Origin of the sequence: Streptomyces sp. NPDC056452 (genome assembly GCF_042796085.1) — a bacterium.
In the GTDB taxonomy this organism is placed as follows: Bacteria; Actinomycetota; Actinomycetes; order Streptomycetales; family Streptomycetaceae; genus Streptomyces.
Genome location: NZ_JBHTRI010000011.1, coordinates 1 through 57,671, shown reverse-complemented (window position 1 = coordinate 57,671; position 57,671 = coordinate 1). Strand labels below are relative to the sequence as shown.

44 protein-coding genes, 1 tRNA gene and 1 pseudogene (1 of these 46 running past the window's edge) are annotated in these 57,671 nt (G+C 70.4%); 19 read left to right on the top strand and 27 right to left on the bottom strand.

What is annotated here, in order from left to right:
- Together ACFQ6X_RS13340 and ACFQ6X_RS13335 are read right to left on the bottom strand one after the other, a co-directional pair.
- Positions 1–948 carry the 5' portion of an MFS transporter gene (locus tag ACFQ6X_RS13340; RefSeq protein WP_383180487.1) on the bottom strand. It extends 582 nt beyond the left edge of the window, so 948 of the gene's 1,530 nt are visible here — the first part of the coding sequence; its start codon is at positions 946–948; its stop codon lies off the left edge, out of view.
- A gap of 201 nt (positions 949–1,149) precedes the next feature.
- Entirely contained in the window at positions 1,150–1,812 is a 663-nt protein-coding gene (locus ACFQ6X_RS13335) for a TetR/AcrR family transcriptional regulator (RefSeq protein ID WP_383180827.1), read from the bottom strand.
- A gap of 265 nt (positions 1,813–2,077) precedes the next feature.
- Here ACFQ6X_RS13335 and ACFQ6X_RS13330 point away from each other — a divergent pair, with 265 nt between their 5' ends.
- Entirely contained in the window at positions 2,078–3,355 is a 1,278-nt protein-coding gene (locus ACFQ6X_RS13330; protein WP_383180484.1) for a M6 family metalloprotease domain-containing protein, read from the top strand.
- 12 nt (positions 3,356–3,367) lie between these two features.
- Here ACFQ6X_RS13330 and ACFQ6X_RS13325 read toward each other — a convergent pair.
- The 9 genes and pseudogenes from ACFQ6X_RS13325 to ACFQ6X_RS13285 form a co-directional block, all read right to left on the bottom strand.
- Positions 3,368–5,130, bottom strand: a pseudogene (locus ACFQ6X_RS13325) (class I adenylate-forming enzyme family protein).
- A 113-nt stretch (positions 5,131–5,243) separates the two neighbouring features.
- Positions 5,244–6,380, bottom strand: a complete 1,137-nt coding sequence (locus ACFQ6X_RS13320; protein WP_383180482.1) for a CU044_5270 family protein — start codon at positions 6,378–6,380, stop codon at positions 5,244–5,246.
- Positions 6,377–7,003, bottom strand: a complete 627-nt coding sequence (locus ACFQ6X_RS13315) for an RNA polymerase sigma factor (protein ID WP_383180479.1) — start codon at positions 7,001–7,003, stop codon at positions 6,377–6,379. Before ACFQ6X_RS13315 ends, ACFQ6X_RS13320 begins: the two co-directional genes overlap by 4 nt.
- A gap of 129 nt (positions 7,004–7,132) precedes the next feature.
- Positions 7,133–11,371, bottom strand: a complete 4,239-nt coding sequence (fxsT, locus tag ACFQ6X_RS13310; protein WP_383180476.1) for an FxSxx-COOH system tetratricopeptide repeat protein — start codon at positions 11,369–11,371, stop codon at positions 7,133–7,135.
- Positions 11,368–12,732 (bottom strand): TIR-like protein FxsC, encoded by a 1,365-nt coding sequence (locus ACFQ6X_RS13305; protein WP_383180473.1) that lies wholly within the window; start codon positions 12,730–12,732, stop codon positions 11,368–11,370. The genes fxsT and ACFQ6X_RS13305 overlap by 4 nt, the downstream gene beginning before the upstream one ends.
- 172 nt (positions 12,733–12,904) lie before the next feature.
- Positions 12,905–13,978, bottom strand: coding sequence for an aKG-HExxH-type peptide beta-hydroxylase (locus tag ACFQ6X_RS13300; RefSeq protein WP_383180469.1), 1,074 nt, complete (start codon positions 13,976–13,978; stop codon positions 12,905–12,907).
- Entirely contained in the window at positions 13,975–15,219 is a 1,245-nt protein-coding gene (locus ACFQ6X_RS13295) for an FxsB family cyclophane-forming radical SAM/SPASM peptide maturase (RefSeq protein ID WP_383180466.1), read from the bottom strand. Before ACFQ6X_RS13295 ends, ACFQ6X_RS13300 begins: the two co-directional genes overlap by 4 nt.
- A complete protein-coding gene (gene fxsA, locus ACFQ6X_RS13290; RefSeq protein WP_329210061.1) occupies positions 15,216–15,434 on the bottom strand; it encodes an FxSxx-COOH cyclophane-containing RiPP peptide in 219 nt (72 codons plus the stop codon). Before fxsA ends, ACFQ6X_RS13295 begins: the two co-directional genes overlap by 4 nt.
- A gap of 433 nt (positions 15,435–15,867) precedes the next feature.
- Positions 15,868–16,449, bottom strand: coding sequence for a hypothetical protein (locus ACFQ6X_RS13285; RefSeq protein WP_383180463.1), 582 nt, complete (start codon positions 16,447–16,449; stop codon positions 15,868–15,870).
- 734 nt (positions 16,450–17,183) lie between these two features.
- Between ACFQ6X_RS13285 and ACFQ6X_RS13280 the strand changes: the two genes are divergently transcribed.
- Positions 17,184–17,256: transfer RNA gene (locus ACFQ6X_RS13280), tRNA-Arg, on the top strand.
- 330 nt (positions 17,257–17,586) lie between these two features.
- On the opposite strand, the gene ACFQ6X_RS13275 is transcribed toward ACFQ6X_RS13280, so the two are convergent.
- Positions 17,587–18,153 (bottom strand): TetR/AcrR family transcriptional regulator, encoded by a 567-nt coding sequence (locus tag ACFQ6X_RS13275; protein WP_383180460.1) that lies wholly within the window; start codon positions 18,151–18,153, stop codon positions 17,587–17,589.
- Between the two features lie 150 nt (positions 18,154–18,303).
- Between ACFQ6X_RS13275 and ACFQ6X_RS13270 the strand changes: the two genes are divergently transcribed.
- On the top strand, positions 18,304–19,776 hold the full coding sequence (locus tag ACFQ6X_RS13270; RefSeq protein ID WP_383180457.1) for an MFS transporter: 1,473 nt from the start codon (positions 18,304–18,306) through the stop codon (positions 19,774–19,776).
- A gap of 339 nt (positions 19,777–20,115) precedes the next feature.
- On the opposite strand, the gene ACFQ6X_RS13265 is transcribed toward ACFQ6X_RS13270, so the two are convergent.
- On the bottom strand, positions 20,116–22,404 hold the full coding sequence (locus ACFQ6X_RS13265; RefSeq protein ID WP_383180454.1) for a rhamnogalacturonan lyase: 2,289 nt from the start codon (positions 22,402–22,404) through the stop codon (positions 20,116–20,118).
- A 385-nt stretch (positions 22,405–22,789) separates the two neighbouring features.
- On the opposite strand from ACFQ6X_RS13265, the gene ACFQ6X_RS13260 reads away from it, so the two are divergent.
- Complete coding sequence (locus tag ACFQ6X_RS13260) at positions 22,790–23,977, top strand: PQQ-binding-like beta-propeller repeat protein (protein WP_383180451.1); 1,188 nt, start codon at positions 22,790–22,792, stop codon at positions 23,975–23,977.
- A 502-nt stretch (positions 23,978–24,479) separates the two neighbouring features.
- On the top strand, positions 24,480–25,823 hold the full coding sequence (locus tag ACFQ6X_RS13255) for a lipase family protein (protein ID WP_383180448.1): 1,344 nt from the start codon (positions 24,480–24,482) through the stop codon (positions 25,821–25,823).
- An 84-nt stretch (positions 25,824–25,907) separates the two neighbouring features.
- On the opposite strand, the gene ACFQ6X_RS13250 is transcribed toward ACFQ6X_RS13255, so the two are convergent.
- A complete protein-coding gene (locus tag ACFQ6X_RS13250; RefSeq protein WP_383180445.1) occupies positions 25,908–26,306 on the bottom strand; it encodes a hypothetical protein in 399 nt (132 codons plus the stop codon).
- A 46-nt stretch (positions 26,307–26,352) separates the two neighbouring features.
- Here ACFQ6X_RS13250 and ACFQ6X_RS13245 point away from each other — a divergent pair, with 46 nt between their 5' ends.
- Entirely contained in the window at positions 26,353–26,559 is a 207-nt protein-coding gene (locus ACFQ6X_RS13245; RefSeq protein ID WP_383180443.1) for a hypothetical protein, read from the top strand.
- A gap of 322 nt (positions 26,560–26,881) precedes the next feature.
- Here ACFQ6X_RS13245 and ACFQ6X_RS13240 read toward each other — a convergent pair whose 3' ends face one another.
- Positions 26,882–27,415 carry a GNAT family N-acetyltransferase gene (locus ACFQ6X_RS13240; protein WP_383180440.1) on the bottom strand — a complete coding sequence of 178 codons (534 nt, stop codon included), beginning with the start codon at positions 27,413–27,415 and terminating at the stop codon, positions 26,882–26,884.
- Here ACFQ6X_RS13240 and ACFQ6X_RS13235 point away from each other — a divergent pair.
- Positions 27,414–28,013 (top strand): helix-turn-helix domain-containing protein, encoded by a 600-nt coding sequence (locus ACFQ6X_RS13235; RefSeq protein ID WP_383180437.1) that lies wholly within the window; start codon positions 27,414–27,416, stop codon positions 28,011–28,013. The genes ACFQ6X_RS13240 and ACFQ6X_RS13235 overlap by 2 nt on opposite strands.
- Positions 28,014–28,093: 80 nt before the next feature.
- Positions 28,094–29,380 (top strand): MFS transporter, encoded by a 1,287-nt coding sequence (locus ACFQ6X_RS13230; protein WP_383180434.1) that lies wholly within the window; start codon positions 28,094–28,096, stop codon positions 29,378–29,380.
- 17 nt (positions 29,381–29,397) lie between these two features.
- On the opposite strand, the gene ACFQ6X_RS13225 is transcribed toward ACFQ6X_RS13230, so the two are convergent.
- The gene (locus ACFQ6X_RS13225) at positions 29,398–29,847 is read right to left on the bottom strand and encodes a hypothetical protein (RefSeq protein WP_383180431.1); all 450 of its coding nucleotides are present in this window, start codon (positions 29,845–29,847) and stop codon (positions 29,398–29,400) included.
- Positions 29,848–29,979: 132 nt separating this feature from the next.
- Positions 29,980–30,327, bottom strand: coding sequence for a hypothetical protein (locus tag ACFQ6X_RS13220; protein ID WP_383180428.1), 348 nt, complete (start codon positions 30,325–30,327; stop codon positions 29,980–29,982).
- An 88-nt stretch (positions 30,328–30,415) separates the two neighbouring features.
- Here ACFQ6X_RS13220 and ACFQ6X_RS13215 point away from each other — a divergent pair, with 88 nt between their 5' ends.
- Positions 30,416–33,331: a BTAD domain-containing putative transcriptional regulator gene (locus ACFQ6X_RS13215; RefSeq protein ID WP_383180426.1), complete on the top strand. Its 2,916-nt coding sequence runs from the start codon at positions 30,416–30,418 to the stop codon at positions 33,329–33,331.
- A 31-nt stretch (positions 33,332–33,362) separates the two neighbouring features.
- Here the strand turns inward: ACFQ6X_RS13215 and ACFQ6X_RS13210 are convergent, their stop codons facing one another.
- The gene (locus tag ACFQ6X_RS13210) at positions 33,363–33,725 is read right to left on the bottom strand and encodes a DoxX family protein (protein ID WP_383180423.1); all 363 of its coding nucleotides are present in this window, start codon (positions 33,723–33,725) and stop codon (positions 33,363–33,365) included.
- Positions 33,726–33,830: 105 nt separating this feature from the next.
- Here ACFQ6X_RS13210 and ACFQ6X_RS13205 point away from each other — a divergent pair, with 105 nt between their 5' ends.
- Positions 33,831–34,208, top strand: coding sequence for a winged helix-turn-helix transcriptional regulator (locus ACFQ6X_RS13205; RefSeq protein WP_383180420.1), 378 nt, complete (start codon positions 33,831–33,833; stop codon positions 34,206–34,208).
- A gap of 40 nt (positions 34,209–34,248) precedes the next feature.
- Here the strand turns inward: ACFQ6X_RS13205 and ACFQ6X_RS13200 are convergent, their stop codons facing one another.
- Positions 34,249–34,683 (bottom strand): hypothetical protein, encoded by a 435-nt coding sequence (locus tag ACFQ6X_RS13200; protein WP_329210034.1) that lies wholly within the window; start codon positions 34,681–34,683, stop codon positions 34,249–34,251.
- Between the two features lie 247 nt (positions 34,684–34,930).
- Here ACFQ6X_RS13200 and ACFQ6X_RS13195 point away from each other — a divergent pair, with 247 nt between their 5' ends.
- Positions 34,931–35,431: a GNAT family N-acetyltransferase gene (locus tag ACFQ6X_RS13195; RefSeq protein ID WP_383180417.1), complete on the top strand. Its 501-nt coding sequence runs from the start codon at positions 34,931–34,933 to the stop codon at positions 35,429–35,431.
- Positions 35,432–35,470: 39 nt separating this feature from the next.
- Here the strand turns inward: ACFQ6X_RS13195 and ACFQ6X_RS13190 are convergent, their stop codons facing one another.
- Positions 35,471–36,343 (bottom strand): aminoglycoside phosphotransferase family protein, encoded by an 873-nt coding sequence (locus ACFQ6X_RS13190; protein WP_383180414.1) that lies wholly within the window; start codon positions 36,341–36,343, stop codon positions 35,471–35,473.
- 141 nt (positions 36,344–36,484) lie between these two features.
- Here ACFQ6X_RS13190 and ACFQ6X_RS13185 point away from each other — a divergent pair, with 141 nt between their 5' ends.
- On the top strand, positions 36,485–37,234 hold the full coding sequence (locus ACFQ6X_RS13185) for an ATP-grasp domain-containing protein (RefSeq protein ID WP_383180411.1): 750 nt from the start codon (positions 36,485–36,487) through the stop codon (positions 37,232–37,234).
- A gap of 21 nt (positions 37,235–37,255) precedes the next feature.
- Here ACFQ6X_RS13185 and ACFQ6X_RS13180 read toward each other — a convergent pair whose 3' ends face one another.
- The 3 genes from ACFQ6X_RS13180 to ACFQ6X_RS13170 form a co-directional block, all read right to left on the bottom strand.
- Positions 37,256–38,146 carry an adhesin gene (locus ACFQ6X_RS13180; protein WP_383180409.1) on the bottom strand — a complete coding sequence of 297 codons (891 nt, stop codon included), beginning with the start codon at positions 38,144–38,146 and terminating at the stop codon, positions 37,256–37,258.
- 130 nt (positions 38,147–38,276) lie between these two features.
- Entirely contained in the window at positions 38,277–40,100 is a 1,824-nt protein-coding gene (locus ACFQ6X_RS13175; protein WP_383180406.1) for an MFS transporter, read from the bottom strand.
- A gap of 223 nt (positions 40,101–40,323) precedes the next feature.
- On the bottom strand, positions 40,324–43,044 hold the full coding sequence (locus ACFQ6X_RS13170) for a D-alanyl-D-alanine carboxypeptidase (RefSeq protein WP_383180403.1): 2,721 nt from the start codon (positions 43,042–43,044) through the stop codon (positions 40,324–40,326).
- A gap of 164 nt (positions 43,045–43,208) precedes the next feature.
- On the opposite strand from ACFQ6X_RS13170, the gene ACFQ6X_RS13165 reads away from it, so the two are divergent.
- From ACFQ6X_RS13165 to ACFQ6X_RS13155, 3 genes are all read left to right on the top strand, one after another.
- Positions 43,209–43,928: a GPP34 family phosphoprotein gene (locus tag ACFQ6X_RS13165; RefSeq protein WP_329210020.1), complete on the top strand. Its 720-nt coding sequence runs from the start codon at positions 43,209–43,211 to the stop codon at positions 43,926–43,928.
- Between the two features lie 218 nt (positions 43,929–44,146).
- Positions 44,147–45,004, top strand: a complete 858-nt coding sequence (locus ACFQ6X_RS13160) for a helix-turn-helix domain-containing protein (RefSeq protein ID WP_383180399.1) — start codon at positions 44,147–44,149, stop codon at positions 45,002–45,004.
- Between the two features lie 203 nt (positions 45,005–45,207).
- Positions 45,208–45,411 (top strand): DUF397 domain-containing protein, encoded by a 204-nt coding sequence (locus tag ACFQ6X_RS13155; RefSeq protein WP_383180396.1) that lies wholly within the window; start codon positions 45,208–45,210, stop codon positions 45,409–45,411.
- A gap of 92 nt (positions 45,412–45,503) precedes the next feature.
- Here the strand turns inward: ACFQ6X_RS13155 and ACFQ6X_RS13150 are convergent, their stop codons facing one another.
- Positions 45,504–47,867, bottom strand: a complete 2,364-nt coding sequence (locus ACFQ6X_RS13150; protein ID WP_383180393.1) for a tetratricopeptide repeat protein — start codon at positions 47,865–47,867, stop codon at positions 45,504–45,506.
- A complete protein-coding gene (locus ACFQ6X_RS13145; protein WP_383180390.1) occupies positions 47,864–48,277 on the bottom strand; it encodes a hypothetical protein in 414 nt (137 codons plus the stop codon). The genes ACFQ6X_RS13150 and ACFQ6X_RS13145 overlap by 4 nt, the downstream gene beginning before the upstream one ends.
- Positions 48,278–48,833: 556 nt before the next feature.
- Here ACFQ6X_RS13145 and ACFQ6X_RS13140 point away from each other — a divergent pair.
- Positions 48,834–50,417 (top strand): sodium:solute symporter family protein, encoded by a 1,584-nt coding sequence (locus ACFQ6X_RS13140; RefSeq protein ID WP_383180388.1) that lies wholly within the window; start codon positions 48,834–48,836, stop codon positions 50,415–50,417.
- Between the two features lie 99 nt (positions 50,418–50,516).
- On the opposite strand, the gene ACFQ6X_RS13135 is transcribed toward ACFQ6X_RS13140, so the two are convergent.
- Positions 50,517–51,632, bottom strand: a complete 1,116-nt coding sequence (locus ACFQ6X_RS13135) for an ADP-ribosylglycohydrolase family protein (RefSeq protein ID WP_383180385.1) — start codon at positions 51,630–51,632, stop codon at positions 50,517–50,519.
- A gap of 247 nt (positions 51,633–51,879) precedes the next feature.
- Here ACFQ6X_RS13135 and ACFQ6X_RS13130 point away from each other — a divergent pair, with 247 nt between their 5' ends.
- Positions 51,880–52,815 carry an SDR family oxidoreductase gene (locus tag ACFQ6X_RS13130; protein ID WP_383180382.1) on the top strand — a complete coding sequence of 312 codons (936 nt, stop codon included), beginning with the start codon at positions 51,880–51,882 and terminating at the stop codon, positions 52,813–52,815.
- A 28-nt stretch (positions 52,816–52,843) separates the two neighbouring features.
- Here the strand turns inward: ACFQ6X_RS13130 and ACFQ6X_RS13125 are convergent, their stop codons facing one another.
- On the bottom strand, positions 52,844–55,426 hold the full coding sequence (locus tag ACFQ6X_RS13125; RefSeq protein ID WP_383180379.1) for a bifunctional FO biosynthesis protein CofGH: 2,583 nt from the start codon (positions 55,424–55,426) through the stop codon (positions 52,844–52,846).
- 120 nt (positions 55,427–55,546) lie between these two features.
- Between ACFQ6X_RS13125 and ACFQ6X_RS13120 the strand changes: the two genes are divergently transcribed.
- Positions 55,547–56,236, top strand: coding sequence for an HAD family hydrolase (locus ACFQ6X_RS13120; protein WP_383180824.1), 690 nt, complete (start codon positions 55,547–55,549; stop codon positions 56,234–56,236).
- 156 nt (positions 56,237–56,392) lie between these two features.
- On the top strand, positions 56,393–57,607 hold the full coding sequence (locus tag ACFQ6X_RS13115) for a hypothetical protein (protein ID WP_383180376.1): 1,215 nt from the start codon (positions 56,393–56,395) through the stop codon (positions 57,605–57,607).
- The last annotated feature ends 64 nt before the right edge of the window (positions 57,608–57,671 follow it).

Sequence of the window (57,671 nt, the reverse complement as noted above, 5' to 3'; positions counted from 1 at the left end):
GATCATCGGAAGGAACGCGAAGCCGGTCTTGACCGGCGAGTAGCCCTTCGCGACCTGCAGGTAGTACGTCAGGAACAGGAAGAGCCCGAACATCGCGATGATGGCGAGACCCAGCGAGAGGTAGACCCCTCCGCGGTTGCGCTCCGTCAGGACGCGCAGCGGCAGAAGCGGGGACTTGACGCGCGACTCCGTGACGACGAAGGCCAGGAGCAGCACGGCGGCCGCGACGAACATGCCGATGGTCAGCGAGTCCGACCAGCCGGCCGACTCCGCGCGGGTGAAGCCGTACACCAGCGAGACCAGACCCAGCGTGGACAGGACGACGCCGGGGATGTCGAGCGGGGAGCGGTTGCGTCCGCCGGCCGGCTCACGGATGACGAAGTAGGCACCCGCGGCGGCGACGATCGCGAAGGGGATGTTGACGAAGAACGTCCAGCGCCAGTTCAGGTACTCGGTCAGGAAGCCGCCCAGGATCAGGCCGACCGCGCCACCGCCACCGGCGATGGCCCCGTAGATGCCGAAGGCCTTGGCGCGCTCCTTGGCGTCGGTGAACATCACCGCGAGGAGCGACAGGGCTGCCGGTGCGAGCAGCGCGCCGAAGGCACCCTGCAGGGCACGGGAGCCGAACATCATCGCCTCGCCCTGGGCGGCACCGCCGATCGCGGAGGCCGCGGCGAAGCCGAGGAGGCCGACCACGAAGGTGCGCTTGCGCCCCCAGAGGTCGGCGATGCGTCCGCCGAAGAGCAGGAGCCCACCGAACGCGAGCGCGTAAGCGGTGATGACCCACTGCTTGTTGCCCTCGGAGATGCCCAGGTCCGTCTGGGCGGAGGGCAGGGCGATGTTCACGATGGTCGCGTCGAGGACGACCATCAGCTGGGCGAGGGCGATGAAGGCCAGTGCTTTCCAGCGACTGGGATCCGGAAGCAGCGTGTCGGCTGTTTTGGACATGGGAGTAGCCACCTAAGGACGCGCGTGGACGCGAAGAGTCGTCGTGAAGGGTCGTGGGTCGGCGGAACGGGCCGACGCGCAGGAAAAGGGCGCACCGTGCCGGCGGTCGGGTCTGCTGGTCAGGCCCCGACCTGCTCCTTGTGTGTTCTGTCGGCCGCTGGGGCCCCGTGGGTCTGCTGAGTCTCTGATGTGCCGTCGGCGTCAGTGCCTGCGGCGCAGGTCCTCCAAGGTCGCCGCCGATCCGGGCAGCTCCGAGCGGGCCGGAGCTTCCAGACCGTCCAGGAGGAGCTGGAGATGGCGGTGGGTGAACCGGTCGATGTCCGGGCAGGCGATGCCTGGCAGCGGCCGGGTGAGCTGGGAGAGGGCGACGAGTACGTCACCGACGGCGATGTCGGTGCGCAGCCGCCCTGCGGACATGGCGCGCTCCACGAGCCCTTCGACGGCCTCTTCGAGGCCCCGGCGGGCGGCGAGCAGTTCGGGGTGGTCCTTGTCGAAGCCGCCCGACAGCATCGGGCACAGGGCGCCGATCCGTTCGTCGGCCGCCGCGTGCACGAAGCGGCTGAGCGCGGCGAACGGATCGGATTCCGCCGCGACAGCCTCCTTGGCACGTTCGGTGGTGCGGGAGGTGACCGCGAGGACGACCTCATGGGTCAGTGCGGCCCGGTCGGGGAAGTTCCGGTAGAGCGTGGCGTTGCCGACCCCGGCCCGGCGCGCGACCTCGTCGAGCGGCACGTCCGGGCCGAATTCGACGAACATCTCGCGCGCGGCCGTCACGATCCGCTCCCGGTTGCGCAGCGCGTCGGCCCGCGGACGGGCCGGACGGCGCTGCACGGCGCAGGTGGCGGTTTCGGCGACGGTCTCCACGACGGCGGCCCTTCCCATTTCGGTGTGTGGGCGACCCCTCGGACTAACCGGGGACCGCTTCCCCGTTTCGCGGGGACACCCATGCAAACGGGGAAAGGATCCCCGGTTATTTCCCGAGTCATTGTGACCTGCGTCACACATTCTACGGGGGTGAAAACCCCTCCATCGGCGCACCCAACGAGCGGACCCGCAGGACCCGGCACAGGCTGATCGCCAGAGCGCAGTCAGGGCCGGCCGACTGCCGCGGACCCCCCGAAGGCGCCCTATGCAGCAGCCCCGCCACCGGATACGCAGGTACCGCCGCACCGTCGCCCTCGCCGGAGCAACGGCTCTGGTCATCGCGACAGTGGCGTCGGCGAGCTCCACGCTCCCCGACCCCAGCCGCGCCTCCGCAGGACCGGTGGCCGCGCCCCGGGGGCCAGGCCTCGCACCGTGCCGGATCCCTGCCGGCATGGGCGTGCAGATGTCGGAGGGCATGCCGACACCGCCCGGATACGCGCGCTCCACGGGCGAGATCAAGGCCCTCAACCTGATGATCGACTTCCCGGACGCGGAGGCGACGGAACCGGCCGAGGACCGGCTCGCGGAGTTCTTCCCGCAGACGTCCGACTGGTTCCGCACCAGCTCCTACGGCCGTCTCACGTATGTGCCCGAAGCCCCCGTGAAGGACTGGCTGCGGATGCCCCAGCCGTTCTCGGCGTACGGGATAGAGCGGGGCTCACCGTACGAACCCGGCTACCGCAAGCTCGTCAAGGACCTCGTGAGCACCGCGGACCCGAAGGTGGACTTCTCCGCGTACGACCTGGTCAACGTCCTGGTCACCCCGAACGCCGGCCCCTCGGCGCTGGACACCGTCCTGTCGGTCACCTTCTCCGGCAACGACGACGCCCCGCTCGCCGACGGAGTCCCGCTCGCCAACACGTCCTTCGTCTACAGCCGCCAGGACGACGGGTCGGGCTCGTACGCGGAAACCGGCTACCGAGTCCTGCCCCACGAGAACGGCCATGTCTTCGGGCTGCCCGACCTGTACACGATGGAGGGCGGCGGCTCCGTGGGGCACTGGGACATCATGTCCGAGGACTGGGGCGCCAACAACGACCTCCTGGGCTGGCACAAGTGGAAGCTCGGCTGGCTCGACAACAGCCAGATCAGGTGCGCGGCCATGCCCGGCACCAGCGAACACACCCTTGGCCCGCTCGCCACGACCGGCGGAACCAAGCTGGCCTTCGTGCCGCTGAGCGCCGAGTCCGGTTACGCGGTCGAGGTCCGCACCCCCGCCGGCAACGACGAAGCGGTCTGCAGGCCCGGTGTACTCATCTACAAGGTGAGCTCCGACGTCGACACCGGCCAGGGTCCGGTATCCGTCGCGGACAGCACCGAGGACAGCGGGGGCTGCACCCGGCGGCCCAATGTCCACGCCGAACTCTCCGACGCCCCGTTCGAGCCCGGCGAGGTCTTCACCGACCAGTCCAACGGCATACGCATATCCGTCGTCGCGAAGGACGCCGACGGTAACTACGAGGTCCGGATCACCCGGCCCTGAGAACCGCGGCGCTCAGCCCCCGCTCCTGTGCGCGTGGTCCCTGACCGTCTCCCGGAGCTCCCGCTTGAGGATCTTCCCGGTCGGATTCCGGGCAGCGGTTCGTGGGTCACCAGGACATGGGCAGGAACCTTGAACGCGGCCAGACTCCGGGCCACCTGCGCCCGCAGCTCCTCGGCACCGGCCTCGGCGCCCGGCCGCAGCCGGACGACCGCCGCGACCTCCTCGCCCAGCACCGGGTGCGGGACACCGAGCACCGCCGCGTCCTCGACATCCGGGTGGTCGTGCAACGCCGCCTCGACCTCGACGCAGTACACGTTCTCGCCGCCCCGGATCACCATGTCCTTGATCCGGTCGACCACGGCGACCCGCCCGTCCCGGACCACGGCGAGATCCCCCGTACGGAACCAGCCGCCGCTGAACGCCTCGGCCGTCGCCGCTTCGTCGCGCCAGTAGCCGCGGACCACGGACTGACCGCGCAGCCACAGCTCACCGACCTCGCCCTCCTGCAGCGCTTCCCCCGCCGCACCGGCGATCCGCACCTCGGTGACCGGCGTCGGGGTCCCGACGCTCTCCGGGTGGGCGCGGTACGAAGCTCCGAAGTTGGCCAGCACTCCCCCGCTCGTCTCGGTCAGGCCGTAACCGTTGCGCGGCTCGATCCGCTCACCGTGCCGGGCGGTGAGCTGCGCGACCAGGTCGGGCGGAGCCGCCGCCCCACCCGTGTTCAGCATCAGCAGGCTCTCCAGCCCGTCGCCCGCACGGTCCGCTCCGGCGATCAGCTGGAGCGCGGTGGCCGGCACTCCGGCGTAGTGCGTGACCCCGTGCTCACGGATCAGCCGCAGTGCCTCGTCGGCATCCCACTTGCGCATCAGGACGAGGGTGCCGCCCGCCGCCATCGCCGCGTAGAGGCTGGTGAACGCCGCGACGTGGAAGAACGGGAACGTCATCAGGGTGACCGGAGCCGGTCCCTGCCCGGGGATGATCCCGCGGCCCAGTGCGGAGGCTGCGGCCTGGTAGCGCGGATTGAGAGCGGCACCCGCCTGGGCGAGGTGAGTGGCGACGGCACCCTTGGGCCGCCCCGTGGTGCCGGAGGTGTAGATGATCGTGGCGTCGTCCTCCGGGCGGATCTCCACCTCGGGAGGCGCGGCCAGCGGGTCGGGGGTGGGCAGGTCCGCGTACCGCTCGGCTCTGTCGGGCAGTTCCCCTTCCCCGAGTGCCTCGTCATGGAAGACGACGAAGCGCGCCCCGGTCTTCTCCCCCCATGCCGCCACCTTCGGCAGCTGCTCCCCGTCGACCAGCAGCACCCGCGGCTCGCAGTCGTCGAGGGCGTAGCCGAACTCCCCTTCGGTCCACCATGCGTTGAGCGGTACGGCGACGAGGCCGGCCAGTTGCGCCGCCCAGAACGCGATCTGCCACTCGGGGTGGTTGCGCATCGCGATCACAGCCCGGTCTCCGGGGCGCAGCCCGTACGTCTCGGAGAGCCGTCGCGCGAGCGAGGACGCTCCGGCGAAGAACTCCGCGTACGAACAGGTCCGTTCACCCGCGATCAGGAACGGCTGGTCACCGAAGGCCCAGGTGGTCTCGACGAACTCGCGCAGCGTGCGGGGCCCGTTCGCATAGACGAGGGGGCCGTGCTCGGCGCGGACCACGGCAAAAGGAGCACCGGGTGCGGTCAGTACCGCCTCGGCCCGTGCACGGGCGGCCTGGTCGCGGGCGGCCTGATCGTGGGCGGGAGCGGGAGTGGAACCGGGGGAAGGGGTGGGGTCGGTGTGCGGCACGGTCGACCTCTCCAAGCACTGTCTCAGCAACCCGGCGACGCTATGCCCGCGCCCCGCCCCCGTCAAGAAACAGCAGCCCCCGCCCCCCGACCCTGCTCTGCCTTTCGGCCAGGTCAGACCTTGCCCTTGGCCCCCGGGAGCTCCTTCATCGCGTCGACAACCGCCCGCTCCGTGATCGCCGTGTGCCCGGTCACCGTGCCGGCCTCGACCCCCTCCATGTCGCGCATCTGCACCGTGCGCTCCCCCAGATAGCTGAAGGTCTTCGGGTCGAAGATCCACTCGGTGCGGGCGCCGCCCACCTCATCGGTCCGGGCTATGGCGATCCCGTGCCGTCCCACCGCATCGGTCGTGTCGTCCACCACCACCACGCCAGGGATCTTCGCGGCGGCCCGGTACAGCGCGGATGTCAGCTCCGCCGGCATCACCTGCTCCATCACCAGGTCACCGATCGTGGTGAAGGCCTGCTGGTCGGGGCCGTTGCCCTGCCCCTCCGTCTCCTCGTAGATCTTCTTGAGCAGCTCGTCGGGGTCGGTGGTCAGCGTCTTGAGGTAGTCGTAGCTGGGCGAACCGATGCTCGGCTCCAGGGCCTCCCCCTCGTCGTCCAGAGTCAGCCCGTCCCTGGACGTCGTGCCGTTTCCCGGCTCGATCAGCCAGCCCCTGCGGCCGTCCGGCGACAGCCAGACCTGGCGGGCATGCAGCTTCTGCACATAGGTCTCGTTCTTCCCGGTGTCCACGTTCTCCGACATCGTCAGCCAGGAGACCTGGCTCTTGATGTAGATGAACTGCCCCGGCCCGGGCTCGGGGAGCTTCTCCTTCACAGCGGCCACGGAGATCCGGTCGACCGTGCTGTTCAGCCCTTCGGTCGTGCCCTGCGCGACCTGCACCACCGAAGCGGGAACAGATCCTTCCGGCGCACCGGCGGCTTCGACGGCCCCCTGCCCCGTCAACTGCGCGACTCCGATCGCCCCGGCCAGTACGGCGACCGCAACGGCCGCCCCGATCAGCGCGAGCCGACGACTGCCGGTACGGCGCGGCGGCTCGGAAGAACGCGGCGGGAAAAGGCCCACGGCCTGCGGCTGCGCCTCGGCCGACTTCCGGTCCTGCGCCTGGCGGATCTCGTTCATCAGGTGCTCCTCGAGCGTGGTCAGGCGGTCGCGCGAAAGCACCGGATCGCCCGGCGCCGGCAGCAGCGCCGCCGACTCCACATGGTCGAGCGGCTCCCGGCGCCGCCGCCAAGGGGTGCGATTCATCGGCTTCTCTCCTCGTTCGACCGGACCGCATCGACGCGGCCACCCTGTACTTGTCCGCCCGTCCCGACCGGTTCCCTCTTTCTCCGCAGACGGCGCAACTCCCCGTCCGTGAGCTTGCGCAGCCGGGTTCTCGCCCGCGACAGCCGGGAACGCACCGTGCCCACCGGCACTCCGAGCGCCTCGGCGGCCTCCGCGTAACCGAGCCCGGACCACACGCACAGCGCGAAGACCTCACGCTCGCTCCTGCGCAGCTGCCCCAACGCGGTCTTCGCCGCTGCCAGTTCCTCCGAGTCCGTGATCCGCCCGACCAACTCGTCGGCGAAGTCCGGCAGCACATCCCGCAGGGGCAGTCTGGCCAGCGCCCTCTCGTGCCGCCGGGCGGCGCGCCCCGTGTTGCGCAGCACGTTGACCGCGATCCCCATCAGCCAGGGCCGCGGACTGTCACCTTCGTCCCGCAGCTTCCCGCGCAGCCGCCATGCCTCCAGAAAGGTCAGCGACACGATGTCCTCGGCCGCGTCCCAGTCCCCCGTGGTCCGCACCGCGTGCCGGTAGACGAGCTGGGCATGGTCGCGGAACAGCTCGCGGAACGCCTCCGGGTCCCCCGCGCGGATGCGGGCATGCATCGAGTAGTTCACCTCCTGACTTGTCCGCCCAGGCCCGGCAGTTCCTGTGACGCGCGTCACACATGCCATCGGGTCGGGCGTCCGGGACCAGGAGTGTCCGAGACCGGGCGGGGTCAGGAGCGGACCAGGTCAGGGAGCGGGCGGCTCGATGTCCGAGTCGAGTCTCCCCCACGCCTGCACCGCCAGCGTGGTCGGATGCTCCGCCCCCATCGTCGCAGCGGCCCGCTCCAGGGCGTCCTGGTGCAGGGCCGCCGCCTCGTCCGTCGCCCCGGTCGCCCGCAGGTCCAGCGCCAGGTTCGACGCACAGCCGATCGCGTCGTAGTGATCGGCTGTCAGGATGCGGACGAAGTCGGCGTACGCCTCGCGCTCCAGCACCACCGCCTCCGCCGTCCTGTGGTTGGTGACCAGGTCGGTGGCGTGGTTCATCATGCTGGTCAGCGTGTACGGATTGGCGGCGCCGAGAACCTCCCGGTACTGCTGGAGGGTTCTGCGCGACATGGCCAGCGCCGCATCGCGCGCCCCGGTCAGGCGTAGGTACACGGCCAGGTTGTTCGCGCAGGCCAGTGCGAACGGATGCCGCTCCCCCAACTGGGTGCGGTGCCGGTCGAGGGCGTCCTGCGCGAGCGCCCGCGCCCCCTGCGCGTCCCCGGTGGCCACCAGCGCACAGGCCAGGTTGGTGGCCGCGGAGAGAGTGTCCGGATGGTCGGGGCCGAGCACGCTCATGTACGTGTCGTAGATGTCGGCGCTGAGCGCCCTGGCCGCCTCGTACTGACCGGTGCGGCGCAGCACCGCCGCGAGGTTGCGGGCCGCGCTGAGTGTCTCCGGATGCTTGTCGCCGGTCCGCTCACGGAAGGCCGCCACGGTCTCCTGGAGCAGCTTCAGCGCCTGTTCCGGCGCCCCCGTCTCGCGCAGGTCCCGTGCGTAGTTGCTGGCGGAGGTGAGCGTGTACGGATGGGTGGCGCCGAGTACTTCGCGCCGGGTCTCGTACACGTACCGGTCGAGCTCGCGGGCACCCTGCCGGTCGCCGGACAGGAAGAGGGAGACCGCGAGGTTGTTCGCGGCGCTGAGCGTGCGCGGGGTCCGCAGCCCGTGCACCCGCTGGCTGACCCGGTAGGTCTCCCGGTCGATGTCCCGCGCCTTCGTGTACGCGCCGGTGCTGCGCAGGTCGGCGCCGAGGTTCCCGGCGGCGATCAGGGTGTACTCGTCGTCCTCGCCCAGCGACTCACGGGCCTGCTCCCACACCTCCAGGCCCAGCGCGTGCGCCTCCGCCAGCTTTCCGGCGGACCTCAGCGCATTGGCCTGCTGGCACCGCATGAGGATCACCAGGGAGTCGCCGTCCCCGAAGACGGGAACCCATACGCCCAGGGCCCGTTCGGCCGTTTCCAGGGCGGCGCTGTGATCGGAGCGCCGCCACAGGTAACGGACCGCGTCGACCACCCACCGGCGCACCCGCGCGGACCTGCTGCTGAAGGCCCGCGAAGGGGCCATGTGCGGCAGCAGTGCCGCGTGCCGCCCCCAGGAGGCGGGGTCCTCGGCGTACCCGGGATTGGCCTCGGCGAGAATCGCGTGCACGTGGGCGCGCATCTCGGCCCAGCGTTCGCGCGGCACCTGGGAGCGCAGCACCTCCTGCACCAGCCGGTGCACGCTGATGGTCCGGTCGCCCTGGTCGGTGCGGGCGAGGCCGTAGCGGTTGATGTCGGTGAACAGCCTGCCCATCCGCATCGGATCGTCCAGGCGGTCGTCGTACTGCTCCAGCAGCTCCGCCGTACGGCTGCCGTACAGCGTCCACATCGGGATCGGGTCCGGGCCGAAGAAGGCGCAGATCTCCAGGAGCAGCGCGGCGGCGGGCGTCGCCTCCCGCATCGCGGCGAGCGACAGCAGCCAGGTGGCTGCCGCCGAGCGCGGATAGCTCGTGGGCGGCTCCTGCTCCAGCATCTGCGTCAACTGGGTCTCCAGCAGCCGCAGATACGTCTCCACGGGCATGGCGGACTGCTCCAGCCAGGCCGCCGCCTGCCCGACGGCGAGCGGGAGGTCGCCGAGCGCCTCGGCGACCTGACCGGCCTCGGTGTCCGTCAGGTTCGGGTTCTGCCGCCGGAGCAGTCGCACGGACTCGTCCCGGGTGAAGACATGGACCTCCACCTGGACCGCGAGTGCCACCCAGGCCCGGTTGCGCGACGTCACCAGGACGTGGCCGGGTCCGGCAGGGATCAACGGGGCCAGTTCCTCAGGGCGTTCGGCGTTGTCGTAGACCAGGAGCCAGCGCCGGTAGGGCCGCCCCTGCCGTAACGCCTCCAGTACGGCGGCTGCCGTAGTCGCCACGTCGTCACCCACGGGCAGCCCCAACTCGACTGCCAGCGCGGCCAGTTCCTGGCGTACGAGGCCGGGCTGACCGGCCGCTATCCACCACACGGCGTCGTAGTCGGCGGCGAACCTGTGGGCGTATTCGATGGCGACCTGCGTCTTGCCCACACCGCCGAGACCGAACACGGCCTGCGGCGGCCCGCCCTGGAGCCCGCTCGCCGCGAAGCCGTTGCGCATCTGTTCCAGCGTGCCGGCACGCCCGGTGAAGGAGGGATTGCGCGAAGGCACGTGCCAGACCCGGGGAACGACTCCGGGATAGCGCGGTCCGCTCTCCTCGTCGATGGCTGTCCTGCCGGGGGTCCGGAGGGTGCCCGCCGCGGCGTTGTCCGGCCGGCCCACGGCCGCCAGCAGCGCCTGCTCGGCCTCTTCCTGGTCCCGCTCGACAAGGTCCACGGCCACCAGGCCCGCGAAGGGGGCGGGCAGCGGGGCGTCGTGGACCCGGATGGGGATCAGCATCCTCTGCGAGGCCTCCGGGTCCCGGGAGGACACGGATTTCCACAGCTCGTGGGCGTGCGGCAGCCGGACGAAGTCGGGCGAGAGGAGCACCACGATCCGGCCGGATCCGGCCAGGGCGAGACGTACGTCGGTCATGGTGTCGGCGCCCGCGTGCTCGGCCGAGCCGCTGAGGGCCACCTGGTAGCCGGTCGCGGTGAGCCGGGCGCCGATCCACTCCGCCCACATGCGGTCCGCGGGCGCGTAGCTGAGAAAGATGTCGGAGGGGATGGGCGCCTTGGTCCGCTCGTACGAGGCGAGCAGCGCCCGCCGCATCGTCTCCGGCATCGGGCGCTGCTTGGTGACCCGGCCTCCGGTGATCCGGCCGGTGAGCCGCTCGGACGCGGCCAGCAGGCTGTTGCCCTGGTGAGGCCGGTCGCCGACGGGGGCGGGGATCTCCTCGTACGCGAAGAAGGGACGGTAGGGGATCTCCACATCGCCCCAGTACAGGTCGCGTTCCTCGCGGGTCATGGAGCCGAGGAACGACTGGAACCTGCTGCGGGCTAGGTCCCGGCCGGCCTCGAGCTTGTTCTGCTCGGCGTACTCGACGCGCATCGGGGCGGGCAGGATCCGGATGGGGCGCATCGTGGCCTGGGCCCGCACGGACTCGGCGACAGCTGCGGCACCCTGGATCGACTGGGCGCTCAGGGTGAAGGAGTCGACGACGACGTCGGGCAGCAGGATCGTGCAGATGCCGGCCGTGTCGGACAGTCCCGTACGGCTGTCGATCAGGACGTAGTCGTAGCGTTCGCTCAGCTCGTCGCGGAGGGCCGTGAGGAACTCGGCGCCCCGCAGCTGCGTGTAGAAGTGGTCCCAGTCGAAGGTGGAGACGGCCGCGGAGTATCCGTCGTTCTGGAGACCTGCGGGCAGGAAGTCGAGCCGCCCGTCGTCGGCGAAGTCCATGCGCACCCCGACGATGCAGTCGTCGACATCGGAGTGGTCACGGAACCAGCGGTCCCAGTCGACACGCCCTCCGGGCAGGGGCTCGGGACCGGGCCCGGAGGCCCGCATGGAGTAGTCGCGGATGAGGTCGATGACGCCCTTGGTGGAGCCGAGTTCGGGGTCGACCAGCAGCGGATGGAAGTAGCGGTGGAGTCCCGGCGCCTCCAGGTCCCAGTCGATGATCAGGACGCGCAGGCCGTTACTGGCAAGGATCCAGGCGGTGTTGACGAGAGCCATGGTGCGGCCGACGCCGCCCTTGAACGAGTAGAACGTCACGACGGTGCCGGGTTCGCCGGTGCCTTGCCCACCGATGCCGTACCCGCCGGCGCCGGCCGCTCCCGGCCTCTCCCCTGACCTCTCACCTGGCAGTGCGCCACCCTCCGCCGGGGACCTCGCACCCGGCACCTGGGCACCGCCCGCTCCGGACCCCGCACCGGCCGCCCCCGAAACGGACATGGACTCCGCAGGGGTGCCCACCACCCGCAGGCCTTCCGCACCCCCGAAGGTGTCTCCGTCGTCCCAGCCGCCCGAAGCGTCCCCGCTCGCCGAACCGTCCCAGCCGTCCCTGGTCATCGCCCTGCGCCTCCGTCACCACGAGAGTCGAGCGGCCCGTGCCCGCCGGGCCTGCGAGGCCGGTTCACCGGCCGGTCAGCGGGAGGGCCGACCGGTGGTGTCCCACCGGCCGGCCCGGGAATCCGTGGCGGAGCGCTGCCCGGCCCGCTGCCGGTTCCGCTGCTCGGCCCCCGCAGGATCGGGCGCGCCGACACCGTCCCCTGCTCGCCCGCACCCGGTGCCACAGGGGCATGGCGCTTGCGTATCAGGTTGTTCTGCGCGGAGGACACCATCCGCCCCAGAGCCTGCTTGAAGTCCGTCGCACTGACCCGGACCTGGAACTGCCTGTCCTGTGTGCCGCGCGACGACTTCCGCTCGAAGACCTCGGTCACCCCGCGCCAGAGTTCCCCCCGCTCCCCCTCCTCCCGGGGGTGGCACGGAACGAGGACGCCGGTCGCGGGATGCTCCGTCCGGTCGAAAGCCTCCAGTTGCTCGCGGTACGGCGACACCGGAGCGCTCCACGCGTCCACCAGCAGGATCGACACCTGGTCGTCGCGCCATGCCTGGTTGAGCTGCCGGGTGAGTCCGCTGCGCACCTCCCGGTAGGCGGTGCCGTACCCCTGTGCCGTCACCAGGCGCTGAGCCACCTGGTAGATCGGGTACTCCTCCTGCGGGTGGTACGGATTCCAGTCGAGCCCCGCACGGCCGTAGTACGGGGCGCTCCTGCGCTCCTCGGGCAGCGTGTCCGCGGTGCCGGCGGCCACGAAGAACTGGACGGTACTGCCCGGCCTGGTGGGTGTGGTGCGCGGCGGGAACGACAGGGGTTCCTGTGCCAGCCGGATGCCGTTGGCCACGGGCAGCTTCTCGCGCTCGGCGACGTACAGGACGCGCTGCGCGACGAGCCGTACGGCGTTGCGGTAGTCCTCGCCCGCGGGATCCTTCTGGAGCAGTCGCTGCAGCCCGGCATCGGCGTACCAGGATCCGAAGCCGTCGGTGACGTACTGGATGTGCGCGACCTCGGACGGGATGTCGACGGGGCGCCACAGCACGGGGATCAGCGCCGACGAGCCCTTCTGGGTCCGCGCGAAGTACTGGTTCGCGCGCCGCATCATCACTCCGGCCTCGCGCGAACACCACTCGCTGCGGAAATAGTCGGGCGAGTAGAGCGCCACCATCGAATGGCAGATGCCGAGCACGCTTTCCAGGCGCTCGCTCCAGTGCTCACCGATACGGATCGAGCTGTTGTCCCGGAATCCGACCGGCAACCGGACCGCGCTACCGGCCAGTTCCATGATCTGCGCACATAAGTCGTCGTAGAACCGGCGCACATAAGCGTCCTGGTCATCGGTCCTGGCATAGCTCAGAAAGAAGTACGGCCCCACCGCGCCCCCACGACTCGATCTGCTGAACGCAGGCCCACAGTGCCCCGGCACCAACTGAATACCCTCGGAAACGGCCAGTTATTGCCCGCGGCCACGCAGACTGTGCCCACGGTCACGTTATGGCCAGAACTCGACGGTACACAGTGCCGTTACGGAGTCGGCAGGACGCCGTTCAGCCGATATCTCTGTCCCAGTCGCCGATGGTACGGCTCAGCTCCTCGACGAACTGCTTTCCTTCGTAGTTGAGTTCACCGCTGTCCAGCAGGGTCCGCGCGGCGTCGGCGGTCCGCTCGCGCCAGTGGCGGTACTGGCCGTCGGCGTAACTCCGGGTCAGCGGCCCGGGCCAGTGCCCCCTGCCCCGTTCCACCCGCCAGAAGTCCGACACCCCGAGATGCGCGTACGTTCCCTGAAGCAGGGCGCCCGCAGGGCGCGGATCCGTGCGCCACGGCGCGTGATAGCGCGCCCCCGAGTCCGGCCCGTGCAGCGGTACGAGATCGAGCAGCGCGCCCAGCTGGATGTGCAGGAACTCGTGGACCAGCGCCAGCGCGAGCCGCTCGGCGTCGGCGGGCAGGGACACGCCCACCGCGCCGTATCCGCGGCGCACCACCGAGGACACCGCTGTGCCGTCGGGCTTCGGCAGGAGCGGCACCAGCGTGGACACCCCGGCGCTGACCGCCTCGGCGTGCCAGGGGTGCCGCTCGACGAGCAACTGCCAGGCACCGGACAGCAGTTCCTCCCAACGGCGCACCGTTGCTCCGTCGAGGGGACCCGGCACCGGGTCACCGTGCGCCTCCCGGTACGGGCCGCGGTCATCGATCCGCACGGTGAGGCGGCGCCCCCGCGACTCCACCTGGAGGACCGGGCCGCCCGGATCCAGCAGCCGGGCCAGCCCGCCGGGCGCGGGATCCACCTCGCCGACGCCGGCCTCCGTGTACAGCGCGCGCAGCGCACCGGCCGCCCACAGGTCCAGATAGGGATGGAGGAGCACCGACTCCCACCGCTCCGTGGACTCCTGGCGCAACTCCTCGATCCGGTCGTACGTCTCCGCCAGCCGCATCTGCCGCACCACCCGCGGCGCACGCTCCTCAGCGACCCGGCGCACCGCGCTCAGCAGCAGCCTGCGCTTGCTCAGCTGTCCGGCCCGCAGGACGGCCACGGCGGAGGCGCCACCCCGCCCCCGGGCCAGCGCCAGGAAGGTCTCGCGCGGAATCAGATGCCGGGCAGGCGCGGCCTCGGGCCCCTTCACCTGGCCACCGAACCGGCCGGCCGGCGCTCCCTCAGCCCGGCCAGATCGTGCTCCAGCCTGCGCCGGATGTGCCCGATCAGGGCGGCCATGTCCGCGCAGTAGACCGTGGGATGCGCGAACGGATCACCGGACCCGTGGCTGTACCGGTGGGCGTACAGCCCACCGCCGCAGACCGCCACCAGCGGGCAGGAGGCACAGACGGGCGACAGCTCCGGGCTGCGGAAGGCCGGATGCGCCTCGGCCACGGTGAACGGGTCACGGAACACGTCCAGCGGGGTCGCAGCCGCCCCGTCGTACGACACCTTCAGGCTGTCGGCCAGCTCCAGCGAGCCGTCCGTCTCCACGACGACGAGGTCCAACGGGCCGTTGCCGACCATCTCGCTGCTCGCCCGGCCTCCCAGCAGCAGCATGATCAGTTCCTCGAAGAGCCGGATCCCGGTCTCACGCCGGGGCGCCCCGTACCAGCGGTCGAAGACGGCACACAGCCAGTCGGCGTACGGGGTCGCCCCCGGACCGTCCCACGGTCGGCCTGTCGGACCGTCCTGCAGAACGGGCGGCCTTCCCGGCGGTACGCGCCGCGCATCAAGGCCCGGCGGGGGAACGTCCCATGTGCCGTGCGGCAGCAGGAGATCCATCCGCGGCGGCGAGAACTCGAGCAGCGCCTCGTAGGTCTCCACGGGGTCGGCGTCGAGGTCGATGGTGCACAGCACTCCGCTGTAGAGCTCCCGGTCGGCCCCGTCCCCGAGGATGCGCAGCGCCCGGGCCACGGCCGCGTGACTGCCTCGCCCGTCGGCGAACTTCCTGTACCGGTCATGGCCCGCGGCCGTCCCGTCGAGGCTGACCCCGACGCGCACGCCGTACCGGCGCAGCACTCGCAGCAGCTCCGGATCCTGGCCCAGCAGCACCCCGTTGGTCTGCATCCCCCAGGCGACCTCGCCGGTGCCGTCCAGCGCATCGCGCAGGATCTTCAGCGTCCCGTCGAGATGCCGGTGCCCCACGAGCAGGGGCTCACCGCCGTGCAGAATCACAGAGATCGGCCCATCGGACCGTGCCGCCCCGGTCCCGGCCCCCGGCGGCCTCCGATAGTCGGCGATCCGGGCGGCCACCTGCCGCACCGTGGAATGTTCCATCCGCCGCGCCTTCGTCCGCCAGCTCTGGTCAGCGGCCTCGTAGACGTAACAGTACGTACATGCCAAATTGCACCGCGTATGCAACTTGAGAAGGAACTGGCGGAACGTCATGACCGCTCGCGGGTCCGCTCCCGTTCCCCGGCCGCAGGGTCGAGCGCCGACGTGAACGCGGACACCGGCTCGCTGGAGGGGGTGAGCACTTCTTCCCTGAGCCGCGACACCATGTCGGCGAATACGGTGTCCGGCAGCTCGGCCAGCTCCGCGTCACTCAGCCCGCTGACATCTGCCAGGACCGAGACCAGCGGGGCGGAATTGATTGACTTCATGCTCCCCTGCCATCGCTTTTCGCGCGAGCATATAACAGAGCGTCAGTGATCGTTTACCGGTGCCGACCCACCCCGCGACCTCACCCCCGCACACCCACCACGGACGGCCCAACACCCCTCACCCCAGACCCCGCTGACCAGCCTCGGCCCTGTCGCACACCCATTCAGCAGCCCCTCGGAATCGGCCATGCTCCCGGCGCGGCGGACAACCGGAGCGACGGACCCAAGGACTCTTTTGTGGTTATTTCTTTCGATCCGGTCAAATCATTCGACAGAGGGCGGGACCAAATGGCTTTACGTCCCACGCATTACCGGAAATAGACGGACCCGCCTTTCCTCCCGCACATCCCGCCGCCCCCCGACCCACCCCCACAGACGCGGGCGCGCACAGGAGCGGTCAGCCCCCGACAGACGCGGGCGCGCACAGGAGCGGTCAGCCGTCCAGGCGCTCCCGGCCACTGCCCCCGCAGGAGGAGCAGTCCATTCCGAGACCACACTCCACACACCGCCTGCCGTCCACGAAACCCAGGCCCTCACATGTGCCGCATGTGCCCCAGCCGTCACACATGCGGCACAGCCGGTCTCCGGGCGCCAGCGTCTGCGGCGTGGCTGCGCGCGGCGGACGTGTCCAGCGGCCGTGGAACCACACGGTGGGCGCCTTGCCCCAGACGACCGGACTGCCGGACGGCCGGCGAAAGAGGCCCACCTCGAACCCGTCGCGCCGCGCCTTCGACGAGGGCCCCCCGGGGCCTTCGCCGGCCTCGACGGAACACCAGCCCGCCGCGGCCATGGCTTCGGAGGCCGCCCCAGCAGCACAGGAAGCGCCTGCCAGGGTCATGGTCACCGTGAGCTGCCTGCCCATCGCCCCGCGCGTGGTGCGCCGCTCCTGGATCCGCTCCTCGACCGCCGGCTCCACTCCGGGCGCGAGGGCGGCCACGAGAGCCCTCAGTTCGCTGCGCAACCAGTTCGCCGAACGCTCGAACTCCTCGGCCGCGCCCTCGATTTCCTCGCTCAAGGCCACCCCCGCCTCACTGTCGATGCTCGCGCGTTCCGCCGGATGCGCTGCCGGCGCTCGCGCATGAGGACATCAGCGCGTTCCCGATCGGTCACTATTCCTCGACCCAGTACCGCGCGGGTACGGGGGACCCGCGGACGGCCGCGTTCGACGGCGAGGGACGTCGATCTGACAGAGCGTCACTCGTCGTGCCGAGGAGGCCTCTTGGTGAGACAGCGAGCGCCACGGCGGACGAATCCGACGCGATCGACCTCGGAGTGTGAACCGCCCGCCACGGAGGGGCCCAGCCCAGCGAGCCCGAAGACGCGAAGCTTCCGGGATGCCTGGCCGGCTTCCCGCCGCCCACCCCGACCCTCCAGCCACCCCAGGACCTGAAGATCGCCCGGCCAGGAAGCGCGTGCGATCACCACTCCCCAAGATCGCTTGAACGGCGGCCCCTCGGAGGGGTCAAACCACCCCGGCCGAGCCGCTCGCCACCTACGACCACGTCACGCCAACTCGAAGGAAACAGCAGGTCAGAGCCCTGCGGCCTGCACCCGGCGCCACTAACCCCATACAGAAGCCCTCCACGGCGGCGAATCCGCTAGGCTGTCCCTGGTCGGTCGTTGGTACGTCCCGCCTGTCTGCCCGAGCAAGATCTCATCAGACAGTTCGCCACGCCTGACCAGCGGGCCTGCAAGCCTTGATGAAGATCCATTGCCTGGGTTTTCGGCAAGACTTCCTGCCGGCTCCGCGCCTTCGTAGCTCAGGGGATAGAGCACCGCTCTCCTAAAGCGGGTGTCGCAGGTTCGAATCCTGCCGGGGGCACAAGCGAAAAGACCCCGGACCGATCATGGTCCGGGGTCTTTGACATCCACGTCCGACATCAACGGCGGCGGTCAGTCACGGCCGGGCCGCCTCTTGAGCAGCCTGTCCATGTGGCTGATGGCTTCGCGCACCGCATCAACATCACGGCGGCTGGTCCGTCCGCCTCGTGGACCGCCGGTCACTGCCCACGCCCGCCGCATACAGACCGGGCAGACGTGCCACAACCGCGCCAGGTCGGGCGGGGACTCACGGGGAACTGCGGCCAAGTGCCGCAGCAGCCCGGACCGTGATCTCATCCGTTCGAACTCCACGTGCCCAGTACGGTTGAGGTCACAGCAATCGGTCGACCAGCCCGTCGATGTAGTCAGGGGTGAGCGGGACGATGCCGAACAGGACGCGGATGTACATCGGGGCCAGGATGTGGTCCAGGACATCGAGCGCGTCGGGTGCGGGTTCGCCCCGGTCGCGGGCGCGATCGAGCATGGACTGCAGTTGCCGCATGCGTTCGGTGCGGAGGATGTCGCCGGCCTGCAAGCCCTGCTGACCGGTGCTCGACAGGGCTACGGCCAGATGCAGCACCGCCGGCCCATCGGGTCCGGTGATCTCGCGGGCCACTTGGGCCGCGTAGACACGCAGGTCGCCGGCCACGCTCCCGGTGTCGGGCATCGGTGACTGCGCGTTGAGGCGCGTGAGGGCCACGTCTGTGAGCAGGGTTTCCAGGCTGCCCCACCGGCGGTAGATGCTGCTGTCGGCCACGCCTGCGCGGGCCGCGACCTCACCGACGGTGAAGTTCCCGTAGCCGCGCTCGCTGATCAGGTCGGCGACGGCTCGGTGTACCTGCGCGCCGACTCGGGCGCTGCGCCCGCCAGGCCGCCGGGCTTGCTGTCGCTCGTTCATACCTTCCACCTTAACGCAGCTATCGCTTGCGTTTGTGGGTCGATGCATTCTATGGTCCACCTAACGCAGCCACGGACTGCTTTAGTGCGTGAGTCTATCGCCACCCGCGTCGACCGTGGCCAGGCACAACCAACCACTGAGGGGGATCCGATGTCTGCAGCGCATGCGACCGTAGGCAGTCGATCAAACCGGGCCGTGCTGCTCACGGTGACCTGCCTGGGCCAATTCATGGTCCTGCTCGACAACACGATTGTTGGAGCAGCGCTCCCCGATATGCAGCACCGGCTGCACACGCAACTGACCGGTCTGCAATGGATCGTCGACGCGTACGTACTACTGGTCGCCATGCTGCTGCTGTCCGGCGGTGTCTTCGCCGACCGGTTCGGCCGCAAGCGGGTGTACCTGACCGGCGTCGCGGTGTTCACCGCCGCGTCACTGGTATGCAGCCTCGCGCCCTCGGTCGGCTGGCTGATCGTCGGCCGGGTACTGCAGGGCATCGGGGCCGCAGCGCTGGCCCCTGCCTCACTCGCCCTGCTCGCCGCCGCCTATCCCGTGCCACAGGAACGTATGAAGGCGATCGGGATGTGGGCCGGATTCAGCGGAATCGGTCTGGCCGCGGGCCCCGTGGCCGGCGGCGTGCTGACGGACACCTTCGGCTGGCCCGCCATTTTCCTGGTGAATCTGCCCATCGGGGCGGTCCTGCTTTTGGTCGGCCTGCACCACCTCGGCGAGTCCCGCAATCCGAGCGCCCCCGCGATCGACATCCCGGGCACTGTGCTGTCCGTGCTGGCGGTGGGGGTAGTGACCTACGGGCTGATCGAGGGCGGTGCCCGCGGCTGGACTTCACCGGTCATCCTGGGCAGCTTCGCCGCTGCTGTGATCCTCCTCGCCGCCTTCATCGCAGTCGAATCGCGTCGCTCCGCACCGATGCTGCCCCTGAGCCTGTTCCGGCAGCGCCTGTTCACCGTCTCCAACACCGCCATGACCGTGGTGGGGTTCGCACTCATGGGTTCATCGTTCTTCTTCTCCCAGTTCTTCGTGTACGTCCAGGGCAGTTCGATCCTGCGCGCCGGCCTCCAGACCCTGCCGCTCTCCCTCGCCATGGTGATCGTCAGCCCGTACGCGGGCCGGCTCGCCGCCCGGTACGGCTTCCGAATCGTGGTTACCACCGGCCTGGCCCTGGCCGGCCTGGGACTGCTGGCGCTCGGCATGGTCCACGCCGACACCGGCTACGGGAACGTGTGGTGGCGGCTAGGACTCGCCGGCATCGGCTTCGCCCTGAGCATGTCCCCACTGACGGGTGCCGCTATCCAAACAGTCAGCCCGCAGGAGGGCGGCCTCGCTTCAGGCATCAGCAGCACCACTCGGCAGATCGGCGCGGTGCTCGGCGTGGCGATACTCGGAGCCGTCGTCCGCAGTCGGCAATCGGGCGGCGCCTCCCTCGAGGACGGCCTCAACAGTGCCTTCCTCGCTGCCGGCGCCGTCGCCTTGACCACTGCCGTGTTCACCGGCCTGTGGCTCGCCAGGTCCAAGCCCGCAGAAGGCTTCGCGGTGCCGCGTCGTTCCACCGAACCAGATGCGATCGTCACCTCGAGTCGGGCGTCCGTGGGCAGTTCGAACTAGAGCTACGGATCGGTAGGTGCCCGTGCCACAACCGCGCCAGCTCGGGCGGCGGCTCACGGGGAACTGCGGCTGCGGGCAGGGACCCCAGCCGGCAGCCGCCGAAGTCGGCATCCCGCAGGTCAGACCCCAACTCGCCCCAAATCGCTCCTGAAGCGGGTGTCGCCGGTTCGAATCCTGCCGGGGGCACAAGCGAAAAGGCCACCTAGGAACGTTCCTAGGTGGCCTTTGGGCATCTACTTCTGACTTCAACGGCAGCGGTCACTCACGACCGGGCCGCCTTTTGAGCTGCCGGTCCGTGTGGCTGATCGGCGCAGCGGTTCAGCGCCACGTAACGCCAGTTCAGCGCCGCCGACCCGGGAGCGGGACCTTGGACCAGTCGGTGTCCGAGGCCAGATAGAAGCCCGGGTACGCAGGCTGGTTGTACGCGGTCTGTTGCCGCGCCACCTCGGCGCGGTACTGGGCGTCGTGCATCAGCGTGTACATCTTGTGCCCGGTGACCTCGGTGCTGAGATACATCCGGATCGCCGAGCTGTCCGCCGTGCGCACCAGCATCTCCTCACGCCAGTCGCCGAGTACGTCGGCCACCAGCGAGGGGTTGCCCTTGGTGCCGTTGTTGGTCCTGGTGTCCGTGGCGGTCAGCACGGTGCCGCGCCGCCAGTCGTTCACCGTGGGCGTGGCGTCGCCCGAGCCGTCGACCAGCTGAGTGGTCAGATCGCCTGCCCACCTGATGCTCATATTGGTGCCGGGGGTGATAGTTCCGACCGCTTCGCCGGCCGCGGTCCACAGCCCGGAGCCTTCCGAGCCTCCCGGCATCGAGGCCCAGGTCTCGAGGCCCGGGTGGCTCGGGTCCACATCGCCGACCATTCCGCGCCCGGTGTCCCGGCCGCTGTACGCGCCGTACAGCACCTCGCCGGTCGCGGCGTCGCGCAGCGCGTAGCCGTAAGGCGCCCAGGTGCCGCCCTCGTGCACGGTGTAGATCTCCATGCCGGGGCGGTCGGGGTCGATGTCGGTCACGTGCATCGCGTCGCCGTGGCCGAGGCGTGCGTTCTGGCCGGGGGCCGAGCTCTGGGGCGGCATGGTGTCGAAGGAGCTGTAGAGCAGGCTGCCGTCGTCGTCGATGGTGGCCGAGCCGTAGACGATCTCCTGGCGGCCGTCGCCATCCACGTCGGCGGCGCTGAGGGAGTGGAAGCCCTGGGTGGTGAGGCTGCCGAACTCCGGGTCGGTGCCGTCGACGCCGTGCGGTGAGTCGTTGAACGGGTTGGACATCGGGGCGAAGCCGCTGTCCACGTCCCAGTCCTTGCGCAGGCTGCGGCCGTCCCAGCGGTAGGCGACCATGGTGGTGCGGGTGTAGTAGCCGCGGGCGAACACCGCGGAGGGGTGCCGGCCGTCGAGGTAGGCGACGCCGGACAGGAAGCGGTCGACCCGGTTGCCCGGCTCGATCCGGCTCATGGCGTAGTCGCCCCACATCAGCCCGTCGTCGTGCCGGCCCGGCTCGTAGCGGACGGTGTCCAGTTCGCGGCCTGTGGCGCCGTCGAAGACGGTCAGGTACTCGGGCCCGTCAAGGATGAACCCCTCGAAGGCGCGCAGATTGTTCCTGGTGCTGCGGCTGGGCGCGTAGACATCGATGAAGTAGTCCGCCAGCGCCTCGGCGTCCGCCTGGGAGAGCGGGTAGGCGTAACGGTCCTCGATGCCGAACGCCGACTCCAGGGTGGCGGGCCAGTTACCGGCGGCGACCTCGGGGTGCTGCTGCCAGCCGCGGAACATCCCGACCAGGTGGTCGTAGTAACCGGCCGCGCTCAGGCGGTAGTCGTCGGTGTGCGCGTACCCGGCCCTGACGTCGGCGCGGGGCATGGTGATGTACCGCTCGGAGGCGACGCTGCCGTCCTCGCGGTAACGGATGCTCTTGGTGCCGGGGGCGGTCTTGAACATCATCTCCGAGCGGCCGTCGCCGTCGAAGTCGTAGACCAGGAACTGGGTGTAATGGGCGCCCGCCCGGATGTTGGGTCCCAGGTCGATACGGTTCAGGAGCGTGCCGTCGAGGCGGTAGGTGTCGACGTAGGTACGGCCGGTGTACCCGACCTGGGAGACGTCTTTGGAGTTGGACGGGTCCCACTTGACGACGTACTCGTACTGGCCGTCGCCATCCACATCGCCGACGCTCATGTCGTTGGCGGAGTAGGTGTACGCCTCGCCCGCGGGCGTGACGCCGTCGGCGGGCTTGCGCAGCGGCAGGTCGTAGTACCCGTCGGCCCACGGCGAGACCGGGTCGCTGCGCCGGGCCTCCCGACCGTCGACGATGGCGGCGACGCGGTACTCGGCGTCGGAAGCGCCGTCACGGTCCAGGTAGTTGGTGCTGTCGGTAACGGTCGCTATCGGCCTGCCGTCACGGTAGACGCGGAAGTCGGCGCCGGCCAGGCCGGTGTCGGTGTGCCCGGTGGCCTCCGAGCCGAGCAGCCGCCAGCTCAGGAACACTCCCTCGGCACTGGAGACGGCGACCAACCCCCGGTCCAGCCGCTCCAGTTGCGCGCCCCTTGCCCCCTGCCCGGGCTCGCCTGCCTGCGCGTCCACTCCCATGCCGACGGCCAGCACCCCCGTCAGTAGCGCGGCTGCCCATCTCCGTGTCTTCATCGACAACCTTCTTCCGCCGAGGGGGCGTTGATTCGTTTCATTGAGTCGTTTCAATGCTGGCCAGGCGGACAGTACGAGGGCGCCGGGCACCCGTCAAGACTTCACACCGCGATCGGGCGTCACCACCGCGACCTCACCGTCTCGCGACGCCCCTCCCGGCTGCGACAGTGGCGCCGCAGCGGCGCATGTTCGCGGGCGGGAGCGGTTCAGGCCCCCACGTCGAGCAAGAACCGAATTTGGCGTGATGATGTCCAACTAATCGAAAATAGAAGGCAGTTGAGGCGCCCCTGGAAGACTATGAGGCTTGGAAACGGGCCGCCGAACCTGAGGGATCGCGGCCTTGCGCGCATCGCCACGGCGATGCCGGATGATGAGGGAAATCCGAGTGAACCTTCGAAGAACCATCGCCGTCCTGTTCGGTGCGGCACTGTCGGTCGTCGGGCTCGTGACGCCGGTCGGCGCGCAGCCGGCACAGACCGGAGTCTCGACCACCTACCAGATCAACGCACGTCACGATGGCAGTCTCGTGGACACCGCTGTGGGCGCGCCGCCGCTCAGCCAGAAGTGGTCCCGCGACCTGGGCGGGGACGTCTCCTACCCCGTCGTGGCGGGCGGGCGCGTCTTCGCCACCGCTTCCTCGCCGAACGGGTACGGCACCACCCTCTACGCCGTCGACGCGGCCACAGGCGAGAACGCCTGGGACCCCGTTGACCTCGGTGGCACCTACTGGTGGTCCGCGCTCGCCTACGGGGGCGGCCGGCTCTACGCCCAGAACTATGACGGGGCACTGACGGCGTTCAATCCGGCCACCGGGAAGGAGATCTGGAGCGTCACGCTGCCTGGGCAGCATTCCTTCACCTCTCCGCCCACCTTCGCCGGCGGCGTGGTGTACACGGGTGGCGCCGGCTCGGGCGGCACCTTGTACGCGGTGGACGCGGCCAGCGGTGCGGTTCTCTGGACCCAGCCTGTCGCGAACGGGGACAACAGCTCGCCTGCCGTCACGGCCAACGGGGTCTACGTCTCCTACGCCTGCGAGCAGACGTACGCCTTCGACCCCAAGTCGGGCAACCCGATCTGGCATCACCAGACGGACTGCTCCGGCGGCGGGGGCCGCACCCCTGTTCTCGCCGACGGTGGTGTCTGGGTTCGCGACGATGCCGGGATGACCCCATCGGTCCTCAACGCCGCCGACGGAAAGGTCCGCAGCACGTACGCGGCCACCGGCTGGTCGCCCGCACCGGCCTTCGACGGCCGCCAGGGCTACTTCGTCGATGACGGTGTCCTTCAGGAACGACACAGCCGCACCCTGGCCACGCGCTGGAAGTTCGAGGGCGACGGCCAGCTCAGTACGGCGCCCATCGTCGTCAACGGCTATGTCTACGTCGGCTCCCGAACCGGTCAGCTGTGGGCGCTCAACGGCGCCACCGGCCAGTCCGTCTGGTCCACCGACGTCGGCGCGCCGATCAACGAGCCCGACGAGCACAACGTGTCCCAGCCGCTGACCGGCCTCGGTGCGGGCGGCGGGCTCGTAGTGGTTCCGGCCACCAACCTGCTGGTCGCGTACGGGCAGTGAGCAGTGGGGGCGGCGGCCGGTCCCGGCGCCCGCCCTCCGTGCTCCGGCCACCGCCGGCCGGGGCACGACCTGTGCGCAGCACAGCGTGCGATGCGTGCGATGCGTGCGATGCGTCGTTCTCCGGCCAGGTATCAGCTGGCCCGCTGAAGCGAATCCTGGCGGACGCACCAGGCGAGGGCCCCGGACCGATCACGGTTCGGGGCCCTCGACATCGAGCGCCTGCATCAGCGCCGGTGATCGCTTGCGGCCGGGAAGCCCCCTGGGCCGAGCCGCTCCGGATCCGACTCGCGCCGCTGCCACCCGTCTTGGCGCCTGCGCGTCGCCCGACGGCCGACCAGCCGCCCGGCGGCCACAGGCGGGCGGCCGGACATGTGACCGCGGTCAGCCCCCTCTGGTGCGGGCCTCAAATCTCTGTTGACGCGCCTATGTACAGGCGACGTTTACCACCAGTAACTTACCGCGGAGTAATAACACCCGTCCTGCTGCGCACATCGGGGGAGTCATGAACCGGATCACCGTCGGCCTGCTGGCCACCGCCGCCGTCACCGCCCTCACCGTCGGTACGGCGCCGGCAGCGATGGCCGCACCCACCGCGGGCGAACAGGTGAACGCCACGGCGTCCGACCCGTTCTACCGCTACGACGGCAGCAAGCCGCTGTCCTCGTACAAGCCCGGCGACGTACTGAAGAAGCGCACGCTGGACTACCACATCGTCGGCATCCCGACGCCCGTGAAGGCCATCCAGCTGCTCTACCGCTCGACGGACGCCCAGGGCAGGCCCTCGGCCAACGTGACCACGGTGGTCCGCGGTCACCGCAGCGACGGCAGCAAGGCCGTGTCGTACCAGTCGTTCTACGACTCCCTCGACCCGGAGGACGGGCCCTCCCGGGCCATCGCCGGCGACGTCTCCCTCGGCGGCATCATCGCCAACGTCGAGACCGTCGTTCTGGCGCCGCTGCTCCTCAAGGGCTATGACGTCGTCATCCCGGACACCGAGGGCCAGAGCGCCGACTTCGCGGCCGGACCGGGATACGGGACGAACACGCTCGACTCGATCCGGGCGAGCACGCGCGCCGAGGAGACCGGCCTGAACAGCGCCACTCGGTTCGGCCTGTTCGGCTACTCCGGCGGGGCCATCGCCACCAACTGGGCGGCGGCCCTGGCCCCCGAGTACGCGCCCGAGGTGAACCGGCAGTTGGTCGGCTTCACCGAGGGCGGGCTGCTCGTCGACCCGGCGCACAATCTGAAGTACGTCGACGGCGCACTGGTGTGGAACGGGGTGATCCCGATGGCGGTCATCGGCGTCACCCGCTCGTACGGCATCGACATCAAGCCCTACCTCAGCGAGAAGGGCCTCAAGGTCTACAACGAGCTCGAGTACGGCTCGATCGTCGATGCGCTGGGCCGCTACCCGGGGATGACCTGGAAGGACATGACGAAACCGGAGTACAAGGACCCGAACTCCATCCCTGCGTTCGTCGAGGCGGTCAACAAGATCAATCTCGGTCAGGCCGCCACCCCGACCGTCCCCGGTCTCATCGGGCAGGGGAACGCGGGCGTGCTCGAGGGAACGCTCAACAACCCGGCCAGTATCGGCACGGGTGACGGTGTCATGGTCGCCGGCGACGTGCGGGCGCTGGCCCGGCAGTACTGCGCCACCGGCAACAAGTCGATCAAGTACGAGCAGTACAACCTGCTCAGCCACGTCGGTTCCATGCTGTATTGGGCGCCGCGCGCGATGTCCTGGCTGAACGACCGCTTCGCAGGCAGGACCGCCCCCACCAGCTGCGGCAGGATTCCCGCGGGCAACTCGCTGGAGCCGGAGATCCCGACCGCCGCGAAGTGACCGGCCGGGGCCGCCGCGGCGCGGCCCCAGGGTCCACCGTCCGCGGCCCCCCCGTCCGGCTGCCGGGGTCCGGCAGCCGCGCGGTCAGTCCCGGCGCGTGGTGTGGGGAATGCTGAAGGACGCGGGGCGTACCCGGTGGAGCGGTGCTCCCTCGGGTGCGCCGGTGTCGATCAGGTTCACCATCAACGGGGTGCTTCCGGTCGGCCCCGCATCCAAGGCGCGCAGACGGTACCGCTCGGTTCGCACGGTGTCCCGGGCCAGGGCGAATCCGCCGGCGTACGAGCTGAAGGGCGGGGTGTCGTTGGCGATCCGCAGTTCCTCGCGGCGCCACGTCCCTGTCGTCCGGTCCCACCGCTCCAGCGTGAATCCGTCGTGCGGAGGGCGTTCCGCGGCCGGCGTTCCGTCCACCAGGATCTCCATCTGGAAGACCAGGCGCAGGTGGCTGTACGCACGGCTGTTGCCGTTGCGGAGGGTGAACGTCAACTCTTGGGACGCTCCGCCGCGCACGAGGCCGATTCTTCCGCCGGGCGTGGCCACGGCCGTGGAGAGGTACGTCGGTACGGGGGCAGGGGCGGTGGCGGCTGCGGGCGCCGGACCCGGTGAGGTGGGCGCGCCGTTCCCGCTGGTGGCCGTCTGCCCGGCACTCGGCGAGGGCGCCGAAGGATCGGGGGAGCCGCTTCCCTCCGGAGCCGAGGAGGAAGAGGACGAGGAATCCGGCGTCGACGAGGAACCCTGAACGGCAGCTGCGGGCGCGGCGGGTACGGAGCGGCTTTGCGAGGCGTCCGGATCATCACAGCCGGTGGCCGTGACGACCAGGGCCGCGATGGTCATACCCGTGATGACGCCGCGTCTGAGCTGCATGCCGGTCCCCCTGTGAAATTCGCGCCCTGGAGCTCGCCCTTGAGGTGCGTCGCGAACCTAGCCGGGACAGGCCGCTTCGCAGGAGAGGCAATGGGTAACGATCGGGCTCCAGTGATCGGCTGGGCCCGCCCGGCGGGCGGACAGTCGGACGGCCCTGCGTCGGCGCCGGGGCGAGTGCCGACCACGCCGCCGCCCCGTCAGGATTCGGCAGCCGGGCTCAGGGGCAGCCGCATGATCGTCAGGTCGAGCCAGCGCCCGAACTTGATTCCGGCCTCCCGCACCGTGCCGACATGCTGGAACCCGAACCGTTCGTGCAGCCGGATCGACGCGGTGTTCCCGGCCTCGATATCCGCGATCATGACGCGATGGCCCGCGTCGCGCGCCGAGGCGATGAGAGCGGTCATCAGCGCGGTGCCGACGCCGAGCCCGTGCCGGCCTTCGCGGACGTAGACCGAGTCCTCCACGGTGTGCAGGAATCCGTCGAGTTCCCGCCACTGACCGTAGACGGCGAACCCGGCGACCTCGCCGTCCACTTCGGCGACGACCGCCGAGCCGCGCTCCAGGTGGACGGCGAGCCAGGCGGCGCCTTCGGCGGGAGACTGCGGGGTCTGTGTCCACAGGGCCGTCGAGTGCTCGATCGCATGATTGCGAATGGCGAGGACGGCTTCCGCGTCGCCGGAGTTCGCCGGTCTGACCACCGCCGCCCGCGTCATTTCGTATATTGGATTCATGTCCAACATGATAGACAGCCATCCTCTGGTGGGCCAGATCGCTGCCCGCGTCCGCACCGAACGGGACCGCCGCCGGTGGACCCTCGCCCAGCTCGCGGAAGCCTCCGGCGTCTCCCAGGCCATGATCAGCAGGATCGAGCGCGGCGAGAGCAGCCCCACCGCCGTCGTGCTCGGCAAGCTGTCCGCCGCCTTCCAGCTCAGTGTCTCCTCCCTGCTCGCTCTTGCCGAAGGCACCCCTGACGGGGCAGTGGGCGAAACCGCGGGGCTGCGCCGCGCGGCCGACGCGACCGAGTGGCGCGATCCCACCACCGGATACCGGCGCCGTCAGATCACCGGGCCGCACTTCCCCACGGAGATCGTCGAGATCCGCCTGCCCGCCGATGCCCGCGTGCCGTATCCGGCCGCGGCCTTCGCGTTCGTCCGGCAGGTCGTCTGGGTGCTCGACGGGCGCCTGACCTTCCACGAGGGCGACACGGTGCACGAACTCGGCACGGGCGACACGATCGAACTCGGCGAGCCCGCCCCCTGCGTCTTCGCCAACAACAGCGGCGCCGAGTGCCGTTACGCCGTCGTCCTCACCCGGGACCAACGGCCGTGACCGACGGGATACACCCGGGACTCCCCGGACCAACGGCCGTGACCGACGAGATACACCCGGCACTCCCCGGACCAACAGCCGTGACCGACGAGATACACCCGGCACTCCCCGGACCAACAGCCGTGACCGACGAGATGCACGCGGGACCGACGGCAATGTCCCGCGGGATACGCCGGGGCCGCACGTTCCTTCTCGCCGCGATCGCCGGGACGGCCATCGCGAACAACTACGCCATCCAGCCCGTGCTCACCGACGTCGCCGCCCGGCTCGACGTCCCGCTCTCCGTGATCGGCCTCGTGCCGACCGCCGCACTCATCGGCTGTACGAGCGGATTCGCACTGCTTCTTCCCCTGGCCGACCGCCTCGCCCCCAACCGCCTGATCGCCGGCCAGCTCACCGCTCTGGCCGCCGCCCTCGTCGTGGCCGCGTCCGCCACCGGCGCGGGCGTGCTCCTGGCCGCCTACGTGTTCGTCGGAGCCGCGGCCGGCGTCGCGGCGCAGGCCGGAAGCATCGTCGGCCGCCATGCCCGGCCCGAACGCCGCGCCGCCGCCGTGGCCACCGTTGCCGCCGGAATGTCGGCCGGCATCCTGCTCAGCCGACTGGCCGGAGGCACCCTCGCCGACGTACTCGGATGGCGACAGATGCTGCTCGTCTTCGCTGCCCTCGCCCTGCTCGGCGCGCTCGCCGCCGCCATGCTGCTTCCCTCCGAGCGGCCACCGTTCCGCCACGGGTACCTGGCCGCCCTAGGCTCGCTCCCCCTCCTGCTGCGGCAGCACTCCCACCTGCGCCGGGCCGTGGCCGCCGGCGGCCTGTGGTACTTCGCGTTCAACCTCGTCTGGGTCACTCTCGTCCTCGCCCTCGGCCGGCCTCCCCACTCGCTGCCCCCCACCGCCATCGGGATGTACAGCCTGGCGGGCGTCCTGGGCTTCGGCGTTCTCCCGCTCACCGGGCGGCTCGCCGACCGCTACACCCCCGGCACGGTGATCATCGCGGGCATGCTGGTGGCCGCGGCCGGCACCGTCCTGCTCGCCACGGGCCTGGACACCCCGCCGGTCACCGCGCTCGGACTCGCCCTCTTCGACGCCGGCTGCTTCGCCGCCCAGGCAGCCAACCAGAGCCGTGTCATGGCCGTCGACCCCGACCGCAGCGGCAGTCTCAGCAGCGTCTACCTGGTGCTCTACTTCGTCGTCGGCGCCATCGGTACGGCGCTGGCCGCGCCCCTGCTCGCAGCCATCGGCTGGCAGGGCACATCGCTCATCGCTCTCGCCGCCCTGCTCGCCGCCGCCTTCGTCGCGCACACCGGGATCCGGCGGGCCCCCCGTGAATCGCCAGGTGTGGCCGCGGTCGGTCCGGACCACAGGCCCTGACGCCGACGGCGAGACGCTCACCGGCGGTGGGTCTCCCACCAGCGCTTCAACTCCCCCACCCGACCGTCGAAACGGCGGTCGAGGAAGGACATCGGGGCCGGCAGGGTCAGGCGTTCGCCGGTGACCAGCGAGATGTGCACCCGAGTCACCCCGAAGGTGCGGCGCACGTCGATGCCCGAGACGTCCGCCCAGCGGATGCGGCGCTCCCGTCGGCCGAAGCCCGAGAACGCCACCAGGTGCTCGATGGTGAGCCGTACACCCGTGGAACGGGGCAGGACCAGGGCGCCGAGGACGCCCACGCCGGCCGCGTACGCGCAGTCGCGCAGTTCCGCGGCCGTCATCGGGTCGGCCGTCCACCGCAGGCCCAGGCAGAGCAGACCCGTCGCCACGGCCATCCCCAGGACGAGCGGCACAGCCGTCTGCGCGGTACCGACCCGGAATTCAACGCCTTCTCCCGTGCGCCGCACCCGGCCTCACGCCCTTCCTCGATCACTGCGCCGGCGACCACCCTCTCGCCATTGCCGTCGGCCGGTAAGTGGCTGAAGGGTCACGCTTTCCGCCGCTGACTCGGGTCGCAACTCTGCGCACCGCCCGGTCGTTCAGCCACAGACCGGTTGGGCCGGCACGGGGATGTACCCCGTCGGGCGCTCCGCGCGGAGCACGGCGCGGGCAGCCGCGAGGATCTCCTCGTCCGTCTCCACGCCGGAAGCTGCCAGCACCCGGAGCAGCCGCGTCCGCCACACATCGGGGTCCGTCTCGTACGCGTCCAGCACCCGTACGCCGTAGCCGCCCCCGGCCACTCCCCCGGCTCCGGCTCCGTCCAGCCTCCGGCGGACCGCCTCTCTCAGCCCGGCGTAGAGGTCGTGGACGGTTCCGCGCGCGGATCCCGTGAGTCCGGCCGCCGCCCCTGTCGCGAACGCGGTCGCCACCAACTCCACTTCGGTCACTGGGACTCCCCCTTCAGTTGTGCGGGTTGTGCGATCTCGTACACGCCACCATGGCCGGGGGTGCTGCAATGCTGATGAAATTCCGATGATGTACGGGAGCGGAGGGTTCGCGGTGGACGGGGGAACTCCTCAGGGGCTCCGGATCGACCTGCTCGGGCCGCTCCTGGCCTGGCGGGGCGGAACACCGGTGGACCTGGGGCCGGTCCGGCGCCGGGCCGTACTCGCCGCGCTGGTGCTGCGTGTCGGCACGCGGGTGAGCCATGAGCAGTTGCTCGACGACCTGTGGGACGGGCAGTTGCCGGGGTCCGGCCACAAGGTTCTGCCGAGCCACATCCACCCGCTGCGCAAGGCGCTCGACGTGCCGGGCGCCGGACCGGCGGAATCGGTGATCCGCAGCGGCAAGGGCTGGTACAGCTTCGGCGGCAACGGAGTCCGGCTCGATGTGACCGAGCTGGACGAACGGGCGGGCGTGGCGCGGCAGGCGAAGGTGTCCGGGGACGTGGGCACCGCGATGGACCGGTACTCCGAGGCACTCGCCCTGTTCCGTGGCGAGCCCCTGACGGGCCTGCCGGGACAGCGCGCGCAGGAGGAGCGCCGGCGGCTGCTGGAGCGACGGCTCTCGCTCCGGCTCGAGCGACTCGAGTGCCTGGTGCTGCTCGGCCGGCCCGCCGACGCACTGGACGAACTCGCCGCGCTGTCCACGTCCGATCCTCTCAACGAGTCGGTACTGGCCCTGCGTATGCGCGCCCTGTACGGAAGCGGACGCCAGGCCGAAGCCCTCAACTCGTTCCAGGGCATGCGGGGGCGCCTGCGCGACGAACTCGGCGTCGATCCCGGCGAGGAACTCCGCCGGATGTACGACGCGGTGCTGCACCAGGACGACGAACGCCTCCTCGGTCCGGCCACGGGCCGCTCCGCCGCTCCTGCAGCCCAACCCCCCTTCCACCGCACGGTGAACGACCTGCCGGGCGACGCCGGCCACCTGACCGGGCGGGAGGCGGCGCTGGCGCAGCTGATCGCGCCAGCTCCGCCCGGATCCGTATCGATCATGACGGTGGACGGTACGGCCGGGGTCGGCAAGACCGCCCTCGTCGTACGCGCGGCCCGTGAACTCAGCGACCGGTACCCGGACGGCTGCCTGTTCGTGGACCTGCGTGCGCACAGCACGCAGCGGCGGCAGGCTCCGGAGCGGGCGCTGCAGCGACTGCTGCGCTCGCTCGGCGCGGCAACGGGTGAGCTGCCGAGCGACCTCGAGGAACTCACCGCCGTCTGGCGCGCGACGACCAGCCCGCTGCGACTTCTGCTCGTGCTGGACGACGCCCTGGACGCCGACCAGGTACGGCCGCTGCTGCCCGCGGGAGCGGGCAGCAGGGTGCTGGTGGCCGGCCGGCGGCGGCTGGCCGAACTGGACGCCGACCGCCGGGTCACACTCGAGCCCCTGGAGAGCGGGGACGCGGTGTCCCTGCTCACGCACATCATCGGAGAGGACCGCACGAGCCGGGAGCCGGAGGCGACACAGCAGCTGGTCGGGCTGTGCGACGGGCTGCCGCTGGCACTGCGCATCGCGGGGTCGCGACTGCAGAACCGCGGCACCTGGACGGTGGGGTACCTGGTGAGCCGCATGGCGGGCGACGAGCACCGGCTCGGCGAACTGAGCGTCGGCAACCGCAGTGTGGAGGCCGCCTTCCGCCTGTCGTACGACCAGCTCGTACCCGAGCAGCAGCGCGGGTTCCGCGCCCTGGGCCTTGCTCCGACGGTCGAGTTCGACGTGCTGACGGCGGCGACCATGCTCGACAGCCCGTCGCACGACACCGAGAGCGTCCTGGAAAGCCTCGTCGACACGAGCCTTCTGCAGCACTCACGTCCGGGCCGCTACCGATTGCACGACCTGGTCCGCGTCCACGCCCGACGCCTCGCGGAGGGCGCGCCCGCCGAGGCCGCCGCCGCACGGAGGGCCGCACTCCGCCTCTTCCTGGACGCGGCCAGGATCACCAGCGACTTCGGCCGGGCCGGTTTCCCCACCGGACCCGAGCCCGCCGGCTCACCGTTCAGGAACTGGCAGGACGCGGAGACCTGGCTCGACGCGGCCGGTGGTGAGCTCGCCGATGTCGTCGGACACGCCGCGGCCCTCGGTGAGGCCGACTACGCCTGCTGGATCGCCGAGGCGCTGGTCGACTACTTCGTACGACAGGGCCGCTACCACGAGAGCCAGACGGTCCTGGAGATCGCCCTCGCGCACGCGGACGAGGCCACGGACGAGCGGATGGCCACCGCGCTGCGGAACTGCCTGGGCTACACCGGGGTGTACCAACGCCGGTACCGGCAGGCCCGCATCAGCATCACCGAGGCACTGGACCTCAGCCGGCGCCGCGACGACCCGTTCGAGGAGGCCCGGGCTCTCGCCGCGCTGGGTGCCGTCGACCTGAGCGTGGGAGAGGACGACCGGGCGATTCGCCATCTCACCACGGCGGTGGACCTGGCCCGGCGGCTGGGCAACGACTGGATCGTCTCGATAGCACTCGTCACCCTCGGCCTCGCCCACCAGTTCCGGCGACGCAACGAGGAGGCGCTGGCCTGCTTCGCCGACGCCCACACGCACGCCGAGCGGGGCGGCAGGCCGCGCGTCCTCGGCAGGACCCTGACCTGTGCGGCCGACGTCCACCTCCGCCTCGGCCACTACGGCGAGGCCAAGAGCCGGTTCCGTCAGGCGGTCGAACTGGGTGAGCAGGTCGGGGACATCTTCCTCTGCGCACGCAGCCTGACCCGGCTGGGCACGGCGGAGCGTGGCGAGGGGAACCCGGGCGCGGCCGTAGCCCTCCACCACCAGGCCCTCCTTCAGCACGGGTTGCTGTCCCCGCTCACCGACCCCAGTTACCACTGGCTGGAGATGGACATCCGAAGTCGTCTCGGCCACGCCTACCTGGCGACGGGCCGCGTCCCGGAGGCACGCCGGCAGTTCCAGGCCGTGCTCGACGTGCACGCATCCCGCGCGCCAGGGCACTGAACGTACGCCTGGCGACCGGGACTTCCGCTCCTCACCAGGTCGTGGCGAGCCACGCAGCCGCGCCGGCCAGCACGACGAGGGCGACGTTGAGGCCGGTTTCCCTGACCTCGCCCCGGGACAGGTGCAGGCCCGCTGCCAGCACCTGGAGCACGAGGAGACCGAGCGCGGCCACGATCGCGAGGACGGGCGCGATCCCCGTGAGCGGCGGCAGCACGAGGCCGGCGGCACCCAGGATCTCGACGACGCCGATGCTCCGGACCAGCCGCATCGGGACGGTGTCCACCCAGCCCATCATGGGCGCGAGCTGCTCCTTGCGCTGCACGACCTTCTTGCCGCCCGCGTACAGGTAGAAGACTCCCAGCAGTCCGGCGACGATCCAGTAGGCGATCTCCATCTGCGTCCTCCGTCATGGTTACGACTTGTAAGCAACCACATGATCGGTGACTATGGAAAGCCTTACAAAAGGCACACCGGTGTGCGTTGCGAACAGGGGACGCCGATGTCGAAGTACCGCAACAGCTGCCTCATCCGCGGCGACGGCGGCCGGGCGATCCGAGGCATCCTGGACCGCATCGGCGACAAGTGGACCCTGCTGGTGGTGGCCACCCTCGACGGTGAACGCATGCGCTTCACCGAACTCCAGCAGCGGATTCCGGGAATCTCGCAGCGCATGCTCACCCGCACGGTCCGGCACCTCGAGCGCGACGGCCTCGTGACCCGCACAGCGTTCCCCGAGGTCCCGCCGCGCGTCGAGTACGAGCTCACCGCGATGGGCCGCACCCTGATCGAACCCGCTGTGAAGCTGGCCGAGTGGGCCGTCGACAACAACCCCGGCATCGAGCTGAGCCAGGCGGACTACGACGCGGAACATCCCTGAGGCGTCACTCCCCCGGCCACCGAACCGTTCCGGGGAGACGTCAGCCTGCCAGGGGCAGGACCGCCGCTATCGCGTTCCGTTCCTTGCGGCCGGCCAACGGGAAGACGATCTTCAAGCCCTGCTCGTTGTCCGGCGAGGACACGACGAAGGACGAGTTGAGCAGCCGCTCCTTGATCTCCGAACGGACGAGACCGGCGCGGGGAATCGTCATCAGGTGCTCCTCGGGCCGGGCGAACGTCGGGTTCGCCCGGAAGACGAAGATGCGTCGGTCGGTCATCGCCAGATACATCGGGACCGGCACCGGCACCACGGCCATGCCACCACCGCTCATGATCGCCGACGCCGCCGCGAACGCCGCCGTCCGGCGCACGGAGACCGAACTCAGGTTCACGACCGACGTCACCTCGACCCGCTCCTCGGGCTCGAGCATGGGGTCGACGGCGGCCAGCAGCAGTCGACGGCGCTTTCCGTTCACGGGTGTACTCCTACGAGGTCGGGTGCCGGACCGGACGGGATATGTCCGCCGGAGTGTCGCCAGCCCGGCCCCGGACGCCACCGCGGGGTCCCGGAGCCCCGGGAATCAGCCTCGGGCCGGACCACCTCGCGAGGCCCGGCCGGCGTGAGCTGTCGGCATACCCTGGCACACGCGTCCCCCCGGTCTCCACGGGCACCCCATGACGCCCCCTCCGCCGTTCCGGTCCCGGTCCTGTGATGCTGGGTTCATGACTGATCGACGCGAGGTCGCCATCGCCCGCTGGCCCGGTCGGGGCCCGTCCGCGGAGGACGGGCTGTCCGGACTGCTGGCGGCCTACCACCTGCGGACCGAGGAGGAGAAGGGCGAGCCCGTTCCCGACGTCGGAGCGCTGCCGGACCGCTATCGCGCGGAGATCCTGGATCCGCGGACGGCGTTCGCGAACGATGTCGTGCTGGTGGCACTGAGCGGGGGCGAGACAGTGGGCTGCCTGGTGGTGACCGCTCCCGTCGAGGAACGATCCGAGGTCAAGAGGCTCTGGACCGCCCCGTCCTCCCGGGGCCGCGGCATCGCTTCGGAGCTCATCGGTGCCGCGCTCGCGCGATGCGCGGACGGCGGCGTGAACACGGTGGGGCTGTCCGTGTGGAAGTGGCGGACAGGCGCCATCGCCCTGTACGAACGGCTCGGCTTCGCCGTCACCGAGTCCTGGGACGAGCGGGGCGATCTGGTGTGCATGGAGCGCGCCGTGTGAGTCGCCGTACGGGTGCTCACGCAGTCGAGCCGGTCTCAGTCATGCCTTGTGGTCGTCGAGGATCTCGCCGATCACATGCCGTGCGTTCGCCGCCATCACCGGATTCGTGGTGCGGTAGTACGAGAGTTCCATGAGCGCGATCGAGAGCGCCCAGCCCCTTCCGCGTGCCCAGCTCGCGTCGTCCGCCTCCAGCGCCGTACGGAAGGCCTGCCTCGCCGGGGCCGTCAGCAGGTACCACCCCGCGATCAGGTCGACCGCGGGATCGGCCAGCCCCATGCACCCGAAGTCGATGACGGCACTCAGCCGGCCGCCCGAGAGCAGGACGTTGCCGGGCTGGAGGTCCCCGTGGACCCAGGTGGCGCCGCCCCGTCGGCCGGGGGCCCGCAGCGCCTCGTCCCAGGCGGCTGCCGCCGCGGCGCTGTCGATGACTCCGTGCAGTGAGTCCAAGGCCCCTCGCGTGGCCTCGTCGCGCGATTCCAGGGGCTCGCTCCGGAACGCGGGCGGGCCGCCCTCCGTGCCGACGCTCCGCAACGCTGCGACGAACTCGGCCAGTTCGGCCGCGAGCCGGGCGGAGCCGCTGCCCGCCTCCGGGTTCTCGCCGTCGAGCCAGCGGCAGACCGACCACGCCCAGGGATAGCCCTCGGCGGGTGCTCCCTCCGCCAGCGGTTCGGGTACGGCGAAGGGGAGGTGCGGGGCGAGGTGCGGCAGCCAGCGGTGTTCCGTGGCGACGTCCTTCGACCCGCCCTCGATGCGGGGCAGCCGCACGGCCATGTCCGCACCCAGCCGGTAGATGGCGTTCACCGTCCCGCTGGAGCGGACCGGCTCGACGGGAAGGTGCGCCCATCCGGGGAACTGCGCGGCGAGCAGCCGGCGTACGAGCGCCGTGTCGGTCTTCACCTCGTTGACGTGCATCACGCGATGCAAGCGGGCCGCGGCGCCGGGCGTCAAGCGAGATCCCGCCGCGGCGGCGGGCATCAGCGACATCCGGGGCGGTGGCGGGCCTCGGCGAAATCCGGTGGGGCACACGGGTGCGCTGCTGAATGATCGGTGCCCATGACCCTCGTACTCCCTCCTCGTCTCACCGCCTCGGCACGGACGCTCCGCGACACCGCTCGCCGGCGCGGCCTGCGGACCGTGCAGCTGCCGGACTTCGACGTGCCCGAGGGGCTGCGCGACGGGGGCGCCCATCTGCATGCCGGACCGTCCTTCGCCGACGCCGTGGCACCCGCGCTGGGCATCGCGCCGCTGGAGGCCCCCGCCGACTGGCTGGCCCGGCTGCCCGTCGCGTTCACCCGGCGCGAGATACGGGCCGTGCCCATCCGTGAGGCGTACCGGCTGCGCCGCCCCGCGTTCGTCAAGTCGCCCAACGACAAGGGCATCCCGGCCCTGGTGTACGCGGACGGGTCCCGGCTGCCCGGGCCGGACGCGGTCGATCCCGGGACCGTGGTGCTGGTGAGCGATGTCATCGTGTTCGCCGCCGAGTACCGCCTGTACCTGCTCGACGGCCACGTGGTCTGCGGAAGCCGGTACGCCGAGGGCGGCCGGCTCCGACCGGCTCCGCTGTCTGCCGGGGCGCTCGCGTTCGGCGCCGATCTGCTCGCCGCCGCCGGGCACACCCTGCCGTCCGCGATCGTCGTCGACGCCGGCCTCACCGACACCGGGCAGTGGGCGGTCGTCGAGGCCAACGCTGCCTGGGCCAGCGGCTGTTACGCCTCCGATCCGGACCGCGCCCTGGACGTAGTGCTCCGGGCCGCCGGTCCGGCCGGCCACCTCACCGAACGGGACCGCGCGTTCGTCCGGTGACCACCCGCACGGCAGCCCGGCTCAGCGGCACGAGGCCTTCAGCTGGGCCGCCGCGTGGTGCGCGCCCACCAGGTCCGTATCGCCCCAGTCCCGGCCCCGGTCGATCAGCTGGACGGCGAAGGTGTCGCCCTTCACCGGGTAGCTCTTCACATCGACCGGCTCACCCCGGTGCTCCGGCTGGCGCACGGCGAAGCCCGTATAGGCGGAGTCCGCGTCGCCGGGATCGGAGAGCACCCGGTACACGGTGGGATTGCCCGCCACGTCGTTGTCGCGGACGCTCCTCGGCACGAAGACGGTCAGCGCGCACTCACTGAAGCCGTCGCCCAGATACCAGGACCAGACCGCGCTGCCGCCCCGGTCCTCGGTCGGACTGCCGGACATCGGGACCGCGCTGAACCGGCCGTCGCACGAACTGTCCGTGAAACCACCCGACTCGACGGTGTACCAGCCCGCGTCGCCGTTCTCGAAGCGGCCGTGTTCGGCGTAGTCACCCGTCGTGCAGCCGGGGCCCGCCCAGACGCTGTAGCGGTACCCGCCCGTCTCCGCGGGACTGCTCGGATCTCTCGCGGGTCCCGAGGGGTCGGGGGATCCCGGAGCGCTCGGGGATTCCGTCGCGGGGGCGTCCGGGCTCTCCTCGCCTCCCGGTCCGATCCGGGTCGGAGCTCCGCCGCCGATCGGAGCCGGTACGGCGCCGGCCCGCCCCGCAGCCTCCGGGCGACCTCCTCCGCCTCCCGACGCGAGCAGCGACACGGCGGTGGCCAGACTCCCTGCCGCGACCACAACTCCGGCCGCCAGCAAGACTCTTCGCCTCCTGGGCAGGGTGGAGACCCGGCCCATCAGCGTCTCTTGGGCGATCCAGGAACCGCTCCCGCCGGCCGAACGCGCCACCGAACCGCACCGGGGACAGACCATGCCCGGCAACGGACCTACGTGTTCGCCCCCGCAATGTTGGCACCTCATGGCAGCACACCTTGCCAGTGCTGCGCCCGCAGAGGGAGAGTTCCCGCACTATTTGCTCGGCCGGGCTCCGGGCGGGAGCGCGTCAGCGGAGTTCCTCCGGACACGGCGTACCCGGCTGCAGCTGGTACGGCGCCGCGAGCCGGTAGACCCCGGGCCGCGGTGCGAGCAGCTCCGTCCACTCGTCGCCGTCCGGGTCCTCGTCCACCTTGATCAGGCAGCCGTGCGCGTTGGTGAAGTCCTTCGGGGCTTCGTCGTCCTCGGCGGAACGCTGCTTGGACGCCTCCGTCTCCTGGGGACGCTCCACGCTCTTGCCCTTGTCGTCCACGACGGCCAGCCAGCGCGAGTACGGGATCCGGATCAGCACCCGGCCCGCCGACTGCACCCGGATCGTCAGCTCGTCGGCTCCGGCGCGCTCGACCGTCGCGGGCGGATCGGCGAGCGGCACCGGGTCCAGGACCCGGAACAGCTTCCAGTTGGCGTCGCTCCAGACCGCCTTCAGGTACGGCTGGCCCTCCTGGACGAGCTCCGTCTCCTGCAGCGCCCCGCTGGAGTCCGGCTTCCCGGTCGGCAGCACGACGTAGTGCACGGCCCAGCGGTCGAGCCACTCCCGGTAGTTCACGGCGTTGAGGGTGTCGTCGTAGAAGAGCGGGTTGCGCTTCATGTCGGCCTGCCGGTTCCAGCCGCGGGCCAGGTTCACGTACGGCGCGAGCGCCGACGCCTCCCGGTGGCTGCTGGCGGGCACCACCTCGACCCGGCCCCTCTCCGCCCCGGCCTTCTGGAGCTGGTTGACCAGAGGGGCCAGTTCGCGGTTCCAGGACGCGGTCGGGGCGGTACGGACGATGTCGTCGATGCCCTTGAAACCGATCCAGAAGTTCAGGCCCGCGAAGGCGATGACCAGCGCGTACCAGCGGCGGGTGCGCGGCGCCGTGTACGGCAGGGCGGCGAGCAGCACGACCCCGGCGAACAGCATCGCCATGCGCGACACGTTCGAGCCGATCTGCGAGTCGATCACGTACGTCAGCAGCGTGCCGATGCCGTACACCGCGGCGGCGGTGCGCACCGTGCGCCAGTCCCGCGGCACGAGGAAGAAGACGAAGACGGCGTACAGGAACGGCAGCGACAGGGTCCCGATCGCCATCGGCTGCGTACCCGAGAACGGGAACAGCCACGCGGACAGCGCCACGACCGCGGCAGGGGCCAGGCCCAGTGCGTACGCGCCGGGGCGCCGTTTGTTCAGGAAGAGTGCCGCGGCGACCACACCGAGGAAGAGCCCGGCGACCGGGCTCCCCGCCGTCGCGAGCCCGGCCAGCGGCGCGGCGACACCGGCCTTCGCCCACCGCTTGTACCGCCAGCGGTGGGGCCAGCAGAAGACCGCGGCGACCGCGCCCAGCGCGAACATCATGCCGAGCCCGAAGGTCACCCGCCCGGAGAGGGCGTTGCACAGGTACGCGAACGCTCCGGCGAGGGCGCACGCGAGGGGGTTACGGACGGCCGGCACCCGGACCAGGATCAGCGCGGTGAGCGCGGAGGAGACCGTACCGACGATCATCATCGTCGTACGGACGCCGAGCACCGACATCAGATAGGGCGACACCACGCTGTACGAGACGGGGTGCATGCCCCCGTACCAGGCGAGGTTGTACGCGGTACCGGGGTGGCGGCCGACGAACTCCGCCCAGGCGTCCTGGGCGGCGATGTCGCCACCGCTGTTCGCGAAGAAGAAGAACCACAGCAGGTGCACGGCGGCCGCGACCGCGGTCGTCAGCAGGACCGGGTGGCGCAGGAGGCGGTTCCGTACGGACGTGTCGGGCCCGTCCTGCCCGCCGTCGCGCGGGGCCGGAATCCTGACCCGCAGATTTCCGGCAGCCGTACTGTCGTTCGCCCGCGTCGGCTCAGCCGTCGTCACTGCGACTCTCCCCGTCCTCGCCCGGGCCTGCCGAACCGTCGATGTACCGCACGGGCCTCATCCGTACCCGGAGGGACGCGTCCCGGCGCCCAACCGTTGCTTCCGGGACGCTAGCACGCGTGTTTTTCTCCGCGCTGCCCCATTTCCTGCCCGCCCCGAACCTCCGGCTCCGTGCCCCTGCCCACCGCTGCACGCGGGGGCAGGGGCACGGGCCGCACTGCCGTCAGGTGATCCGGGTCAGCCTGTCGCCGAAGGCCGGTTCCGTCATCTCGCTCTGGAGCGCGACGGGGGCCGAGACCTTCCCCGGGCCGGTACCGACCGTCACCTCGCCGACGACCGTGCCCGCCTTCGCCGCGTGCGGGAGCGTCTTCCCGCCGTCACCGAGGTCGAGCTCCACCTTGAGCCCGCCCCAGCCGACCGCCTTGAGGTCCTTGGTGGAGACCACCGGTGTCCTGCCGCCGAGCCCGTTGTCGACGTAACCGACGACCTGGCCCTTCTTCACGACGGTGGCGGAGTCGACGCCCTTCTGCGCGGCCTGGATCAGGCCGAGGCTGCTCTGTATGGCGCGCTGCAGCTTGGCGTCCAGCGTGCCGTCGGCGTCGGCACCCATCACCGCGCCGATGATCCGCCGGCTCTTCCCGTCGACGACCGTGTCCGCGGTCCAGATGAGGTTGCCGCCTGCCGGGGTGGAGGAACCGGTCTTGATGCCACTGACACCGGGTTCCAGCAGGATGTTGTTGTTGTTGTAGATGGTCTTGCCGATGCCCGGGATGTCGGCCTGGGGCATGTTCACGATCTCGCGGAAGACGTCGTACTGCATGACCGCCTTGGCCAGCTTGAGCTGGTCGGCGGGCGTGGACTCGGTCGAGGACTCGAGACCGCTCGGGTCCGTGTACGTCGACTTCGTCATCCCGAGGTCCTTGGCCGCCGCGTTCATCTTGTCGACGAAGGCCTCCACCGTCGTGGCGTCCCAGCGGGCGAGCAGCCGCGCCACGTTGTTCCCCGAGGGGATCATCAGGAGCTGGAGCATCTGACGCTCCGTGTACTTCTGCCCCTCCTTGATGGGCGCCGTCGACTCCTGCGGGCGGTTGGCCTCCTCGCCCGCCGTCTTGTCGACCTCGATCTGCTCACCGTCCTGCTTGCCGGTGATCGGGTGCTCCTTGAGGATCACGTACGCCGTCATGATCTTCGCGACGCTCGCGATCGGGGCGGTCTTCTCCGTGCCGTACGAGCCGATGGTGCCGACACCCTCGACCTCGACGACGCCCTGGCCCTCTTCCGGCCACGGCATCTCCAGCTTCTCGCCGCCGAAGGTGTACGTGGGGTCGGCGGAGAGCGTCAGCGTGGGCTCGGGAAGAGGCCGCACCGCCTGCGCGATCGCAAAGACGATCACGACGAGCAGCAGCAGCGGCGTCCAGATCTTGACCCGCCGGACGGCCGTGCGGACCGGGGTCTGCGGGGGCGGCGGGGTGTTCGTCAGCTCGGCGAGCAGGTCGAGCGGCGGCAGGGGCGGCATGGGCTGCTGCCGGGTGCGCTCCGCCTCGGTGAGCCCGGGGACGGCGCCGGCCGGACGGCCGGGATCCGCCGTGCGGCCCGGGGTGAGGTCCGGGGTGACCGTGGGGCCGATGCGGGGCGCGGACGCGGACGCATCGGACCGGCGGGGGGCGGGCGCGGGGGGCGGGCCCGCGTCGTCCGACCGCAGCGGTACGAACTTGCTGGTCCGCTCGGCGGGGGCCTCGGGGGCTTCCCTCTTCGTGTCCCGGGGGAGCTTCAGCGCGGTCGTCGGCTGGTCGACGCGGCCGGGCCGCAGCGCCTTGAAGGCGGTGGTCGGCTGATCGATTCCTCGCTTGTCCTCAGCGGGCTCCGCGGGGTCCTCGGACTCGGCCTTCTCGCCCTGCTCGGCCTTGCCGGACGTCTCGGTCTTGTCGGCCTTGTCGGCCTTCTCGGGTGTGGCCTCCGCGCGGGTCCTGGGCACGCGGGGCGCGTCGGAGGTGGCGCTGACGTCCGCCGCCTCGTCCGTGTCCGACCCGGTCACAGCCTCGGACGCTTCGTCCGGCTCGGGCTTCGCGTCCGGCTCGGGCGCAGAGTCCTCGGGCGCGGAGTCCTCGTCGCCCCCGCTCGCGACCCACGCCGCGACGGCGGCACGCAGCCGCGCGTCGTTCGGCTCCGCCTTGGAGGACGGCTCGGAGGGGGCCTCGTCAGCGGTTCCTGAGGCGGCATCGGCCTCGGTGTCGGCTTCCACTTCCGCGTCGGCTTCCGCTTCCGCTTCGGAGCCGGATTCCTGCGCAGGTCCGGAGTCGGACGGCACAGCCGGCTCGGCCGGCTCCTCCGACCCGGCATCGCTGCCCGAACCGGCCTCTGAGGCCGGCGCGGAGTCGGCGTCGGAGCCGGCGTCGGAATCCTCGTCGTCCGAAGACCCGGCATCGGCGGACGCCTCGGGCTTGGTGTCGATTTCAGCGGCAGCCGCCTCGGCCGCCCCCGGGGGCACAGCCGCCCCGGCAGCCGCAGCAACCTCCTTGGCCGCCTCGCGGGGCTCGGAGTCCTCCACAGGGGCCTTCACGCCCTCCGCAGGGCCCGTTGAGCCCTCCGCGGCCCCGGAGTCGGAGTCGTCGGCGTCCGGCGCATCCGCTCCGGCCGCATCCGTCTCGCTCCCGGACGCAGCCGAGGAATCCGCGGACACGTCTGCGGACACGTCCGCAGAGGCATCGCCGGACGCGTCGGCCGGATCGTCAGAAGCATCCGCGGAGAACGGCGCGCGGAAGACCGCTGTCGCGGTGTCCGTCGCGGTGCCCGTCGTGCTCCCGGTGCCCGCCGAAGCGTCCGGTTCGCGGAACACGGCGAGACGCGGATCGCGTCCCTCAGTCGTCCCCGACGACTTCCGCTGCTCCGAATTGTCGGGGGACTCGCCCGCCACCGATGCCTCCTCCATGCGCCGCGGGGACATGCCCGCACTGTCCGAACCATCTACCAGTGTCCTGTGTGAACCCTTGGCTGGGCCGCTAGACGAGAACGACATACCTAACGGTTCCCTCACAAAGCACCCAGGCGCTCTCGACAGACCAATGTGAGAGGGGTCACCCTGTCATTCATCCACGCGGGGAGGCATGGATGGGCAGGAGCCGCAGAACAATTCCGGAGGAGCTTCTGTTGCTCGCTCTGGACCCGACCACGGGTACCACAGCGCAGCCGCAGTCGCTCGACCTCGGCCTGGCCGGGGCACAGCTAGTAGAGCTGGCTCTGGCAGGACGGATAGCCCCTGACGGGGATCGTATCGCCGTGGTGATGCCACGGCCGACAGGAGATCCGACTCTGGACTCCGCACTGGAACTGCTGCGCCGTCGCGGCAGCCCGGTCCGGGCCGTCCACTGGATCGGCGGACCCCGACTGGGGCTTCGCCAGATCTACCTCGCTCATCTGGAGCGGTGCGGCATGGTGCATGCCGTGGCGGGCCAGATGTGCGGAGTGCTGCCGACGACTCGCTACCAGGCGACGGACACGGCAATCAGCCGGGACATCAGAAACCGGCTGGACAGTGCGATCCGCACCGGCGTACCGCCGGACCCGCGGACCGCGGCGCTCGCCGCGCTGGCCCATGCGGTCGGACTCGGCAAGCACCTGTACCCCGGGAACGAGGGGCGCTCTTCGCGCTCCCGGCTCCGGGACCTGATCAGACACGACCCGATGGGCGGCCTCGTGGCGCATGCCGTGATGGACGTCCAGAACGGGGTGGCCGTACAGCCGCGCCGTAATCAGCAAGCGGCAGGCGTGCCGTTGCAGCCGCAAGCGCAAGCGCGTCGCGGCAGCATGGCGCACACCTCCGTGCACTGACCGCGCAGAGCATCGCGCGGAGAACCGAATACCGCCGCACCGTCGTCCCCACAGACCCGGTTCGGGAGCCGCACCACGCGCGGGGCAGCCGGATCCACCGGCTGCCCCGCGCGCTTGTGTGTGGCCGTTTTCCAGCGCGCTCACGGCCAGGGGTGGCAATCTGCTGAGCAGTAGATACGCACAGCTACAAGAGCTGCATAGCCGGAGGTGCCGTTTCCGTGCCGACCAACGTCAATCCCACCGTCAGGCGACGCCGGTTGGGCCAGGAATTGCGCCGCCTCCGCGAGATCAAGGGCATGACGGCCGAAGAGGTGGCGGAGCGGCTGCTGGTCTCCCAGTCGAAGATCAGCCGCCTGGAGAACGGCCGCCGTTCGATCAGCCAGCGCGACGTCCGGGACCTCTGCGGCGTGTACGAGGTCGAGGACCACCGGATCGTCGACTCGCTCATGCAGATGGCCAAGGACTCCCGCCAGCAGGGCTGGTGGCACGCGTTCGGCGACATCCCGTACAGCGTCTACATCGGCCTGGAGACGGACGCGGCCTCACTCCGCGTCTATGAGTCGCTCATCGTTCCCGGCCTGCTGCAGACGCGCGAGTACGCACAGGCGGTCATCGAAGGGATGTGGCCCGAAGCCACGCCCAATGAGATCGACAAGCGGATCCAGATCCGCCTCAAGCGCCAGGACCGCCTGACCGATCCGGTCAATCCACTGCGCTTCTGGGCGGTGATCGACGAGGCGCTGCTGCGTCGCATCGTCGGCAACCCGCAGACGATGCGGGCCCAGTTGCTGCACCTTGCCGAGCTGAGCGAGCTGCCGCACGTGACCCTTCAGGTGCTGCCCTACGACGTGGGCGCACATCCCGGCATGTACGGAAAGTTCGCCATCCTCGAGTTCCAGGAAGCGATGGACGCCAGCGTCGTCTACCTCGAGGGCGTCACCAGCGACCTGTACCTGGAGAAGGCCAATGACGTCCAGAGCTACGCCGTAATGTACGAGCACTTGCGAGCCCAGGCCCTGAGCGCGGAACAATCACGCGACTTCATCATTGCGGCAGCCGAAAAGTGCCAGCCATAAGCAGGCGATGAAGTGTCCTCGGATTGAAAGTCGGCAATATACGCCCGCGCCACTGCAGCCAGGAAGACCCCAAAGGATTAGTTCACCCAAAGGGGTGAACGGTGCTCACCTTCGATGATGTCGCAGCGTAGCGTCGCTCCCGGAGCCGCTGATTCACAGCGACCGGGACACACGACCCGACCACCGGCACAATCATCGGAGGCATGCTGATGAAGCATGGCAAGCTGACAGAATGGACCAAGTCATCCTATTCCGCCGTTAATGGGGATTGCGTCGAGATCAAGACTGCGGGACATGACGCCGTCGCGGTGCGCGATTCCAAGGATCCGCGCACCGGAGTCCTCGGCTTCACAGCCAACACCTGGTCCGCATTCCTTTCGAACATCAGCCAGAACTCGCTGCACTGAGCCTGGCCGAAAGGTCGGCCGGCTCACGCACGTCGCCCCAGCCACACCCTCTCGACTGGTCCGCCGTCCTGGCCGAGAGGGTCCCTGCTCACTCAGGGAGCAGCCGACAAGCTGCGGGTCCTCGCCGTGACAGGGCTGTCCGCGCCCAGCACGCGCTCGCACAGCGGCAGATTCAGGCGCGCAAGCGCCTGGGCCTCGGCCACGTGACCGAAGGCTGCCAGAGAGGCGGCCAGCCCTGTCCGGTTCGTGAGCAGGTAGGGGTGCTCAGGCCCCAGAGACCGCTCCTGGCCGTTCACGGCAATCCTGGCGAACGAGATCGACTCCTCCAGCGCCCCGCGCTCGGCCAGGATCCAGCTCAGGAGGACCGCGGCCGACAGAGCCAGCGGGTGCTCCTCGCCCCCGATGCGCCGACGGTCCGACAGGGCCCTTCGCGCAAGCGGTTCCGCCTGCTCGTACCTGCCGAGGCGATAAAGCCCGAAGGCGAGATTGTGGCGACTCGTGACAGTCGCCAAGGAGTCATTGCCGAGAAGCTCCTCACAGACGGCCATCGTTTCGGGCCCAACGCGGTCGAATTCCTCGACCGCACCGGCAACGGCCAGGTATTCGATGAGGAGTGCCCGGGCATAGAGGGTGTCCGGGTGATTTTCACCCAGGACTCGGCCGCGGACTTCCTGCGCCTTCTTCAGGGCTGCCACACACTCTTCCACTCGCCCCAATTGGCCAAGAGGCTCGTGAAAGGAAAGGAAGCTCTCCAAGGTTTCGGGGTGCTCTTCACCGAATACCCTTTCCCGCCCGTCCAGGACTTTCCGGTGCAGCGCCTCGGAGTCCTCGAATCGCCCCAGCCTGAAGAGAGCCAGGGCCGCATTGTGGCCGGCGCCGAGGGTGAGCGGATGGTCTTCCCCCAGATGCGTTTCCGCCACCTTCACGGCGGCCTGCGCCACATGCAGGGACGCCTGGTAGTCCCCGCTCGCAAAGACATGCCGGGTCAGCAGATTCGCGACCCCGACCACACTGATTCCGGCGTCGTGATCCTCCACCGTCCGAAGCAGATTCATCACGTGCGGGACCAGTCTGCGCACTCGGCCTCCCGCCACTCCCCCGCCCACCTCGGCGGGGATCTGCGAGGCGAGCAGACGCGCCGCCCCCTCGACCAACAGCGGCTTCTGATCGTTCGGCACCGCTGCCGCGACACTGTCGAGCAGAACTCCGTGCGTCTTGACGCACCGCGCGACTTCGCCGCTCTCCTCGGAGTCGACGAGCGAGACCAGGGAATGATCCAGCAGGCCCCGGAGCGCGGTTTCGACCCGGTTACCGGGCAGCGCCGGCTCTACGGCACCGAGGTCGACTGCACCCACGGACAGGGGGCGCAACAGCGACAGCGGAACCGGGTCGGAGCTCCAGCAGGAGAGCAGGCGGAGCAATGACGCACACTCGGGAATGCCGTCTTCGGCCAGGGCGTTGAGCGAGATCTCCCAAGTCCGACCCACGAGTTGCCGAGCATTTCCCTCCGAACTGCCCGGCGCCGCACCCCGGTCGATCAATTCGGTGGGGTTCTCGTCGAGGTGCCGCCGATAGTCGCTCATGGACCAGTTCTCCAGAAGTTGACGGGACAGGAAGGATCCGGCCAAGGTCAGGGCGAGCGGGAGGCATTCGAGCCTTCCGGCCACGGTCTCCGCATCGTGCGGAGTGCCCGCGTCAGGAGCAAGGTCATGCAGCAGCAGTGCGGCATCCTCCAGCGGAAGTACTCCCACCTGGTGCAGTTCCGCCCCGCTCCAGATATGTGAGCCGGCTGCGCGCGTGGTCACGAGCACCGTTCCTTGCGGGCTGGAACGCAGCCACGCACCCTCTTCAAGAGCTGCGGGTTCATCCGCGTTGTCGAGAACCAGGAACCACGGCTGTGCCGAATGGTTCAGGTAATGCCAGGCAAGATCGGCTGACGCGCGGCGCCCGTCGTGCGCCGCGGCGAGCTCGGAGGTCTCCGCACCACGATCGGCGGCTACGGCAAGCATTCCGGCACGGAGTGTGGCCCGCTCGGAGGCGTTGACCCACAGTCCTATGCGGCCCCCCTGCCCGGTGACCTCGTTGAAGAGGGTCTGAGCCACTGCGGTCTTGCCGCAGCCGCCCATTCCGTGGAGAACGTGGATCCCGCCGCTCTCGTTCCGGACAGCGTCCGTCAGCCTGCTCATCAGGTCGGCGCGGTCCCTGAGTATCCGCGGAGTCCGGCCGACGAGCGGAGTGCGCACGGAATCCGGTGCCGGCCAGTCACCTGCCCGACCGGCCTTCGCCCGCACCACCGTTCGCTGCATGGACGGGCCGAAGAGGGAGGAACCCTGGTCAGGTGCCTGGTGGTAGTGGTTCTCGGTGACGTACTGGTCGCCGGTCGACTGGTAGACACGGCCCTGCCCCGATGCCCTGCCCTGCACGAGATGCTCCGCGCCCGGCTCGGTCCCGCTCACCGTTCGTTGATGTGCTGATCGCGCCCGGCCTGGTAGACACGGCCGCTGCCGGATGCCTCGGCGCGCATCTGCACGCTCTGCGGCGCGTCGTTCACTTCGGGATCGAGTTCCACCAGGATCCGCCGCAAGTCCGAGGCGATGTCCGGCCTTTCGGTGAGCAGCCGTCGTACGCGGCCCGTCCAGGCATCACGGAGTTCCTGCTCGGTCAGCTCGTCGCCGGTTTCCCTGGCGGTGAGCAGATCGTCACGAGCCGCTTCCAATTCGTCCTGAACACCTTCAGCACGGGAGGGACTGGCCCGTTGCCAAAGGGAGACGATGCCGTCCCGGGTCCTCTCCCATGCGTCGGTCGCCATGAGCGTGACCACAGTGGCCCCTGCCGACCGTGCCAGCTCGATCAACTGCGCGTCCATCCATGCCCCCACTCCGTCGGCACCTGTTCAGTACCTGGATAGGGCGACCACACTATGTGCGACGGATTGTCGATGTCAGGTGGAACCACGTCAGTCGTCCACGGACGGTGGTGCCGCGGCCTCCTGCCTCGGACGCGTCTGGGTGGCCGGGCGGACTGCCCACTCCGGTCAGGAGCAGCGAACAGCTGCTCCAGCGCCGGAACCCTTCGATCGGTTCAGCTCTCCTCCTTCTCCGGCCGCACGGGACCCGCATCCCGTGCGGTCGTTCTGCGTTCTCAGCGCTCATCCTTGGGTTCTGTCTCTGCACAGCCTGACGAAGTGCCCGCTCATCGTGTGGCCGCTGTCACGTTCACTACAACGCTTCGCAAGGTCAAGAACAAGTAAAATCGTTCGCCTTACTGATCCGCGTTCACATCCCTGATCGAGAAAACCTTGACCGAGGACCCGAACAGGCGGTTCAATCCCCAAAGTCCCCGTTCCCGCACGGGGGCCCCGCTGAACGGCCGTACTGACGAAGTGCGTTCCCGTTCACAAGGCGGACCCCTGGAGGGGGCACATGAACAGTCTCGACTGGGCCGTGCTCATCGGATACTTCGGTGTGATGGTCGCGATCGGACTCTGGTCGCACAAGCGCGTGGACAATGTCAGCGACTTCTTCACTGCCGGCGGCAAGATGCCGTGGTGGCTGTCGGGCATCTCGCACCACATGTCGGGCTACAGCGCGGTGATGTTCACCGGCTACGCCGGTATCGCGTATCAGTACGGCGTCACATCCTTCGTGACCTGGTCACTGCCGATCGCCATCGGCATCGGCATCGGCGCGAAGCTCTTCGCACCACGGCTCAACCGGCTGCGCTCGCGGCTGCACGTCGCGTCGCCGCTCGAGTACCTCAAGAACCGCTACAACGTCCAGACCCAGCAGGCCCTGGCCTGGTCCGGTCTGCTGCTGAAGATCGTGGACGTCGGCGCCAAGTGGGCGGCCATCGCCACGCTGCTCTCCGTCTTCACGGGCATCTCCCTGACCCAGGGCATCTTCATCACCGGCGCCATCACGGCCGTCTACTGCACGGTCGGCGGGCTGTGGGCCGATGCGCTCACCGAGCTCGGGCAGTTCATCATCCAGCTCTTCGCGGGTATCGCGATGCTGGTGATCGTCATGAGCAAGCTGGGTGGCTTCAGCTCTCTGTGGACGGTCTGGGACAAGCTGCCCGAGGGCCACACGGACCCGACGGCCGGCCCGTACACCACGACCTTCCTGCTGGCGTACCTGTTCATCAAGACCTTCGAGTACAACGGCGGCATGTGGAACCAGGCCCAGCGCTACATGGCCACGGACTCCGCACGCTCCGCGACCCGTTCGGCCCGTCTCTCCGCCATCCTGTGGCTGGTCTGGCCGGTCATCCTGTTCTTCCCGATGTGGGTCGCACCGCTGCTCGTCGAGGCCAAGAAGCCGGACGCCTCGGACAGTTACGCCCTGATGACCGAGCAGCTGCTGCCGCACGGTCTGCTCGGCCTCGTCGTCGTCGGCTTCTTCTCGCACACGATGGCCATGTGCTCCTCCGACGCCAACGCGATCTCGGCCGTCTTCACCCGGGACATCGCGCCGGTCTTCTCCAAGGCGGCCCGCACCTGGAGCAACCGCAGCGGTCTGCTGGCCGCACGGCTGTCCACGCTCGCCTTCCTCGGCCTGTCGATGGCACTGGCGACGCAGATCAACTCGCCGACGTTCAAGGACATCATCTCGGTCGTCATCAAGTGGGTCGCCGGCCTGATGGGCCCGATCGCCATTCCGTTCATGCTGGGCCTGCTGCGCAGGTTCCGCAGGTCGGGACCGACGGCGGCACTCACGAGCTGGGCAGCCGGTCTGCTCGCCTTCTACCTCACCAACTACAACTTCGACGGCTCGGTGAAGACCGACGTCGCCCTGCAGTACCAGGTGGCGCTGCCGCTGGCGATCTCACTGGTGCTCTACATCGCCATCGGGTTCATCAAGCCCGAGGACACCCCTGAGCGCGACGCGCTCATCGAGATGATCAACACGGACGGCGGGGGCCCCGACGGCGAAGCCGGCGCAACCGCGGTTCCGGCCCAGAAGACCGGCCCGGAGGGTACGGCGGTCCCGGAAGGTGTGAAGGACTGACCGTCGTTCCGGCAGGGACGGCAGGGACGCACGAACGGTGGGCGGGCGCGGCGGCGTCCGCCCACTGCTGTCCCGCCCCTCCCCCTCCTGCCGCTTCCCTCAGTCCCGCGGGTAGCGGGTCAGCCAGCCCGGAGCCACCGCGGTCGGGCTGTGCAGGGCGGGCCCCTGGGTCATCTCCATCGCGAAGTCGTCGGCGAGTTCGAGGACGGTCGAGCGCCCCTCGAGTTCGGCCAGCCAGGCCGGCGGCAGTGCCGTCTCGCCGTGCAGCGCCCCGAGGAGGGCCCCGCAGACGGCCCCGGTGGCCGCGGACGGCCCCGAGTGGTTCACGGCGAGGCGCAGCCCGTGCCGCACGTCCTCGCCGACCAGCGCGCAGTACAGGGCCACGGCGAGGACCTCCTCCGCGGAGTCCGTGTCGCCGAGCGCCTCGATGAGGGCCGGCCCCGGAATGCCCTGCCGTACGGAACCGAGGGCCTGCCGCAGTGCTTCGGTGACCTGTTCGCTGCCCGGGCGGTCGGCGAGCAGCGCGAGGGCGTGCTGGACCGAACCGTCCAGGGTCTCGCCGCGTGCCAGCCCGTGCACCAGGACGGCGAGGGCTCCGGCCGCCAGCTGGGCGGTGGCGTGGCCGTGGGTCTGGGCAGCGCACTCGACGGCCAGCTGGAGGACGAGCTGCGACTCCCACCCGACGAGCAGCCCGAAGGGCGCGGAGCGGGTCAGGGCGGCCGAGTCGCGGGCCGCGGGGTTCTTGGGCACCGCGAGCGTGCCCATGGTGGCGTCACCGAAACCGACGAGGCACTCCCGGGTGGGTGCGCGGCGTGTGTACAGCCACTCCTCCCTGGCGAGCCAGCCGTTGTCCTTGCGGCGTTCGTCGGGCCCCCAGGCGCTCTGTGTGGCCGCCCAGCGCAGATGGGCACGGTGCACATCGGTGGGCGGGTGCCAGGCGCCGGTGTCACGTCGGACCTGGGCGCGTATCAGCCCGTCGACGGTGAAGAGGGTGAGCTGTGTGACGGCGGTGACGGCCCCGCGTCTGCCGTGCGCGGGAACGAAGTCCACGACACCGTCGACACCGTGGGCCGCCCGGATCTGCTCCAGGGTGAGCCCGGCGACACCCGCCCCGAGCGCGTCGCCGATGGCACCGCCGAGCAGGGACCCGCGCACCCGGCTGCGGAAGTCCTGCTGCTCCGCACGGCCCCAGACAGCTGTGGTCCCTGTGGTCACCGTGCCCCTTCCCGTCCGTTCACCGGCGTGCGACTGCGCAAGCACTGTAATCGAACTGGAAGGGCTGGTTCAGGGCCGGAACGGTATGTACGGGCCGCGACGCCGGCCGGGGGCGCCGCACGGTCCGCACGGGACACCGAAAAATAGGACACAAGATGTCAGGTTTCGCGACGAGCATGGTTTCCCCGGTCGTCGATGACATTCCTGGACCGGGTCGTACAGACAGATCAGGACCTCAAGGGGATTCATGTCCGACACACCGACCACACCGGAAGCGACGCTCCAAGGAAAGATCGCCCTGGTCGCAGGGGCTACCCGGGGCGCCGGGCGCGGCATCGCGATCCGGCTCGGCGCGGCGGGTGCGACCGTCTACGTCACGGGCCGCACCACGCGGGAACGGCGCTCGGAGTACGACAGGCCCGAGACGATCGAGGAGACCGCCGAACTCGTCACCGCCGCGGGCGGAACCGGCGTCGCCGTGCCGACCGATCACCTGGTGCCCGAGCACGTCCGTGCGCTGGCCGAGCGCATCGATGCCGAGCAGGGGCGGATCGACGTGCTCGTCAACGACATCTGGGGCGGCGAACGGCTGTTCGCGTTCGACAAGCCGGTCTGGGAGCACGACCTCGACGACGGACTGCGCCTGCTCCGGCTGGGCGTGGAGACGCACGCGATCACCAGCCACTTCGTGCTGCCCCTGCTGGTGCGGCGCCCGGGCGGGCTCGTCGTCGAGATGACCGACGGGACATCCGCGTACAACGGGGCCAACTACCGCAACTCCTACTTCTACGACCTGGTCAAGAACAGCGTCCTGCGCATGGCGTTCGTGCTGGCCCACGAGTTGAGGCCTCATGGCGGGACGGCGGTGGCGCTCACCCCCGGCTGGCTCCGCTCGGAGATGATGCTCGACGCCTTCGGCGTCGCCGAGGAGAACTGGCGCGACGCACTGACCGACGTGCCGCATTTCTGCGTCTCGGAAAGCCCGGCGTACGTCGGGCGCGCGGTCGCCGCTCTGGCCGGTGACGCCGGCCTCGCCCGCTGGAACGGACAGTCGCTGTCCAGCGGGCAGCTCGCCCAGGAGTACGGCTTCACCGACCTCGACGGTTCCCGCCCCGACTGCTGGCGCTACCTGGTCGAGGTCGTCGATGCGGGCAAGCCGGCCGACGCGACGGGGTACCGGTGACGGACCCGTACGCCGACCGGAAGAACCTTCAGCCCTCCAGCACCGGCAGCAGCTCCGGGAGGTGCCCGTCCGACGCGGCCGCGGCCTGGATGCGCTCCTCGGGAACCTCTCCGTACAGCGTCGTACGCGGCTTCGCCGGCCGCCCCGCGAGGTCGGCGATGGCGACGAGGTCCTGGACGGACCGGTACGAGCCGTAGCCGGAGCCCGCCATCCGGGAGATGGTCTCCTCCATCAGCGTGCCGCCGAGGTCGTTGGCCCCCGAGCGCAGCATCTCGGCCGCGCCCTCGGTGCCGAGCTTCACCCAGCTGGTCTGGATGTTGGTGATGTGCGGGTGGAGGAGCAGGCGGGCCATCGCCGTGACGGCCCGGTTGTCCCGGTCGGTGGGGCCGGGGCGGGCGATCCCGGCCAGGTAGACCGGGGCGTTGGTGTGGATGAAGGGCAGCGTCACGAACTCGGTGAAGCCGCCGGTCTCCTGCTGGAGTCGGGCCAGCGTACGGAGGTGGCCGAGCCAGTGCCGGGGCTGGTCGACGTGCCCGTACATCATGGTCGAGGACGACCGCAGTCCCACCTCATGGGCGGTTTTGATGACTTCCAGCCAGGTGGCGGTCGGCAGCTTGCCCTTGGTGAGGATCCAGCGGACCTCGTCGTCGAGGATCTCCGCCGCGGTGCCGGGGATCGAGCCGAGTCCGGCCTCCTTGGCGGCGATCAGCCAGTCACGGATCGACATACCGGTGCGGGTCGCGCCGTTCACGACCTCCATCGGTGAGAACGCGTGGACGTGCATACCGGGGACGCGCTCCCGCACGGCCCGCGCGATGTCGAAGTACGCGGTGCCCGGCAGGTCCGGGTGGATCCCGCCCTGCATGCAGACCTCGACCGCACCGACGTCCCAGGCCTGTGCGGCACGGTCGGCGACCTGATCGAGGGAGAGGGTGTACGCGTCGGCGTCCGTACGCCGCTGCGCGAAGGCGCAGAAACGGCAGCCGGTGTAGCAGACGTTGGTGAAGTTGATGTTCCTCGTGACGATGTACGTGACGTCGTCACCGACCACGTCACGGCGCAGCGTGTCCGCGATCCGGCACAGCTCGTCCAGCGCCGGCCCGTCCGCGTGGAGCAGGGCGAGCGCCTGGTCGTCGGTGAGCTTCGTCGGGTCGTCGGCGGCCTGGCCGAGCGCCTGGCGCACGTCGGCGTCGATGCGGGACGGGACCATGCCGGGAGCGGCGGCCTCCCGGAGTGCCTCCCAGTCCCCGTACACCTCGTCGAAGTCGTCGCGCCGGTCGCCGGTGCGGCCCTCGGTGTCGATGGTGCGGTGCAGGTCGGTGCGGCCCGAGGCGTTGAAGCCCTCGTCGGGCTCCTGCCAGGGCAGCCCGACGGGAATCGCCCCCTCCTTCGCCAGACCGGTCTCGGGGTCCGCGAGCGCCCGTACGTGCGGGACGAGGCGGGGGTCGAGCCAGGGCTCGCCCCGCTGGATGAACTCCGGATAGATCGTGAGGCGTTCACGCAATTGGAATCCGGACTCGGCGGTGCGGGCGGCGAGTTCGTCGATGTGCGGCCAGGGCCGCTCCGGGTTCACATGGTCGGGCGTGAGCGGTGACACGCCGCCCCAGTCGTCGATGCCCGCGCCGATCAGCAGGGCGTACTCGGCGTCGACGAGGTTCGGCGGGGCCTGGATACGGGCGGAGGGGCCCAGGATGTGGCGAGCCACGGCGATCGCGGCGGCCAGCTCCTCCAGTTCCGCGTCCGGCATCCCGCGCATCGCGGTGTCCGGCTTCGCGCGGAAGTTCTGGACGATGACTTCCTGGATGCCGTGATAGGCGCGGGCCGTCCTGCGCAGCTCGAACAGGGAGTCGGCGCGCTCCTCGTACGACTCGCCGATGCCGATCAGGATGCCGGTGGTGAACGGGACGTTGGACCGTCCGGCGTCCTCCAGCACCCGCAGCCGGACGGCCGGCTCCTTGTCCGGGGACCCGTGGTGCGGGCCGCCCTTCTCGGACCACAGCCGGGTCGCCGTCGTCTCCAGCATCATGCCCATGGACGGTGCGACGGGCTTGAGCCGCTGCAGATCGGTCCAGGTCAGCACCCCGGGGTTGAGGTGCGGCAGCAGCCCCGTCTCCTCCAGCACCCGGATCGCCATGGCGCGCACGTAGGCGAGGGTGTCGTCGTACCCCTCGGCCTCCAGCCACTCACGCGCTTCGGGCCAGCGGTCCTCCGGCCGGTCGCCGAGCGTGAACAGTGCTTCCTTGCAGCCCAGTTCCGCACCCTTACGGGCGATGTCGAGGACCTCGTCCGGCGACAGGAACATCCCGTGCCCCGCGCGCTTGAGCTTCCCGGGGACGGTGACGAAGGTGCAGTAGTGGCAGGTGTCCCGGCAGAGCCGGGTCAGCGGGATGAAGACCTTGCGGGAGTACGTGATCACTCCCGGGCGGCCCGCGGCGTCGAGCCCCGCGTCCCTCACCCGGGCCGCGGACCCCGCGAGATCCGTGAGGTCGTCCCCCCGCGCCTGAAGCAGTACGGCGGCCTCGGCCACATCGAGGGCGACTCCGTCGCGTGCCCGGCGGAGGGCACGCCGCATGGCGTTGGTGGTCGGGCGTCCGAGCTGAGGATCGGTCATGAGCCGAGCATACGAGCGACGCCACCTGCCCGGATCAGGGCCTCTGTCCGCAGCAACCGTCCGGCCCCTCCTGGCGCCTTGGCCGTTATGTCGCACTTGCCCCGTAGGCTCGGTCCGGTGATGGAAACGATCGTCTTCGACATCGGCGAAACCCTCGTCCGCGACGACCGCCACTGGGCCTCCTGGGCCAACTGGCTCGGCGTCCCGCCGCACACCGTCAGCGCGCTGGTGGGCGCCGCGGTCGTGCAGGGCCGCGACTGCACGGACGCGCTGCGCATCCTGCGCCCCGACATGGACGTCACCGAGGCCTACCACGCCCGCGCGGCAGCCGGCCGCGGCGAGCACCTGGACGAGACGGACCTCTACCCCGACGTCCGCCCGGCCCTGGCGGAACTGCGCGCGCTCGGCCTGCGGATCGTGATCGCCGGCAACCAGACCGTGCGGGCCGGGGAACTGCTGCGGGCCCTGGACCTTCCCGCGGACGTGGTCGTCACGTCGGAGGAGTGGGGTGTGGCCAAACCGGACCGGGAGTTCTTCTCGCGCGTACTGGAGGTCTCGGACGCGGCCCCGCACGCCACCCTGTACGTCGGCGACCACCCGGCCGACGACCTTTTCCCGGCCAAGTCCTCCGGCCTGCGGGCGGCGCACATCCGCCGGGGTGCGTACGGGCACTGGTGGGCGGACCACCCCGACGTGACGGAGACGGCGGACTGGTGCATCAACGCGCTGACGGACCTGCCCGCGCTCGTGAACGCGGCACCGTCGGGTGTGGCGCCCCGCATCGGCACGGGCCTCCGATCGGTCCCGTGAGCGGAGCCGGACCGGGCGGCCCCGCCACGTTCCCAGGACGCGGGACAGCCCGTCGTCGAAGCGCTTGCCGACCGTGATCACCGCGTGATCACCACCCCGTAACCTCCAACCCGCCAGGGGATTGACGGGGTGTGTGATCGAGGCGGGGGCAGCAACATGACGTACCGGCGCGCGGCGATACCGGCACTGGCCGGAGGACTGCTGCTCACGGCGCTTCTGTGGTGGGCGGGGGCGAGCGTGAATGCCTTGCACCTGGCGGGTACCGCCGATGTGCTCGGCGGCCGGGCTGCCGCCGAACTCGAGTACTGGCTCGCCCCCTGGTCGTACGACGCCCCGGCCTCGCTCCGGTTCGGCGCCGAGGCGACCGGTGGGGCCGGGGATGCGGCCGTCACCGACGGCAGCCGCTACCTCTCGCTGTACGCGACCTCCATGCAGATCCGTTTCGGCGTCCTCTTCGCCGTCTTCGTGCCCGGGGCGCTGCTCCTCGTCCGCAGGCTTCCCCCGGTGCGCGGCCGGACGACGGCCGCGTTCCTCGCGGTGTGGGCCTGGGGCCTGGTGGCCGGAATGCTGGCGGCGACCGTCTCAGCACCGTGGTCGATCGCCTCGCGGGGGCACGGCAGTTACCGCTTCCTGCCCCAGCTGGCTTCCTCGAGCTCGTCCGGCCAGCAGATCACGGTGCTGGCCGCACTCGTCGCGGCGGCGGGGACCGTGCTCGCGGCACGGATCACCACCAAGGGCGCCGGACCGCTGCCGCTGAGGCAGGTTCCGGCCCGCGCCGCCCGCCTGGCCGCCACCGTCGGCACCGCCGTGGTCGCGCTGTCCCTGCTGGTCCTCTCGTACCAGCCGGTCGCAGCAGCCGTCCAGACGGTCTCCCTGTCCGGCCGGCTGGTCGCCGAACCGGGCGAGTTCCTTCGCACGTGGCTGCTGCTCGGCGGCTGGGCGGGCCCGGCGGGCGCGCCGATCGGCACCTGGCTCCTGTACCGCGTCGCGGACGCGCTGATGCTCGCCGTGGTGTGGTGGGCGCTGCGGAAGCTGCCCGTCCTGCTCGCCCCGGCGACTGTTCCGGCGATGGCGGCGGGCGCGGTCTGCGCGACCGTCATCGGGCTGCTGGCGAGACAACTGCTGCAGATGGGGCTGACCGGTGCGGACTCGGGCATGCGCTGGGGGCTGGTGCAGTTGTCCGGCGGCCTCGGCGGCGGCGTCCCGGCCGCCCTGACCTGGGGCCTGGTGGCCGGCTTCCTGACCGCCCTGACACTGCGGCTGGCCGGTGGCGGCGCGGAGGCCGACAACGCCACGGCCCCCGCCCTGCCGGACCCGCCCGGCACGGCCCCCGCCCCGCCCGCCGCACTGCCTGACCGGTCCGCCGGATGACATCGGCCCCCGCCCGGCGACGCGCCGGGCGGGGGCCGAAGGGTCCGGTCTACTTGCCGAGGAC

Coding starts and splice junctions, on each gene's coding strand:
- ACFQ6X_RS13330 (WP_383180484.1), top strand. CDS start 2,078: ATGCAGCAGCCCCGCCACCGGATACGCAGGTACCGCCGCACCGTCGCC.
- ACFQ6X_RS13320 (WP_383180482.1), bottom strand. CDS start 6,380: ATGAATCGCACCCCTTGGCGGCGGCGCCGGGAGCCGCTCGACCATGTG.
- ACFQ6X_RS13315 (WP_383180479.1), bottom strand. CDS start 7,003: ATGCATGCCCGCATCCGCGCGGGGGACCCGGAGGCGTTCCGCGAGCTG.
- fxsT (WP_383180476.1), bottom strand. CDS start 11,371: ATGACCAGGGACGGCTGGGACGGTTCGGCGAGCGGGGACGCTTCGGGC.
- ACFQ6X_RS13295 (WP_383180466.1), bottom strand. CDS start 15,219: ATGACGTTCCGCCAGTTCCTTCTCAAGTTGCATACGCGGTGCAATTTG.
- fxsA (WP_329210061.1), bottom strand. CDS start 15,434: ATGAAGTCAATCAATTCCGCCCCGCTGGTCTCGGTCCTGGCAGATGTC.
- ACFQ6X_RS13275 (WP_383180460.1), bottom strand. CDS start 18,153: ATGAACGAGCGACAGCAAGCCCGGCGGCCTGGCGGGCGCAGCGCCCGA.
- ACFQ6X_RS13270 (WP_383180457.1), top strand. CDS start 18,304: ATGTCTGCAGCGCATGCGACCGTAGGCAGTCGATCAAACCGGGCCGTG.
- ACFQ6X_RS13265 (WP_383180454.1), bottom strand. CDS start 22,404: ATGAAGACACGGAGATGGGCAGCCGCGCTACTGACGGGGGTGCTGGCC.
- ACFQ6X_RS13255 (WP_383180448.1), top strand. CDS start 24,480: ATGAACCGGATCACCGTCGGCCTGCTGGCCACCGCCGCCGTCACCGCC.
- ACFQ6X_RS13235 (WP_383180437.1), top strand. CDS start 27,414: ATGTCCAACATGATAGACAGCCATCCTCTGGTGGGCCAGATCGCTGCC.
- ACFQ6X_RS13240 (WP_383180440.1), bottom strand. CDS start 27,415: ATGAATCCAATATACGAAATGACGCGGGCGGCGGTGGTCAGACCGGCG.
- ACFQ6X_RS13215 (WP_383180426.1), top strand. CDS start 30,416: ATGTACGGGAGCGGAGGGTTCGCGGTGGACGGGGGAACTCCTCAGGGG.
- ACFQ6X_RS13210 (WP_383180423.1), bottom strand. CDS start 33,725: ATGGAGATCGCCTACTGGATCGTCGCCGGACTGCTGGGAGTCTTCTAC.
- ACFQ6X_RS13205 (WP_383180420.1), top strand. CDS start 33,831: ATGTCGAAGTACCGCAACAGCTGCCTCATCCGCGGCGACGGCGGCCGG.
- ACFQ6X_RS13195 (WP_383180417.1), top strand. CDS start 34,931: ATGACTGATCGACGCGAGGTCGCCATCGCCCGCTGGCCCGGTCGGGGC.
- ACFQ6X_RS13190 (WP_383180414.1), bottom strand. CDS start 36,343: ATGCACGTCAACGAGGTGAAGACCGACACGGCGCTCGTACGCCGGCTG.
- ACFQ6X_RS13185 (WP_383180411.1), top strand. CDS start 36,485: ATGACCCTCGTACTCCCTCCTCGTCTCACCGCCTCGGCACGGACGCTC.
- ACFQ6X_RS13180 (WP_383180409.1), bottom strand. CDS start 38,146: ATGGTCTGTCCCCGGTGCGGTTCGGTGGCGCGTTCGGCCGGCGGGAGC.
- ACFQ6X_RS13170 (WP_383180403.1), bottom strand. CDS start 43,044: ATGTCCCCGCGGCGCATGGAGGAGGCATCGGTGGCGGGCGAGTCCCCC.
- ACFQ6X_RS13165 (WP_329210020.1), top strand. CDS start 43,209: ATGGGCAGGAGCCGCAGAACAATTCCGGAGGAGCTTCTGTTGCTCGCT.
- ACFQ6X_RS13155 (WP_383180396.1), top strand. CDS start 45,208: ATGCTGATGAAGCATGGCAAGCTGACAGAATGGACCAAGTCATCCTAT.
- ACFQ6X_RS13145 (WP_383180390.1), bottom strand. CDS start 48,277: ATGGACGCGCAGTTGATCGAGCTGGCACGGTCGGCAGGGGCCACTGTG.
- ACFQ6X_RS13140 (WP_383180388.1), top strand. CDS start 48,834: ATGAACAGTCTCGACTGGGCCGTGCTCATCGGATACTTCGGTGTGATG.
- ACFQ6X_RS13130 (WP_383180382.1), top strand. CDS start 51,880: ATGTCCGACACACCGACCACACCGGAAGCGACGCTCCAAGGAAAGATC.
- ACFQ6X_RS13125 (WP_383180379.1), bottom strand. CDS start 55,426: ATGACCGATCCTCAGCTCGGACGCCCGACCACCAACGCCATGCGGCGT.
- ACFQ6X_RS13120 (WP_383180824.1), top strand. CDS start 55,547: ATGGAAACGATCGTCTTCGACATCGGCGAAACCCTCGTCCGCGACGAC.
- ACFQ6X_RS13115 (WP_383180376.1), top strand. CDS start 56,393: ATGACGTACCGGCGCGCGGCGATACCGGCACTGGCCGGAGGACTGCTG.